Origin of the sequence: Amorphus coralli DSM 19760 (genome assembly GCF_000374525.1) — a bacterium.
GTDB classification, from domain to species: domain Bacteria; phylum Pseudomonadota; class Alphaproteobacteria; order Rhizobiales; family Amorphaceae; genus Amorphus; species Amorphus coralli.
Genome location: NZ_KB894570.1, coordinates 456,058 through 512,859 on the forward strand (window position 1 = coordinate 456,058; position 56,802 = coordinate 512,859).

Genomic DNA, 56,802 nt, shown 5'->3' on the forward strand with positions numbered 1-56,802 from the left:
AGATCACCCGGACCCCGTCCCGGTCGATCAACGCCTCGCCCAACTCCGCGTAGCGTTTCGGGTTGGAGGCCGGATCGTGCATGACCGGTTCGATCGGGCGGCCGTTGACCCCGCCGGCTGCATTGATCTCGTCGATGGCCAGAAGCGTCGCGTTCAGCTGGGAGCGTTCGATCGCCGCCGTGACACCGCTCTGGGAGAACAGCACGCCGACTCTCCAAGGCGTCCCTGAACTCGAACCTCCTGCCACAACACCCTCCAAAAAAAAGCTCCCGAGTCTCCGGAGGGAGACGCGAGAGCTCCATTGCTCGCTCGACGGCGGGTCGGCGCTGACCCTTCCCGTCACATTAGGCCACCGAGATCGGCGAACGCAAATCACCGTTGCGGTGCGCTCCGATCCGGACGCCCCGATCCTGGCCACAAGCGGTGCGTTCCCGTCCGCACCGCGCGATCGGGAATGGACCATGACGGCCGGGGCTGCGAAGATCGCCGCCGCCCGAAAACCGGAACCGGATCGCCATGCCCAACTCCGTCCTCGTCGAAGTCACCCGCGGCCTGCGCGTCGAATCCCGCCATCGCGGCTCCATCGCCATCGTCGATGCCGGCGGCACCACCCGGCTCGCCCTCGGCGAGATCGACGAGCCGGTGTTTCCGCGCTCAGCCGTCAAGATCTTCCAGGCGCTGCCGCTGATCGAAAGCGGCGCCGCCGACCGCGCCGGCCTCAGCCAGGCCGAGCTGGCGGTCACCTGCGCCTCCCACAACGGCGAGGAGGGGCATGTGGCCGCCGCCCGGTCGATTCTCGCCAAGGCGGGTGCGGCCGAAAGCGCGCTGGAGTGCGGACCGCAGTGGCCGGCGCTTGGTCCCGACCAGGACCGGATCCGCCATGCCCACGCCCAGCCGGGCGCCCTGCACAACAACTGCTCCGGCAAGCACGCCGGTTTCGTCTGCGCCGTCAAGCACATGGGCCAGCCGCTTGAAGGCTATGTCCGCGAGGACCATCCGCTGCAGGTGCAGATCCACGACATCCTCTCCGAGCTCACCGGCGCCAGTCTCGACGCCGATGTCTGCGGCATCGACGGCTGTTCCATCCCGACCTGGGCCATTCCGGTAGAGCGTCTGGCCGGCGCCTTTGCCGGTCTCGCCAGCGGCACCGGCATGGCACCGGAGCGCGCGGCGGCCCTGACCCGGCTGCGCAAGGCCTGCGCCGCGCATCCGTTCGAGGTGGCCGGTACCGACCGGTTCTGCACCGACGTTATGGGCCATTTCGGCGAGGTCGCCTACGTGAAGACCGGCGCCGAGGGCGTCTATTGCGCCGCCCTGCCCGGGCTCGGCCTGGGCGTTGCCATCAAGATCGATGACGGCGCGACGCGCGGCTCCGAGGCGGTGATGGCCGCCGTCCTGCAGAGCCTCGTCGCCCGCTCCAGCGACGACCGCTCCTTCCTCGACCGCTGGGCACGCCAGCCGGTGGAGACCCGGCGCGGGGTTGTCGCCGGCACGATCCGGCCGGGCGAGCCGCTGGCCGACGCCCTGGCGGACCTCTGACCCGGCCGGCAGCCCGCAACCGCTTCAGAACGCGAGCAGCTCCGCCGATGCCGAGGCGATCGCATCGCCGCCCTCCTCGATCTCCCGGCGCAGCGCCGCCGTCGCGGTGAGCAGCGTGGTGGCGAAGAAACGCGCAACGAGGACACGGCGGTTCGCGTCAAGCGACGCCTCCCCGGCACCGGCCTCCACCGAGATGAGCGCCCCCTTGGCCAGCGCGACGCCACCGGCGGTCAGCCCGGCGAGCCGCAGGAACGGCGTGGCACCGGCCAGCGCCTCAGGCACCCGTCCGTCGGCCCGCGCCGCGGCAAGCCAGGTCGCCGCCGCCTCCAGATCGGCAATGGCCGCCAGGAGCCGGTCGCCGAGCCCATCGAGCGACGCCTCGTTGGAGCCCCGCACCCGCTCCGCGTCGTCCCGCAGGTCCTGCACCCAGGCGGAAAACACCGCGCCGTCCGCCAGCGGCAGCTTGCGCATGGCCAGGTCGATGGCCTGGATGCCGTTGGTCCCCTCGTAGATCGGAAAGATGCGGGCATCGCGGAGATATTGCGCGGCTCCGGTCTCCTCCACGTAACCCATGCCGCCATGGACCTGGACACCGAGCGAGGCGACCTCGACGCCGACATCGGTGGAAAACGCCTTGGCGATCGGGGTCAGCAGGTCGGCGCGGCCCTGCCAGAAGCGCGCCGCCTCTCCCTCCATGCCATCCGCCCGGTCGATCGCGACCGCGCAGGAATAGGCGATTGCGCGCGCGGCCTGGGTCAGCCCACGCATGGTGAGCAGCATCCGCTTTACGTCCGGGTGCTCCACGATGGGCGACATGCCGGCGCCCTCAGCCCCCGGCGCCCGCCCCTGCGTCCGTTCGGCCGCATAGGCCGACGCTTTCTGCAGGGCTCGCTCGGCAATGCCCACGCCCTGCAGGCCGACCGCGAGCCGGGCGTTGTTCATCATCGTGAACATGCAGGCGAGGCCCCGGTTTTCCTCGCCGACGAGCCAGCCCACAGCCCCGTCGCCCCCGTCGCCGTAGCCCATGGTGCAGGTAGGCGAGCCGTGAATGCCCAGCTTGTGCTCGATGGCGCGCACCGCTACGTCGTTGCGCGCCCCCAGCGATCCGTCGTCGTTGACCAGGTATTTTGGCACAAGGAACAGCGAGATTCCCCGTGTCCCTGCCGGTGCGTCCGGCAGGCGTGCGAGCACCAGATGGACGATGTTCTCCGTCAGGTCGTGGTCGCCATAGGTGATGTAGATCTTCTCGCCGAAGACCCGGTAGCTGCCGTCCTCGGCGCGTTCCGCCCGGCTGCGCAATGCTCCCACGTCGGAGCCCGCCTGCGGTTCCGTCAGGTTCATCGTGCCCGCCCAGCGGCCGGAAACCAGCGGTTCCAGATAGCGCGCCTTCAACGCGTCCGAGGCATGCGCCTCGATGGCCTCGATGGCGCCTGCCGTCAGGATGGGCCCGATGGCGAAGGCCGGCGAGGCCTGGTTCCACATTTCCACGACCGCCGCGTAGAGCGCCATGGGCAAATTCTGGCCGCCATGCTCCGACGGCCCGGTCAGCGCCGACCAGCCGCCCGCCACCCAGCCGTCGTAGGCCTCCTTCCAGCCGGGCGGCATGGTCACGGCCCCGTCCTTCAGCGGTGTGCCGTGCCGGTCGCCGACGACGTTCAGCGGCTCGATCTCACCGGCGGCGAACCGGCCCGCCTCGGCGAGGATCGCATCCACGAGATCGTCGGAGAGATCGGGGAAAAGCCCTTCCTCGATGGCCCGGTCGAGGCCGGCAACCGACTTGAGCGTGAATGCGATCTCGTCTACGGGCGCACGGTAGGCCATAAGGGTCTCCCTGGGGCGATGGTCCGGCGCCCCCTTGCGGTTCCGGCCGGCCTCGCCTGAGTTGTTTGTCCCGGTGCGCGGCCTGTCCCGGTCCGCACCTCTTGTGCCTCACACTAGAAAGCCGCCGCGTTCCGTCAATGGCCGTCCCCCACGCCCCCAGCACCGCCGCGCGACCCCGGATCGCCCGGCTCGTCCGTCCCGCTGACGATGCGGAGGCCTTTGCGGCCGCCGTCGCGGCGCTCGAGGCCGGCGACCTGGTCGCGGTCCCGACCGAAACCGTCTACGGCCTGGCCTGCGACGCGACCAATCCGGACGCTGTCGCGCGGCTCTATGCCGCAAAGGGCCGGCCGGCCATCAACCCGCTCATCGCCCACGTGGCGGATGCGAACGCCGCCGCCCGCGAGGCCGTTTTCGACGACCGGGCCCGGCTTCTCGCCGAAGCCTTCTGGCCCGGCCCGCTTACCCTGGTCCTGCCCCGGCGATCCGACAGCGCCATCGCCCCTTCCGCCTGCGCGGGTCTGACGAGCGTCGCGCTCCGGGTCCCCGCCGCGCCCCTGATGCAGGGACTGTCCACCGCGCTCGGCCGACCCGTTTCCGCCCCCAGCGCCAACCGCTCGGGCCGCATCAGCACCACCACGGCCGACGCCGTCCTCGACGAGGTCGGAGACGCAGTGGCGGTCGTGCTCGACGCGGGGCCGTGCCGGATCGGGGTCGAATCGACCATTGTCGGTCTAACCGACGGCCCGGCGCGCCTGCTGCGGCCCGGCGGCATCGCCCGTGCCGCCATCGAGGAGGTCCTCGGAGCACCGCTTGCCGATCCTCCGGCCGGATCCGCGTCCGCCCCCTCCGCTCCGGGCCTGCTCACCTCGCACTACGCGCCGCGCGCGGCCGTGCGTCTCGATGCGGTCGAGATCGATCCCGGCGAGGCCTGTCTGGCCTTCGGCGACATCGTTCCGGCCGGCAGCGTACATGCCGTTGCGTTTGAAAATCTGAGCCCTGCCGGGGACTTGCACGAGGCGGCTGCGAATCTCTTCGCCGCGCTGCGCCGGCTGGATGCCTCCGGCGCACACACGATCGCGGTGGCTCCCATCCCCGATACCGGGCTCGGCGAAGCCATCCGCGACCGGCTGGAACGCGCCGCCGCCCCGAGGTCCTGAACGCGGTATCCCGACCGAGCAAGAGACGCCGCAAGGGGCGCGCGAGCACGTCGGGCAAGCCTGCCTCGATTGACAAGGCCCGACCGGGCGTCGTCTGATCCCCGCAATCAAGAATGGACAGTGCCCGGTGCCCACCCTCCTCCTGCATCATCCGAAATTTCTCGAGCACGAGACCCCGCATGGCCATCCCGAACGCCCCGACCGGCTGAGGGCCATCGACCGGATCCTGGAGCACGAACGCTTCCAGAGCCTCGAGCGCGACCTGGCAACTTCGGCCAACGACGAGCAGATCGCCCGCGTTCACCCGACCTCCTACATCCAGCACATCCGGGCTTCGGCCCCCGAGGACGGGCTGGCGCGCATCGATGCCGACACCGCCATGTCGCCGGGCACGCTCGATGCGGCGCTTTTGGGCGCCGGCGCCGCGTGCACTGCGGTCGACGAGGTGATGACCGGCAAGGTCTCCAACGCCTTCTGCGCCATCCGGCCGCCTGGCCACCATGCCGAGAAGTCCACGGCCATGGGCTTCTGCTTCTTCAACAATGCCGGCATCGCCGCGCGCCAGGCGCAGGCCGCCCATGGCGCCGAGCGGGTCGCCATCGTGGATTTCGACGTCCACCACGGCAACGGCACCCAGGACATCTTCTGGGATGATCCGAGCGTCTTCTACGGCTCCACGCACCAGATGCCGCTTTATCCGGGCACGGGTGCGCTGACGGAAACCGGGGCAGGCAACATCTACAACGCGCCCCTGTCGGCAGGCGCTGACGGCGAGGTCTTCAAGGAGGCGGCGCGCACGCGAATCCTTCAGCCCCTCAAGGACTTTCGGCCCGATCTTGTGATCATCTCGGCGGGCTTCGACGCCCACGTCCGCGATCCGCTCGCCGAACTGCGGCTCACCGAGGCCGATTTCTCGTGGATCACCTATCACCTGATGGAGATCGCCGATCAGTGCTGCCATGGCCGGGTGGTGTCGGTGCTGGAAGGCGGCTACGATCTGGAGGGACTCGCGCGCTCCGCGGCGGCCCATGTCATGGCGCTGATGGACGCCTGATCCGAGTGACGGCGGCCCTGCCCGCCAGTCCCGTTTTCTTCACCTTTTGACGAGGCGCTCGCGTGACCGAGACCGCATCTGCCCTTCCCGACGACATCGCCGCCATGAGCTTCGAGCAGGCGCTCGCGGAACTGGAGAAGATCGTGGGAAGGCTTGAACAGGGCGAGGTCCCGCTCGAGGAATCCATCGCCATCTACGAGCGCGGCGAGGCTCTCAAGAATCACTGCGAGACGCTTCTGAAACGGGCCGAACTTCGAGTCGAGAAGATTCAGGCCCGCGCCGACGGGACCGCTGCCCGGACCGAGCCATTCGATCCGAGCTGACCGGTTCGCGTCGGACAGCGCTTGTCTAAATTTACGACTTTCATCAACGGCTTGCGCCGCCCTCCTGAGAGGGCATGCCTTGGTAGGGTGTGTGCCGTGTCCCGGAAGCGACCCGCCGCTCAGGCCCGCTGCGCGAGCGTCATCCCGTCGCGACCCAGTACGTCGAACACCGTCTTCACGATGCCCGGCGCGTCCAGCCCGGCGGCCGCGTACATGGCCTCGGGCTTGTCCTGGTCGACGAAGCTGTCGGGCATGACCAGCGAGCGCACCCGCAGGCCGTGATCGAGCAGCCCCTCGCTTGACAGGAACTGCAGCACCTGGCTGCCGAAGCCGCCGACGGAGCCTTCCTCCAGCGTGACCAAGATCTCGTGCCCGCGCGCCAGGCGGCGCAGAAGCTCTGTGTCCAGGGGCTTGGCGAAGCGCGCATCGGCCACCGTCGTGGAGACGCCCTGGGCTTCCAGATCCTCCGCCGCCTTAATCGCGGCGGCGAGCCGGGTGCCGAACGACACCAGCGCCACGGTCGAGCCTTCACGGATCACGCGGCCCTTGCCGATTTCCAACGGCACGCCCTCTTCCGGCATCTCCACACCGACCCCCTCGCCGCGCGGATAGCGGAAGGCGATCGGCCCGCCGTCATAGGCCGCGGCGGTTGCCACCATGTGGCGCAGCTCCGCCTCGTCCGCCGCCGCCATGACCACCATGTTCGGAAGGCAGGCGAGATAGGCGATATCGAACGAGCCCGCATGGGTCGGCCCGTCGGCGCCCACGAAACCCGCCCGGTCAATGGCGAAGCGAACCGGCAGGTTCTGAATCGCGACGTCGTGGACGATCTGGTCGTAGCCGCGCTGCAGGAAGGTCGAATAGATGGCGGTGAACGGCTTCATGCCGGCGGCGGCAAGGCCGGCGGCGAAGGTCACCCCATGCTGTTCGGCGATGCCCACATCGAAGGTGCGGTTCGGGAACACTTCCTCGAACAGATCGACGCCGGTACCGGAGGGCATGGCGGCCGTCACCGCCACCACGCGCTCGTCCTTGCGGGCCTCGTTGATGAGGCTCTGGCCGAACACCTTGGTGTAGCTCGGCGCGTTGGAAACGGCCTTGGCCTGCTTGCCGGTCACCACGTCGAACTTGGAAACGCCGTGATACTTGTCCGAGGAGCCTTCGGCGGGGGCATAGCCCTTGCCCTTCTGGGTCACGACATGGACCAGGATCGGTCCTTGCTTGGCGTCGCGGACATTCTTCAGAACGGGCAACAGATGGTTCAGGTTGTGGCCGTCGATGGGGCCGACATAGTAGAAGCCCATCTCCTCGAAGAGCGTGCCGCCCATGGCGAAGCCGCGGGCGAATTCCTCGGCCCGCGCAGCACCCCTTTCCACGAAGCTCGGCAGGTGGCTCACAAGGCCCTTCACCGCCTCGCGCACCGAGACGTAGGCCTCGCCCGAGGTCAGCCGCGCCAGGTAGGCGCTCATGGCCCCCACCGGCGGCGCAATCGACATGTCGTTGTCGTTGAGGATGACGATCATCCGCTCGTTCATGGCGCCGGCGTTGTTCATCGCCTCGTAGGCCATGCCGGCCGACATGGCGCCGTCGCCGATCACCGAAACGACGTTGTGCTTCTGGCCGAGCAGGTCGCGCGCGACCGCGAAGCCGAGCCCTGCGGAGATCGAGGTGGAGGAATGCGCCGCGCCGAACGGGTCGAACTCGGATTCGGCCCGCTTCGTGAACCCCGACAGACCACCGCCCTGGCGCAGGGTGCGGATGCGGTCACGGCGCCCCGTGAGGATCTTGTGGGGATAGCACTGGTGGCCGACGTCCCAGATGACCTTGTCGCGCGGCGTGTCGAATACGTGGTGCAGCGCCACGGTGAGCTCGACCACGCCAAGCCCCGCGCCCAGATGTCCGCCGGTCACGGAAACCGCGTCGATGGTCTCCGTCCGCAGCTCGTCGGCGAGCTGGCGCAGATCGGCCTCGCCCATCTGCCGCAGATCGGCAGGGGTACGCACCCGGTCCAAGAGCGGGGTTCCGGATGTCGGCGTGCGGTCCTCGGTCAAGCTGTGCCGTCCTCTCGTCAAGTCGCAGTGTTTCTTCTGGCGCTACGGGCCCCGTATGCCGCCCCACCGGCCCGCGCCGCGCCCTTCCCTACACGAAACGCGGCAGGAGAGTCAGCGTTCGGGTAACGGAATGAATTCGTGCTCGCCAGGAACCGCCGGAAAGCGGCCCGCCAGCCAGTCGGCCTTGGCGTCTTCGATGCGCTCCTTTGAGGACGACACGAAGTTCCACCAGATATGGCGCGGCCCGTCCATCGCCGCACCCCCGACAATCACGAATCGCGTCGGCTCGAGCGCGACAAGGGTCGCGTGATGGCGCGGATGAAAGACGATGAGCCGGCCTGCCTCGTAGCGCTCGCCGGCGATCTCGACCGCGCCGCTCATCAGGTAGATCGCGCGCTCCTCGTGGCCGGTGTCCAGCGGCAACCGGGCGCCGGGCTCCAGCACCACATCGGCATAAAGCGTATCGGAATAGGTCTTCACGCCGGCGGTCTGCCCATAGAGCGAGCCGATCATCACCCGTACCCGTTTGCCTTCGTCCTCCAGCGTCGGGAGCGCCGCGCCGTCATAGTGGAAGAATTCCGGATCGGTCTCCTCCATGCCCTTGGGCAACGCCACCCACAGCTGCAGCCCAAGCATGTGGGGGCCGCGGGCGCGCTCGGCATCGGGCGACCGCTCCGAATGGGCAATGCCTTTTCCCGCGGTCATCCAGTTCACCTCGCCCGGCCGGATCGGCTGCACCGTGCCGAGACTGTCGCGGTGCAGGATCTCGCCCTCGAACAGATAGGTGACGGTGGCGAGACCGATATGGGGATGTGGGCGAACGTCCATGCCCTCACCCACCGGCAGCTCGGCCGGACCCATCTGGTCAAAGAAGATGAAAGGACCCACCATCCGCCGCCGGGCGGTCGGCAAGGCGCGCCGAACCTCGAAACCGCCGATATCGTGAGCCCGCGGCACCACCACCATGTCGACAGGTGACCCGTCCTCGTTGCGGCATTCGGGATTGTCGGCCGGCCGCCAGCTCATCTCATCCTCCGGACCCGTGTCGATCTTTGACCTGCTCAAAACTAGTGCCGGCGGCCCACGATTGACAGGCCCCAGCGGCTTGCGCGGCGCGACGTCGGGCGGCAGCGTGCCGGCTGCGCGTTTCCGCGCAGTTCTGCGCACGATCGCGCAGCTATGCGCACGGCGCAGACCGCGCACCGCGCCCGTTCCGATTCCGCCATTGCGCCGCCCTCTTGCGTCGGTTTAAGGCAGGAATATCGAAGTCCCCGTCGGGCTGTGGGCGCGTGTCGCAACCCCTGACCGCGACGTCGCGTTCCGTCAGACATGTCCCCGCCGCCGGTGCCATACGGTCGGCGTTCCGAACCCCGAAGGTGGCCGGATGATCAAAGCGCTTGCGCCGATTGCTGCGGTCCTGCTCGGGGCCGGCCTCATGCTTGCCGGCTACGGCCTTCAGTCGACCATCCTGCCGTTGCGCGGCGAGGCGGAGGGCTTCGGCGCCGTGGCGCTCGGCTTCCTCGGCTCCGCCTTCTATCTCGGCTTCGTGGGCGGCTGCATCTTCGGTCCGTTCGTGATCCTGCGCTCCGGGCACATCCGGGCCTTCGCGGCGATGGTTGCCATCGGCTCGGCGGCGGCCCTCGCCTTCCCGCTCTTCGTGTCACCGGGCAGCTGGGCCCTGTTCCGACTGCTGTTCGGCTTCTGCACCGCCTGTCTCTACGTCATCGTGGAAAGCTGGCTCAACGACAAGGCCACCAACACCACCCGCGGCCAGGTGATGTCGGCCTACGTTCTGGTTTCGTTCGGAACCATCATGCTGGGCCAGCTCGCGGTCACGCTCTTTCCCATCGAGTATTTCGGCCAGTTCGCGCTCGCCTCAATCCTGCTGTCGCTCGCCGCCGTGCCGATCGCCCTGACGAACTCCGGTCAGCCCGCGCCGATCGCCGTGGTCCGATTCCGGCCGCTGCGCCTGTATCAGGCCACCCCGGCCGCCGTGGTGGGCGCCACAGGAAGCGGACTGATCCTCGGCGCGATCTGGGGCTTCGGCCCGGTTTTCGCGACGTCGCGCGGCTTCACCGCCAGCGAGGCAGCCGTGTTCATGAGCATGTGTTTTGTCGGCGGCGCCGTCGGCCAGTACCCGCTGGGCCGCATATCCGACTTCTACGACCGGCGCATCGTCATGGTCGGGGCCATGCTGAGCTCGGTGATCGCCGGGATCGTGCTGTGGCAGTCGACGGCACCGGACTGGCCGACCATCGCCGGGCTCGGCTTCGTTTTCGGGGCCTTCGCCTTCCCCGGCTACTCGCTTGCCGCCGCCCATGCTTTCGACGTGACCGAACAGGAAGACATGGTGGAGACATCGGCCACCGTGCTCTTGCTGTACGGCGTGGGATCCGTTGCGGGTCCGCTCGTCGCCTCGCTGTTCATGAGCCGTCTGGGGTCCGGAGGCCTGTTCCTCTATTGCGCGATCGTCCAGCTGGCGCTGGCGCTGTTCATCGGCATGCGCATCCGGGTGCGCGCGGCGCTCGCCACCGACGAGAAGACCGACTTCGACATCTATTCCACAGCCGTGGTCGGCGGCGCCATCACGCCGGAGGCGGTCGACGAGACCCATCCGATGATGGAAACGCCGGAAGCCCCGCCGTCGCTGGAGAGCGAGTTCGACAACCTGGTCGAAACCGCCGGTTTTCCGGCGACGGACACGGAAACCGACTACGACGACATGATCATGGCTCCGACAGGAGAAAGCAGCGAGCCGCTGGACGCGTCCGAGGACGAGGTCAACCGGTCATGGGCCATGAACGAGGACGAGCGCGATCGGTAGGATCCCCGTGCGTCCACTCCGGGCGGTGCGCCTGCGACGGTGAGACGCCCGCGCCGGCTCTTACATCACGCGGCGAACGGGACTACGTCTCGTCAGGTGTGCGCGCAAGGATATGAGAATGAAGACGATCCGTTACGTTGCCTGGGGCCTCGTGGTGCTAGTGGCCATCCTTGCCGCGGTGGCGTCCGTGGGCTGGTATTCCGGGCAGTTGCAGAAGCCGGAAACGTCACTGGCTTCCATCGGCGGCCCGTTCACCCTGGTCAACACCGAGGGGGAGGCCGTTACGGAAGAAGACTACTCCGACAAGCCGCGCGCGATGTTCTTCGGCTTCACCTTCTGCCCGGACGTCTGCCCGACGACGCTCTACGAGGCCGGCGGCTGGATGGAGGCGCTCGGAGACAAGGCCGACGACATGCGCTTCATCTACGTAACCGTCGATCCCGAGCGTGACACGCCGGAGCACATGAAGAACTACCTCTCCTCGTTCGATCCGCGCATTGTCGGTCTGACGGGCACGCCCGAGCAGATCCGCGACGTGGAGAAGGCTTACCGGGTCTACTCCAAGCGCGTGCCGCTCGACGACGGCGGCTACACCATGGACCACTCCGCGTCCGTGCTGCTGTTCGACAAGGACGGCGACTTCAAGGGAACGATCGACTATCACGAGTCCAAGCAGAACGCGCTGGCCAAGCTGGAACGCCTCGTCGGCGGCCGCTGAGGCTGGTATCCTGCGTGTTCGACCAATGACCGGACCTGCGCACGAGCCCATGACCTGGCCTACTACCATAGGCACCGCCTCCATCGTCGCCGCGCTGGCGGTAATCACGGCCGTGTTGTGGCTGCGCTACGGGGAAACGCTCTTTGTCGAGCGGCTGGTGGCCACGCTCGCCGGCTGCTTCTGAGACGCAAGGCGTGACCCAGTCCGACCCCAAGGCCGAGGTGGCATCGACCGCCTCCCGGCTGGACCAGGTGCTTGCCGAACGCGGCCTGGCCCGGTCCCGGACGGCTGCGCGGGATGCCATCCTGCGCGGCACCGTCACGGTGGACGGTGAACCCGCCACCCGCCCCGGCCTGCGGATCCGCCCCACACAAGACGTGCGCATCGACGATCCGGCGGCCCGTTATGTCGCCCGCAGCGCGCTGAAGCTTGTCGCGGGCCTGGACGCCTTCGCCATCGACCCGTCGGGTCTTGCGGCGCTGGACCTCGGCGCCTCCACCGGTGGCTTCACCCAGGTGCTTCTGGAGCGCGGCGCCCGATGCGTGACCGCGATCGACGTCGGTCACGGCCAGCTCGATCCGACGATCGCGGCCGACCCACGGGTGACCTCCATCGAGGGGCTGAACGCGCGCAGCCTGACGGCCGGTCATCTCGGCGAGGCGCCAGCGCTGATCGTCGCCGATCTGAGCTTCATATCGCTCCTGCAGGCGCTGCCGTCGGCGCTGGGCCTGGCCGCACCGGAGGCGCAGCTGGCGGCGTTGGTCAAACCCCAGTTCGAGGTCGGTCGGGACGGCATCGGCAAGGGCGGCCTCGTGCGGCCCGGCCCCCACGTCGACGAGGCTCTTGCGCGCGTGCGCGGCTTCGTTTCGGAAACGGCGGGCTGGAGTGTCGAGGGCCTGATTCCGTCCCCCATCGCCGGTGGCGACGGAAACCAGGAATATCTTCTGGCGGCGACCCGGAGGCCGCAGACGTGAACAGCAACAACCGCCGCGGCCGTCGCCCGCCGTCGGCACAACCAGCCGCCCGCGACCTCACGGTGACCATTCGCGACGTGGGACATCGGGGCGACGGCGTCGCCGATCTTTCGCCACCCCTGTTCGTCCCGCGCACGCTGGCCGGTGAGACGGTGCGGGTCAGGGCCAGCGGCAGCCACGCCGATCCCCTCGAAATCGTGTCCGCCTCTCCCGATCGTCAAACGCCGCCCTGCCCCTATTTCGGCACATGCGGCGGCTGCGCGGTCCAGCACATGGCGGACCCGGCCTACCGCGCGTGGAAGCGCGGCCTCGTCGTCGCCGCGCTGGCCGATCGCGGCATCGATACGCCCGTCGCGCCCCTGGTCGCCGCGTCCCCCGGGTCGCGGCGCCGTGCGGTTCTGACGGCACATGGCAGCGGACGCACCGTCCGCCTCGGCTATCATGCCCGGGCTTCCCACGACATCGTGGACATCGAAAGCTGCCTGGTGCTGACGCCCGGCCTCGTGGAACGGTTCACCGCCTTCCGCGACATCGCCCGGCTCGCCCATCCCAAAAAGGGCAGCCTGCGCATGACGGTCACCGAGACGGAGACCGGCGTCGATGTCGCGCTGGAAGGCGGAGCCGAGCCGGATCATGCCGGCTTCGGCGCGCTTGCCACAATCATGCAGCGCAACGGGATCGCCCGGGTGACCCTGGACGGCGCGACCCTGCTCGCGCTCACGGAACCGGTCGTGCGGATCGGGCGCGCAACGGTCGGCTTTCCGCCGGGCGGCTTTCTCCAGGCGACGGCCGAAGCCGAGCAGGAGCTTGCCTTCAGGGTCTCCTCTGCGCTGGCCGGCGCGAAGCGTGTCGCCGACCTCTTCTCCGGCGCCGGAACGTTCGCGCTGCGCCTGGCCGAGACCGCGCCGGTGCTCGCCGTGGAATCCGACCGGGCCCTGCTCGATGCCAGCGTCGCTGCAGCTGCGCGCACCGAAGGGCTGAAGCCGGTGAAAGGCATCTGCCGCGACCTCTTCACCTTCCCCGTTTCTGCCAAGGAACTGGCGAAGGTGGATGGGCTGGTGTTCGATCCGCCGCGCGCCGGCGCTGCGGCCCAGGCGGCTGAAATCGCCACTTCCGGCGTGAAAACGGTGGTTGCGGTGTCGTGCAATCCCGCAACGCTCGCCCGCGACCTGCGGCTGCTTCTGGATGGCGGGTACGTCCTCGACGAGGTCGTTCCGGTGGACCAGTTCCTCTATGCGCCCCATATCGAGGTGGTGGCTGTTCTTCACAGGAGCTGATCCCATGGCACTCAGGCCGCTCGAGCGCCTCTCGACCCGGGCCCGGTTCGCACTCGCGCAGGGTGCGCGCGTCGGCTGGTACGGCACCCAGAGCGTGATGTCCTCGCGGCTGGTGTCGCGCTGGGAAAAAGAGGTGCCGGAAGAGGACCGCAAGCGGGCGCAGACGGACCGGCCGGTTCCGAACCGGGGCGCGCTGCTTGAAGACGTGCGCGACCTCATGCGCAGGGATCTGGCGAATGTCGAGGCGGGCCTCTACCCGATGCCGCGCGACGAACAGGGTGGGCTATCCGGCGCCATCGAACGGGCCCGGCTTTATTTCGATGATCTGCCACAGGTGGTGCGCCGGCGGCACACGAAAAGCCACCGGGAGCTTGACGAAGCCGTCGCTCCGCGCCCCGACTACTACCAGCAGAACTTTCATTTTCAGACCGACGGCTGGATGAGCGAGCACTCCGCCCGGCTCTACGACACCCAGGTGGAAACCCTGTTCCTCGGAGCGGCTGCCGCCATGCGACGTCAGGCGCTGGTGCCGATCGCTCGTGAACTTGCCACCCGCGACCAGCGCGGCTGTTCGTTCGTGGACGTCGCCTGCGGGACCGGTTCGTTCCTGCGCACGGTCAACCGCGCCTTCCCGCGCCTGACCACCGTCGGCGTGGAGCTCTCGGAAGCCTATGCCGTGCACGCGCGTCACACCATCGGACGCCGTCCGCGTACCGGAACGATCGTGGCAGATGCCGAGGGACTGCCGCTGGCCGACGCGTCCGTCGATTTCGCGACGGCGATCTACCTCTTCCATGAACTGCCGCCGGAGGTACGCACCCGGGTTGCGCGCGAACTGGCACGTGCGATCGCGCCGGGCGGCCTGTTCGTGTTCGTCGATTCCCTGCAGTTCGGCGACCGACCGACCCATGACGGCCTGCTGGAGCTGTTTCCGCAGCTCTTCCACGAGCCCTACTACCGCAACTATCTCGTCGCGGATCTGGAAGCCGTGTTCCGCGATGCGGGCTTTGCCGTCGAGGCGAGCGAAACCGCCTTCCTGTCGAAGGTCACGACCTTCCGCCGCCTGCCCGCCCTGTGATGCGGAGGTCATAAATCCGACGTAGTGTCCCCGATACTCGCCGTTCTGGGGTTGTTCGATTCGGGACATTCGGCAATGCGCAAGATCGCGATTGCTACTCTCGCCGTTATCTGCCTCGTCCTCGGTCTGCTGACGGTCTGGACGCCCATTCCGAGTGGCGTCCCCCTGATCGCCGTCGGCATTTTCCTGCTTCTCACCATCAGCCCGCGCGCCAAGCGCGCCATGCGTCATGTCCGCGGGCGCTACGACACGGTGGATCGCGCGGTCCAGTGGGTGGAGGCGCGGGCACACCGCTCGATGGCAACGACGCTGAAGCGCACCCGGCCCCGCCGCTTCAAGACCAAGTTGGGCGGTCTTGCTCCAGCCTCGGTCGGCAGCAACGGGCGACCGCCGCGCCTCTGAACCCCGGACCCGGGCATACGCAAGAGGCGTGCCTTCCTGGCCCGGCAGACGTGGCTCGTGCGAGGAAGTGACTTCAAGTCATTGATAATCAGACGAATTCCAGAACGGCGCTCAACACCTGTCAGGCGTTGGCCATCCGGTGGAAGGCCCTGACGCGGCGCATTACCACTTCCGGGTCGGCCTTCAGCGTGTCCAGCTTGATCTCCAGCCGGTCGCCCTTCTGCGTCCAGTTGCGGCTGGTGTAGCGGCGCCAGGCCGGAAACTGTTCCGGCTCGACCACCGCCTGCTCCAGCGGAACCTTCAGTGTGACGACCAGCTTTGCAAACCGCATGTTGCGGATGTAGGTCTCGGTCATGTCCAGGCCTGTGACAGCGCGCCAGCCGACGATGCCGATCCGCTCGACATAAAGACCTTGCATGTTGGCGCCGAGTTGCGGCCGCCGCGCTTCGATGAGCGGCCTGTAATAGACCGTGCTCGCCAGGCCGATCAGCGACAGGAGCAGCGCCACGGGATTCCCCTGCACCACGGTCACGATGCAGCCGATGACCACCAGAACGGCACCGCCATAGACGAACATCTCGCCGGCCATCGGGTTGTAACCGACGGCGAAGGAGCGCGGCACCGGCTCCGGATCGGCTCCCGCCGGATCGCGGCTATCCGGCTCGATCATCGATGATCTCGGTCTCGTCGATGGTGATGCCGAACCCGTCCAGTCCGACATAGTGCCGCTCGCGGCTGGACAGAAGCCGGATGGAGCTTACGCCGAGATCGCGCAGGATCTGGGCGCCCAGGCCGATCTCGCGCCACTCCTCCTCGCGCTGCTTGGCCGTGTCATGATCCTCGTCCTCGCCGACGAGTTGACGCGGGCGCTCCGACGACGATGCCACCCCGACGGAGCCGTCGCGCAGGTAGACCACCACGCCGCGGCCAGCATCGGCCATGCGGCCGAGAACGTTCTCGATCAGGCGCTCACGACCGAACACGTCCTCGAGGATCGACTCCCGCTGGAGCCGGGTCGGAATGGATTCGCCGTCACGAATGTCGCCGAAGATCAGCGCCAGGTGCTGCACGCTCTCGAAGCGGGTGCGATAGCTCACCGCCTGCGCCTTGCCGACCGGGGTGTCGACCATGACTTCGCCGATGCGCTCCACCAGCCTCTCGGTGCGCTGGCGCCAGGCGATCAGGTCCGCGACAGAGACCGACTTGAGCGCATGCTCCTCGGCGAAACGGGCCACCTGTTCGCCACGCTTGACCGTGCCGTCGTCATTCACAAGCTCACAGATCACGCCCACCGGCGGGAGGCCCGCCAGACGGCAGAGATCAACGGCTGCCTCGGTATGGCCGGAGCGCATAAGAACCCCGCCATCCTTGGCAATCAACGGAAAGACGTGGCCCGGCCGAACGAAGTCGGACGCTCCGAGATTGGGATTGGTCAGAGCCCGGACCGTGTTGCAGCGCTCTTCGGCCGAAATACCGGTGTTGAGGCCGTGGCGCACGTCGATGGAGACCGTGAAGGCCGTGGACAGCGGGGCATTATTGTCGGCCACCATCGGCGCCAGATTCAGACGCTCGGCGTCCGCACGGGTCATCGGCGCGCAGACGATGCCGCTCGTATGGCGCACGATAAAGGCGAGCTTCTCCGGCGTTGCGTGGCTGGCCGCCACGATCAGATCGCCCTCGTTCTCCCGGTCGTTGTCATCGGTGACGACGACGATCTCACCGCGCTCGAATGCCCGGATGGCGTCCGCCACCCGACTGGAATGTTCCGTCATCACCCGATTGCCTCACTCGAACGCGCAAACACGGAGCGGTCGGTTCCGACCTGACCCCGATGCCTCAATAGATGGTCGGCCAGCACGCAGGCGAGCATCGCCTCGCCGACCGGGACCGCCCGGATGCCGACGCACGGATCGTGCCTGCCCTTGGTCATGACCTCGACATTCTCGCCGCCCCGCGTCACCGAGCGGCGCGGCGTCAGGATCGACGAGGTGGGCTTCACCGCGAAGCGCACCACCACCGGCTGGCCGGTGGAAATGCCCCCGAGGACGCCGCCCGAATTGTTCGACAGAAAGCGCGGCACGCCATCGTTACCCATGATCATCTCGTCGGCATTTTCCTCGCCGGAGAGTTCGGCGGACGCGAAGCCGGCGCCGATTTCGACGCCTTTCACGGCGTTGATGGACATCATCGCGGACGCGATTTCCTGATCGAGCTTGGCGTAGATCGGTGCGCCCAGCCCCACCGGCACGCCCTCGGCGACCACCTCGACCACCGCCCCTATGGACGAGCCGCGCTTGCGTACGGCGTCGAGATAGTCGGTCCAGGTGTCGACGCTACCGGGATCGGGACAGAAGAACGGGTTGTCGCCGACGATGTTCCAGTCCCAGGCATCGCGGTCGATCTCGTGCGGACCGATGCGCACCAGCGCGCCGCGTATCGTCACGCCGTCCAGCACCTTGCGGGCAATGGCACCAGCCGCGACCCGCGCCGCCGTCTCGCGCGCGGAGGATCGTCCGCCGCCGCGAGGATCGCGGAGGCCGTACTTGGCGTCATAGGCATAGTCGGCGTGGCCCGGCCGGTAGCGGTCGGAAATGGCGCTGTAGTCTTTCGAGCGCTGGTCGACATTCTCGATCATCAGCGCAATCGGGGTGCCGGTGGTCACGAGCCCGCCCTCCTCCCGGTCCATCACGCCGGACAGGATCTTCACCTCGTCCGGCTCGCGGCGCTGGGTGGTGAAACGCGACTGGCCCGGTCGACGCTTGTCCAGGGCCGCCTGGATCTCGTCCCGGGTGATCGCGATGCCCGGAGGGCACCCGTCGACCACGCAGCCGAGCGCCGGCCCATGGCTCTCGCCGAAGGTCGTAACGCGGAACAGATGGCCGAAAGTGTTGTGGGACATGGAACCGGTCGCCGTGAACGTGGAGCCCTCATCTAGATAGGTGCGGGCCGCTGGTCAAACGGCAGGACCGGCACACTGAGGCTCAGAGCAGGTCGACGCCATTGTCGCGAAAGACGGCAATCCGGTCCTGCGGCGTCGGCAGGCCCGGGGCATCCGGCTCCGGAGTGCCGGCAAGGATGTGATGCAGCACCCGGTAAACCCCGCCGTGCGAAACGACGATCAGATCGTCGCCGACTGTGTCCAGCCAAGCCGCGATGCGAACCTTCAGCTGCGCATAGCTTTCTCCGCCAGGCGGCAAGAATCCCCACTTGTCGCGCCGCCGCTCCGCGACGGCGTCCGGATCGATGACCTTGAGTTCGGGGATCGTGTGGCCCTTCCAGCTGCCGAAGGAGATCTCCTTCAGGCTGGGCTCGATGCGGTAATCCGCGCGCGGCAGCCCCATCTCGGTGCGGACGATCTCCATCGTCTCGCGCGCCCGAGACAGCGGCGAGGCCACCCAGCCGAAACTGTCCGGCTCGCGGCCGAGTGTTCGCAGGCATTCGGCAAGATGCGCGCCGTTGCGACGCGCCTGCTCGCGCCCGAGATCGTTGATCGGGATGTCCGTCTCGCCCTGGAGCCGGGCCTCGGCGTTCCAGTCGGTCTGGCCGTGCCGGATGTGGATGAGGAACTGGCCGGGTTTCACGGTGGGCACCGTCGCGAGGTTGGAGGCAGGTCGGGAACCGCGCAGCATGGGAGAACCGGCGCGGTGCGGCGCGCCCCTAGACGGTGGAGATGTCCGGAGCGTCCACGGCTTTCATGCCGACGACGTGGTAGCCCGAATCGACGTGATGCACCTCGCCGGTCACGCCGCGCGAAAGCGGCGACAACAGATAGAGGGCCGCATCGCCCACTTCCTCGATGGAGACGGACTTGCGCAGCGGCGCGTTCAGCTCGTTCCATTTCAGGATGTAGCGGAAATCGCCGATGCCCGAAGCGGCGAGCGTGCGGATCGGACCGGCGGACAGCGCGTTCACGCGGATCTTGTTGGGGCCGAGATCGACGGCCAGGTAGCGGACGCTGGCTTCAAGCGCGGCCTTTGCAACGCCCATGACGTTGTAGTGGGGCATGACCTTTTCCGCGCCGTAATAGGTCAGCGTCAGGATCGACCCACCCTCGCTCATCAGCGGCTCCGCACGCTTCGCAATGGCGGTCAGCGAGTAGCAGGAGACGGAGAGCGTCTTGTGGAAATTGTCGGCCGTTGTGTCGATGTAGCGGCCGGTGAGCTGATCCTTGTCGGAGAACGCAATGGCGTGGACGACGAAATCGAGGCCACCCCATTCGCGCTTCACGTTCTCGAAGACCTCGTCCATGGTCTCCGGATCGTTCACGTCGCAGTGGCCCGCGACAAACGCACCGACTTCCGCCGCCAGCGGCTCGACGCGCTTGCGAAGCGCATCGCCCTGATAAGTGAACGCGATCTCGCCGCCGTGCTCGCGCACAGCCTTGGCAATGCCCCAGGCCATCGACCGGTTGTTCGCGACACCCAAAATCAGGCCCCGTTTGCCTGCCATGATGCCGCGTGTCTCAGCCATGATGTCCTTGATGATCCGTGTCTGGAGGGCTCTGCCCGTCTGGGTCGAAACGATATGGCACAGCGATTTGAGGGCATCAAGCCGCCATGCCATCATATCGGCCGACGGAAGAGGCCGAGGAGATCTCGACGCCACCTGGAAGCCATGGCAATGGTGATTTCATGTCCACGCACCCGCTTCCGACCGACGCCCTCCTCCGCCGGTTCTCCGATATCGTCGGAGAACGGTACGCCCTCGCCGATCCTGCGGATCAGGAGCCGTACCTGACCGAGTGGCGCCGCCTCTATCACGGGCGCGCTCCGCTCGTGCTGCGTCCGGGCAGCGTCGAAGAGGTGAGTCGCATCCTGGCGCTGGCCAGCGAGACCGGCACGCCCGTGGTCCCGCAGAGCGGCAACACCGGGCTGGTCGGGGGCCAGGTTCCCGACGACAGCGGCACCGAGATTGTCGTGTCGCTCTCCCGGCTCGACCGCGTGCGGGACGTCGACGCCGACGGGTTTACCATGACAGTGGAGGCCGGCGTCATTCTCGAGCGGATCCAGGCCGAGGCAGATGCGGTGGACCGGCTGTTCCCGCTATCGCTGGCGTCGGAAGGCTCCTGCCAGATCGGCGGAAACATCTCGTCCAATGCGGGAGGTACCGGCGTGCTCGCCTACGGCAACACGCGCGACCTGGTGCTCGGCCTGGAGGTCGTGCTGCCGACCGGCGAGATCTGGAATGGGCTGCGCAGGCTGCGCAAGGACAACACCGGCTACGACCTGAAGCACCTGTTCATCGGCGCGGAAGGCACGCTCGGCATCGTGACGGCCGCGGTCCTGAAGCTGGTACCCAAACCGGCGGCCCGCGAGGTGGCGGTTGCCGCCGTTGCCACGCCGCGCGAGGCAATCGCTCTCTTCGACCGGGTCCGCAAGGTCGCCGGATCATCGGTGGTCGCGTTCGAGCTGATGGCCCGACGGGGGCTGGAATTCGTGCTCGCCCACGCGGAAGGAAGCCGCGACCCGCTGTCCGAGGAACACCCCTGGTACGTCCTGATCGAGATCGTGTCGGGGCGCAGCCGGGACGAGGCGCGCGCCCACCTTGAGGAAGCCCTCGGCGGAGCGCTGGAGGACGGAATCGTTCCGGACGCGGTCATCGCCGAAAGCCTCGATCAGGCCGCAGCGCTCTGGCGACTGCGGCACATGATGTCGGAAGTCCAGCTGCACGAGGGCGGCTCGATCAAGCACGACGTCTCCGTGCCGATCGCCGCGATCCCCGCTTTCATCGAGGAGGCGACGCGCGCGGTCCTTGAGGTGGTGCCCGGTGCCCGGCCCGTCCCGTTCGGCCATCTCGGCGACGGCAACCTGCACTTCAACATCAGCCAGCCGATCGGCGCCGACAAGGCCGCCTACCTGGCACGCTGGGAAGAGGTGAACGCGGCAGTCCATGCGGTCGTGACCAACCATGGCGGCTCGATCTCGGCGGAACACGGAATCGGACGCCTGAAGCGGGACCTGCTGCCCACCGTCCGCTCGCCCATCGAAGTGGACATGATGAAGCGGGTGAAAGCCGCCTTCGATCCGAAGGGGATCATGAATCCGGGCCGCGTGCTCGCAGGATAGAGCGGCAGCTTCGCATTCCGGCCGGTATCCCCTATCGTCGCGTCACCGTCACGAGTGGGAGGGATCGGGTGAATGGCTAAGATCTGGGGACGCAATACCTCGGCAAATGTCCAGAAGGTGATGTGGGCGTTGTTCGAGCTCGATCTCCACTTCGAGCGCGTCGATGTCGGCGGGCCGTTCGGTGGCAACCGCGAACCGGCCTACCTCGAGATGAACCCGAACGGGCTCGTGCCGACGCTGCAGGAGGATGACGGCTTCCTTCTGTGGGAATCCAACACGATCGTGCGCTACCTGGCCGAGACCTACCCCGGTGCGCTGGCCCCCGCCGATGCGCGCGGCAAGGCGGTCGCGGCGCAGTGGATGGACTGGGAGCTTTCGATCCTGTCGCCGGGCTTCCGGTCCTATTTCTGGGGCATGGTGCGCACCGCTCCGGAAGACAGGAACGTCGAGGCCATCACCGCCTCCCTCGACACCACAACCAAGGCCTTCGAGATGGTCGACGGGTGGCTGGCCGACAGCCCCTACCTTGCCGGCGACGCCTTCAGCTACGGCGACATTCCGGTGGCCGTTCACGCCCGCCGCTACCGCGAGCTTGCACCCCAGCGCCCCGCCTTGCCGAACTTCGAGCGCTGGTATGCCGATATCGAGGGCCGGGACGGATTCCAGAACCGCGTGCTGGATATTCCGATCCAGTAGCGGGACATTCCGGGACATCAACCCCCGCCGATACTCTCCTGATCATAAAGGGCTTTCGATGTTCCAGCAGGGGCCACGGCGCGCGCCGGCCCGTTGCGAACGCCAACCCTCTAGCTGAAAAGATCGAACTGGCGGGGCGGCTCCGGCTTCGCGTGGTCCTTGTTGCCTGACGGTTCACCGGCGTCCGAAGCCGCGGCGCGCGCCTTGCGGGGTGGCTGCGGAGTATCGCCGACGGGCTCGATGTCGAACAGGTCGTCGGGTGTGGGCCGCATCAGCGCGACCGCCTCACGGGCATCCACCGTGCGGACGTCCAGCCAGGCGGCGAAGTCATCGGGATGGATGACGACCGGCATCCGTTCGTGGATCGGCGCCAGTGCCTCGTTGGCGCTGGTGGTGAGGATCGTCGCGGTCTCCATGACGCCACCATCCGGCGCCGACCAGTCCTCCCACAGCCCGGCAAAGGCAACGAGGCCGCCGCCCTTCGGCGTGATCCGGTAGGGTTGCGATTTTGCACCCGGCCGCTTCTGCCACTCATAGAAGCCGGTTGCCGGGATCAGGCACCGCTTGTGGCGCATCGCGCCGCGGAAGGACGGCTTGTCGATGGCACCTTCCGAGCGGGCGTTGAACATCAGCGAGAGCTTGGACGGATCCTTGGCCCAGCCCGGTATCAGCCCCCAGCGCGCCAGAACCAGGGTGCGGACACCAGGCCGTTCTTCCCGCGCAATCAGGATCGGCTGGGTCGGACGGATGTCATGGCGCGGCGGCGCCTCGTGAGCCGCCTCGGCGCCGAAGAAGGTTTTGACCGCCTCGGGCGGTGCCGTCAGAGTGTAGCGTCCGCACATGACAGGCCTTTCGGGGACGGGAATCGCTGCAGTCGGGCGCACGGCCGCCAGCGAGTATCCGGACCCGGCCGACCAGTGTCCACACGCCCGCGCTTGTCAGACGCCGCTCCGCGCCCCCCTGCCAACGGAAGTATCATGGCCCCGTCCGCCCTCCCCCGCCTCGGCGTCAGCGTTGCCTGCTGGCGGGGCGATCGCGTGCTCCTTGTAGAGCGTGGCAAGGACCCGCTGCGCGGACTGTGGAGCTTGCCAGGAGGCAGCGTCGAACCCGGGGAGCCCGTACGGGCGGCCGCACTCCGGGAGTTGCAGGAGGAAACCGGCATCTCGGCCGAGATCGGCGGAATCGTCGAGGTTCTCGATGTCATCCGCCGCGATGAATCGGGACATCCCACGGTGCATTTCGCGATCGCGGTCTTTGCCGCGCGTCACCTGGCGGGAGAGGCTGTCGCGGCCGACGATGCGGCGGACGCTCGTTGGTGCCTGCCGGACGAGATCGACACGCTGCCGACCACGGATGGGCTGGCTGACATCGTGGACCGCAGCCGCGGGATGCTCGGCTAGAGCAGGCCTACGTAGATCAGTCCCTGACGCACCAGAATCACGCCGCCGAAGGTGATAAGCAGACCGCCAGCGAACCAATTCACCCGCTCCAGCCAATGATCGTCCAGATGGTCGCGCAGCTTGGCAACGAGCGCGCAGATCATCAGCCACCACAAAAAGCAGCCGCCGAGCACCCCGAGGACAAGCTCGCCGGCGCCCAGCCAATCGCCCGGCTCCGGCGCCCAGTCGCCGAGTGCGCTGAACAGGGCAAGAAAGCCGAGGAGCGCCCCGGGGTTCGTGATGGTGAGGGCGAAGCCGCCGGCCATGCCGGAGAAGATGCCGCCGCTGCGCTCGGAATAGTTCGGATTGAAATGCGGGTGGCTGAGCACGATTCGCAGCCCGAAAAGGATCAGAAAGACGCCGCCGACAAGCTGGATCGTGCGGGCGTGGCCCTCGAAGAAATCGCCCACGGCAGACAGGCCGAAGGCGGCGGCGGTGGCGAACATGCCGTCCGCGACCACGGACCCGATGGCAGCCACCATCCCGGCCAGAAAGCCGTGACGAAAGACCCGCTGCATGGTCATCACGTTGACCGGACCGACGGGGGCGGCAGCGAGGAAACCAATCGCGACGCCCAACAGCACCATGCCGAGCTCGCTCACGATGTCCGGTGTCCCTTCTGGCGGGCAGGCTGATGCAAATTCATCACTGACAGACAACGACCCGGCTGAAGTCGGGTTTCAATCGTGCTTGGAACTAGCGGCTTGGAACCTGCTACGCTAGCAGAAACCGGGTTTCGTATCGGGGAGACACGGGCATGGTCGGCAGGATCTGGACGGGAATGGCGGGCATAGTCCTCGCGTTCTCCTCTGCGTCGGCTGCGCCGGCTCCGCTCTTCGGGGCCAGCGACAGCCTACCCGGACCGGTGGTGCATGGCATCGCTGCTCCGCAGCTCGATCCCGACGGCAATCCCGTCGGAGCGCCGCCCCTCGGCCCGTACGTTCCCTTCAAGCAAGGGCCGGACCAAATCGAGGACCCGTTCGCTCCAATCACCGCCCCCAACGGCGAAGAAACCGCGCCAGCGGCCGGGTCGGATGCCGTGGCGGGGCCCGAGATCCACTATGGCGAGGCCGACCTGCCGCACGCGGTTGCGCGGATGCGCCGCGTCCTCATGGAGGCCGCCAAGAGCGGCGACGTGGAAGAACTGGTCGGTGTGTTTCAGCAGAACGAAATGCCGCCAAGCCTCGGCTACGAGCGCTACGACGATCCCGCGGCCTTTCTGAAAGACCAGTCCGGCGATCCGGAGGGCCGGGAGATCCTGGCCCTGCTCCTGGAAATCCTGGAGGCCGGCTGGGTGCACGTCGACGAGGGCAGCGCGCAGGAGATGTACATCTGGCCCTATTTCGACCAGTGGCCGCTCGATGGTCTGTCGCCCAGCCAGGAGGTCGAACTCTACCGCATCCTGACGGCCGGCGACGTGGCGGAGATGCGCCGCTACGGCGAGTACATCTTCTACCGGGTCGGCATCGGCCCGGATGGCACGCTGCACTATTTCATGCCGAGCCCCTGAGAGCCGCCTGGCCCCGGACTGCTCAGAGCGCCCCTCACCCGGAGTGCGGCAGGGCCTCGACGAAGCCGATCGGCGCGCCCTGCCCCGGACTGACCAACTCGCCCTGCCACATCACGCGGATACCGCGCACGATGGTGCCAACCGGCCAGCCGGTGACGGTCTTGCCGTCATAGGGGCTCCATCCGGCCTTGGTGGCGATCCAGTCGTTGGTGATGGTTTCGCGCCGTTTCAGGTCGACGATGGTGAAATCGGCGTCGTAGCCGAGCGCGATGCGCCCCTTGCGGGACATGCCGAAGATGCGCTGCGGGCCTGCGCTGGTGAGGTCGACGAACCGCTCCAGCGAAAGCCGGCCCTGCGCGACGTGATCCAGCATCACCGGCACCAGCGTCTGCACGCCGGGCATGCCGGACGGAGACGCCGGATAGGCGGCGGTCTTTTCTTCAAGCGTATGCGGGGCATGGTCGGAGCCCAGCACGTCGACAAGGCCGTCGCGCACCGCCTGCCAGATGCGCTCGCGATGGCTGGAATCGCGGACCGGCGGGTTCATCTGCATCAGCGAGCCCAGCCGTTCGCTGTCCTCGTCGATGGCGAGCGTCAGGTGGTTCGGCGTGACCTCCAGCGTCGCCACGTCCTTGTGGTCGACGAGATAGTCCATCTCCTCCGCGGTGGAGATGTGCAGGACATGCACCCGGCGCCCCGCCTTGCGGGCTGCCCCCACCAGCCGGCGGGTGGCCAGGAGCGCCGCCTCGGGGTCGCGCCAGACCGGATGCGAGGTCGGGTCGCCCTCGACCCGCAGATCCTTGCGTTCGCGCAGGCGCGGCTCGTCCTCGGCGTGGACGGCGCAGCGCCGCGAGATCGCGCGCATCACCCTGTCCAGCGTCGGATCGTCCTCCACCAGAAGCGTGCCGGTCGACGACCCCATGAAGATCTTGATGCCGGCGGCTCCCGGACGCTTTTCCAGGCCCGGCAGCGCGTCGATGTTCTCCGCCGTGGCCCCGACCCAGAAGGCGAAGTCGCACGACATCCGCCCGGTCGCCCGGTCGATCTTGTCGGCAAGGGTTTCGACCGTGGTGGTGGTCGGCGCAGTGTTCGGCATTTCGAAGACACCGGTGACGCCGCCCAGCACCGCGGCGCGCGCGCCGGTCTCCAGGTCTTCCTTGTGCTCCAGACCCGGCTCGCGGAAGTGGACCTGGCTGTCGACAACGCCGGGGAGAATGTGGAGGCCGCGACAGTCGATGGTTTCGGAGGCGACGGCCCCACTGAGGGCGCCGATCGCCGCGATGCGCCCGTCGCGGACGCCGATATCCGCCTCTTCGCGCCCGTTCGGGGTCACCACGGTCGCGCCGGTGAACACGGTGTCGAAGGATCCCGCCATGGTTCTGCCTGTTCTGCTCCGGTTCCGATTCAGCCGGGCTTATAGCATGATGGCAGCAAGGTTCACGTCCGCCCGTTTCGATTCGCCGCCCGCACCGCAGACTTGCCGACGGGCGCTGCTCACCCCACTTCCGCCCGCAACGGAAAACGGGCGCGAGCGGGTTTCGACGATGGATCGGGCGCGTTGTGTGGATCGACCGCACGGGTTGCGGCGCACGCCGGTCCGGGCGGGAAGATCGCGAAGGAGCATCCGATGTCGGGTCAATACATCTCGGAGCTCGACGATCGGGCGGTCGTTCGGGTCGCCGGTGCGGATGCGCGCACCTTTCTCCACAACCTTCTGACCGCCGACCTGGAACGTCTCGTGGATGGCGAGGCGCGCTACGGCGCACTGCTAACGCCACAAGGCAAGGTGCTCGTCGACGGGTTCGTCATGCCGCAGCAGGACGGCTTCCTGATCGACGTTCCGCGCGCCTCCGCGCCGGAATTCCTGAAGCGGCTGCAGGTCTACAAGCTCCGCGCCAAGGCCGAGATTTCCGACGTGACCGGCGATTACCGGGTCTACGCAATCTGGGGGACCGAAGCCGCCCCGATGCTGCCGGGTGTCGTGGTGCGTGATCCGCGCCTGGCCGCCCTCGGATTCCGGGCGCTTGTGCCGCGCGCGACGACCGTGGCCGGCGCTCACGTCTCAGGCTACACCCGCACCGGCCCGGCCGCCTACCACGCCCACCGGATCGCGAACGGCATCCCGGAATCCGGCCGCGACTTCGCGCTTGGCGACACCTTTCCCCACGACGCCGACATGGATCAGCTCTCTGGCGTGGACTTTGCCAAGGGCTGCTATGTCGGCCAGGAAGTCGTCTCGCGCATGCATCACCGCGGGACCGCCCGGCGCCGGATCGTGATGGTGCGGGGAGCCGAGACGCTTCCGCCGCCCGGCGCGCAGATCATCGCAGGCGATCGCCCGATCGGGACACTTGGTTCAACGGCGGGTCAGACCGGACTTGCCCTGGTCCGCCTCGACCGAGCCAAGGCCGCGATGGATGCGGGCCAGACCATCTCCGCCGACGGCCACCCGATCACCCTGTCGCTGCCCGACTGGGCCGGCTTCGGCTGGCCCGAAGTGCAGCCGAGTTCGGCGTGAGGCAGACCGGCCGACATGGTTGACGTCCCCGGTGCACCGCCTCGGGCCTGGCAGCGGATGCTGTCCGGCCGCCGTCTCGATCTGCTCGACCCGTCCCCGCTCGATATCGAGATCGAGGACATTGCCCACGGCCTCGCCCGCGTCGCGCGCTGGAACGGGCAGACGATCGGCGATCACCCCTACTCCGTCGCCCAGCACTCGCTGCTGGTCGAGCATATCGCCATTCGGCTCGAGCCGAGCCTGCGTCCGGAAGACTCCATGTCGGTGCTGCTGCACGACGCTCCCGAATATGTCGTCGGCGACCTGATTTCGCCGTTCAAGGCGGTGCTGGGTGGGAACTACAAGGACATCGAGCACAGGCTGCTGGCAGCCATCCGGCTGCGCTACTCGCTTCCCGCGGCTCCGACCGACGCGCTGACGGGGCTCATCAAGAAGGCCGACCGGATCGCCGCGCGGTTCGAGGCGACCGAGCTCGCCGGGTTCGAGGAGAGCGAGGCACGGCGCTATTTCGGCACTCTGGGTCGGTTCAGGCCGACGCGGGAGATCGAGGCGTTCCTGGTGCCGTGGCCAACGGAAACCGCACAGACCCGATTCCGGGAGCGCTTCCTGATGCACGAACGCTCCCGGCCGGCGCCGTTTCTCTGACGTATAAGGCGATGGTTATCGCCTACAGGAACACTTCCTGCGCGCTGTGGACTACGATGGCTGGCTGCTTTCTTTTCGCTGCGCGCCAACACGGACCAACCGCTCATGATCTACGTGACTTCGCTGGCCCGACTTCACGAAACCGTCGAGCGTTCCGGCGCCCGTCACCTGGTGACGCTGATCAACGAGGGCAGCCAGGTCATTCGCCCCGCGGCGATCCCGCAGAAGAACCACCTTTTCCTCGGCTTCAACGACATCACAGCTCCCATGGACGGCATGACACTGCCGGCCGCCACCCACGTGGACGCGTTCATCTCGTTCCTGGAAGAATGGGACCGGGCGACGCCGCTCGTCATCCACTGCTTTGCCGGAATCAGCCGCTCGACCGCGGCCGGTTTCATCGCGGCCTGCGCGCTTCAGCCGAACCGCGACGAGCACGAGATCGCATGGGAGATCCGCGGGGCCTCGCCCTCGGCCACGCCCAATGCGCTCCTGATCAAGCTTGCTGACGAAAGACTGGGCCGCGAGGGACGGATGTCGGCGGCCGCCAAGGCAATCGGACGCGGAGCGGATGCCTACGAGGGGGAGCCCTTCCTCATCGCCATCGACTGAGCGAGCGATGCACCCCCGTCGCACGGCGTCTCGCCGAGGCTGAGACCCGTTTCCAGGTCACCCAACAACTCCCAAAGCTGGTTGCGCCGCTCCGTCCCGAGCGAGCGGCCGATTGCGCACTCCACCTTCTGCCAGGACGGTATGGCCCTCTTGTAGGCCTTCTCGCCGGCCTCCGTGAGGATCAGCCGCCGTTCCCTCCGGTCGGCAACCTCGCTGTCGGCCACCCAGCCAAGCGCCTGCATCCGGTCGACGGTGCGCGACAAGGTCGTGCGGTCCGTGGCGAGCCGTTCCGCGATGGCCGACAGGGTCTGCGCCGATGACCGGCCGAGCTCGGCCATGACCGAAAACTGGACGATGGACACGCCGCTGTCTGCCATTGCGGTCTCATAGGCCTGGCTGACCCGTCGCGCGGCCTTGCGAAGCCGGAAGGCGGTGCAGGCCAGTTGCCGATTTCCGTCGCTCACCTCTACCACTCCTGTCGGTCTCGCGCACACATCTTGCCGGACAGCCTCCGGCTCTCGTTGCGCGGCGTGGCCCCCTCCGACAATATAGGTGCCGCAACAACTAATGTCCGGCTAACGCTCATGGATGCGATGTCGCGCACGGCGCACTTTCCCGGGGGCATCGGTCCCCTGCCCCTTGCGGAGTTGGCCGGGCTGACGGGCCTCGAACAGCTTCAGCGCATCGTCGACGGGCGCTTTCCCGCGCCCCCGATGGCGGCGCATCTCGATTTCTGGCTGGTCGCCGTGGCCGAGGGAATGGCGCGCTTCGAAGGACAACCGCGTGCCGACTTCTGCAACCCGCTCGGCACCATCCATGGAGGTTGGGCCGCCACACTGCTGGATTCGGCGCTTGCCTGCGCCGTCCACACGACGCTTGCGGCCGGCGAAGCCTACACGACGCTCGAGATCAAGGTGAACATGGTCCGTCCGATTTTCGACACGAGCGGACCGCTGAGCGCCGAAGGCACAGTGGTTCACCGCGGCAAGCGCACCGCCACGTCCGAAGCACGCCTGGAAGACGCGGCGGGCCGCGTCTTCGCGCACGGCTCCACCACCTGTCTGATCATACCGGTCGGCTGAGCCGAACCCTTAGCCGATGTCGACGATTAGCCGTCCCCGGACACGACCGGCGAGGATCTCGTCGGCCATCGGGATGATTTCGTCGAAGCCGATGGTCGAGGACAGCCGCGTCAGGCGATCGCGGTCGAGATCGCGCACCAGCCGCTCGTAGGCCTCGATCCGCAAACGCTTCGGTGCCATGACGGAATCGATGCCGAGGAGCGACACGCCGCGCAGGATGAACGGCGCCACCGAGCCGGGCAGATCCATGCCACCGGCCAGACCGCAGGCTGCCACGGCCCCGCCATAGCGGATCATCGACAGCACGTTCGCCAGCGTCTCCGAGCCCACCGTGTCAACGGCCCCGGCCCAGCGCTCCTTGGCAATGGGCCTGGCGGCTCCCTGAAGCTCGCTGCGCTCGATGACCTCGCTCGCACCCAGCTCCTTGAGGTACGCCTCTTCCTGTTCCTTGCGGCCAGTGGAGGCGACCACCTCGTAGCCAAGCCGCGCCAGCAGGGCGACGGCAACAGAGCCAACACCGCCCACGGCGCCGGTCACGAGCACGGGGCCGCGGTCGGGCGTGATGCCGTGACGTTCGAGCGCGATAACGCAGAGCATGGCGGTGTAGCCGGCCGTTCCGATGGCCATGGCCTCGTGGCCGGTCAGATCGGAAGGTCGGGCAATCAGCCAGTCGGACTTCACCCGCGCGTAACCCGCAAAGCCGCCCATGTGCGTCTCGCCAACGCCGAACCCGTTGAGCAGCACCTTGTCGCCGGTCTCGAACTCGGCCACGTCGGACGAAACGACCTCACCGGTGAAATCGATGCCCGGGATCATCGGAAAGCGGCGCACGACGGGGCTCTTGCCGGTGACCGCGAGGCCGTCCTTGTAGTTGATCGTCGACTGCTCGACGCGGACGGTGACGTCGCCGTCCATCAGGTCGTCGAGCCCGATCTCGCGGACCTCGGCCGGATTCTGCCGTTTCGCGTCCTCTTCCTTGGTGATCCAGATCGCCTTGAACCGTTCCATGCGCGCCTCCTGTCCGGGGTCTCGACCGCGTGTGCCCCTCCCGGTGTGAACGGCGAAATGGTTCGGCGCAAGCCCGGTGTCAGGCGGCGGCCTGCAGGCGCGGGGCCGGCGCGTCCCGGATCGGCAGATGGACGATCGCGGCGGCAACGCCCAACGCGATGGAGATCCACCAGACCAGATCGTAGGAGCCGGTCCGGTCGTAGGCATAGCCACCCAGCCAGACACCCAGGAACGACCCGATCTGGTGGGAGAAGAAGACGAAGCCGAACAGCGTCGCCATGTAGCGCTGTCCGAACATCACGGCGACCAGACCGGACGTCAGCGGAACGGTGGAGAGCCAAAGAAGGCCCATCGCAGCCGCAAAGATCAGCGCACTGACGGCCGTGATCGGCAGGGAGATGAACACCAGGATCACCGCGGCGCGCGCGAGATACAGGATGGCAAGCGAATAGGACTTGGAATAGCGCGCGCCGATGGCGCCGGCGGCAAGCGATCCGACGATGTTGAAAAGACCGATGAGCGCGATCGCCCAACCACCCAGCATCGGGCTCATGCCCAGATCGGTCAGGTAGGGCGGCAGGTGGACAGCAATGAAGGTCACCTGAAACCCGCACACGAAGAAACCGAGCACCAGAAGCACGTAGCCCCGGTAGCCGAACGCCTCCGCAAGCGCCTCCCGAAAGGTCTGCGGCATCTCCGTGGCGTCCGCGTTGCTGCGTCCGCGCAGCGCGTAGGCTAGCGGAAGCATCAGCAGCGTCGTGGCGGCGAGCACGACGAGTGCCTTCTGCCAGCCGCCGCCCTCGATGAGCGCCTGGCTGAGCGGGCCGAACAGGAACTGGCCAAACGAGCCGGCCGCCGTGCCAAGGCCGAAGGCCAGCGAGCGCTTCGCCGGAGACACGGCGCGGCCAAAGGCGGCAAGGATGATGGTGAAGGACGCGGCCGCGAGGCCGACACCGATGGTCACCCCCATACCGAGCATCAGCATCAGCGGCGATACCGCGATGCTGGCGATGTAGAGGCCCGCAGCATAGAGAATGCCGCCGGTCGCGATCACCCTGCCGGTCCCGTACCGATCGGCAATGGCACCCATAATCGGCTGCGCAGCGCCCCAGACCAGGTTCTGCAGCGCCACAGCGAGCGCGAACGTCTCACGGCTCCAGCCGCGCGCGTCGGTCATGGGTGTCAGGAACAGGCCGAGCGACGAGCGTTCGCCGAGCGAGAGGATCGCAACGACACAGCCGGAGGCGATGATCAGGGGCAGCGGGACGGCCAGCTTCGGGGCCGTCTGCGACGCGGTGCTCATGGGGTCCTCCCGGCCGGCGTTCGTATCGGTGGCGCATCGATTGCGCGCCATGACACGTTTCTATACGCCCGACCGGGTCATCGGAGTCGTGAAAGTTTCTGATGCATTCCATCCGACCCGGCGATGGGTCGCGGAACGCCGCTCAGGTCCAGTCGCCGCCGTAGGTCAGGTAGAAAATGTGCAGGCCGACGCGCTCGATCTTCTTCATGTGCGGCGCCCAGGCGGGTCGGACATAGGTCGCATGGTAGTGGGTGGATGCTCCGATCTCCGATAGCCACATCTTCTGCGACGTGTATCCCTCGGCGATCTCCATCGCCTGCTTCCAGGACGCCTGATCGGTCACCACGTCGCGGACGCGGTCGCAGGCGAAGGAGAACTGGCAGCGGTTGTGCCAGCTCTTGTTCTGATAGACGACGCCGCAGAGGGAATCGGGATAGGCCGGGTTCTTGAGCCGGTTCATGACCACCTGGGCGACCGCCATCTGGCCTTTGCGGCCTTCGCTGCGGGCCTCGAAATAGACGGCTTCGGCAAGGCAGCGAACCTGGCGCTTGTCGGTCACTTCCTTGGGCAGCGGCCGGTCGGACCACCAATGGTCCAGCGGGCCGGCCGACCTGGCTGTGCCGGCGCTGTCACCGAGCAGCGCCTCGAACGGGGCATTGATGTCGGGGCCGGCATCCTGCGGCGCGTAGGCGGAGGCAAGCGACGCGCTCGTGGCGGCGGTCGCCGCGGCGAGGATGCGAGCTTCGTGAACGGCTCGATCGGCACGGCCGGGGGCCGAGGCCAGCAGGCTTTCTGCCGCCGGCGCCTGGTCGAACGGCGCCGGCCTTACGAAGGCCACGCGCGGGAAATCCTGAACCGTCCCCGGCGTGAGCAGGCTCACGGCGGTTGCCACCGCACCTGAACCGAGCGCCTCGTTGTCCACCGAGGCCTTCATCGTGGTCAGTCGGTTGCCCTTGGCGTCGGCGCGGCTGCGAACCGGCAGATCGCCGACCGTGACAGCACCGCCCCCATCAGCAAAGGCCAGCGTCTCGAACGCGCCGATGCCTTCGACGCCAACGGCAGAGGCGGCGCCGGGCTGGGTTGCCGCTCCGTCACGCGAATAGACAAAGGTCGGCTCGATCTCCGACCCATAGGGCGCTGCCACGATGCGAGCCATGTAGCGCGGCGAATCCTGCTGGGAGAGCATGTAGGCGAGCACGTCCTGCTGACCGGTCTGCCCGCCGATGACGACAACAAGGCCGGCAGCCAGGGCAAGGCGGCGCAGAACTGGGCGACAAGACGCCCGACGGCGCCGCTTCTTCGCTGGGAAACGCAAGGCACACACTCCCGCACATCGGGCCAGATGGTCACCGGCGGGCTGATCACCCTGCCGCACATCACAGCCTCATGGTGTGAGATCACGGTTTCCAACCGGTTAAGCGGGTCGCGCTTTTTCGATCGAGTGCAGGTGTGGCTCGAGATGCGAAACCCGCCTAGGCTGCAGGATCGTCAGCCCCGAGGCGCGCGGCAAGGACCGCGCTGGCGCGGGCCATACGCTCGAAGGGCGGTTCGCTTCCGCTCCGGTCGGGGCTCGACAGCCAGGTCCGAAGCCCTTCCCGACCAAATCGGTCCCGCAGCACGTCCTCGACCCACGCGCTCTCCTGAACTGCACGCTTGCGTGCAAGGCGATCGCCGACGGCGAGCCAGCCCGCATGCCGATCAAGGGCATCGTGAAGCTCGTCCATTCCGCTGCGCATGGCCGAGGAGACCATCAGCACCTCGGGGCGCCACTCTCCCGTTGCCGCAAGCGACAAGGCTCCCTCCACATCGGCCCTGGCGCGGCGAGCGGGCGCTCCCAGATCGGCCTTGGTCACGACGATGACGTCGGGCAGTTCCATCACCCCGGCCTTCATGAACTGGAGCGAATCGCCCGATCCGGGCTGGACGCACAGGAGCACCGTATCGGCCACGAGCGCGATATCGGCCTCCGACTGGCCGATGCCCACCGTCTCGACGATAACCAGATCGTAGGCGGCGCGCATGACGACGGTGGCGGCGATGGCCGCGTCCGACAGCCCGCCCAGCCGGTCCCGCGCCGCGAAGGAGCGCACGAAGACACCCTCGTCTTCGGGATCTGTGCGGAGCCGGGTCCGGTCGCCCAGGAGCGCACCCATCGTCTGGCGCGAGGACGGGTCGACGGCAATGACCGCGACGCGCTCCCCGCGTGTCCGGGCCTCGGAGATCAGAACGTTGGTAAGGGTCGACTTGCCGACACCGGGCGGGCCGGTGATACCGAGCACGCGCCCATGGGGGACGCCGCGCGCGGCGTCGAGGAAGGCGGCATGCCGGAGCGTGCCGCCCTTCGCCTCGATTGCCGCGAGGGCCCGGGCGACGGCCGGCTTGCCGCCGGCCAGCACCGCCTCGAGCGTCGGCGCGGACGCCATCAGTCCGTCCGATCGAAACGGACGCAAGGCGGCGTCCGCATCGGCTCAGTCCTTGCCGGCCGCGACTGCCGCCTGGGCGGCGGCGAGGCGTGCGATCGGCACGCGGAACGGCGAACAGGACACGTAGTCAAGGCCCACCGTCTCGCAGAACTTGACCGAGGCCGGATCGCCGCCGTGTTCGCCGCAGATGCCGAGCTTGATGTCCGGGCGGGTCTGGCGACCACGCTCCACGCCGATCTTCATCAGGGCGCCGACACCCTCAACGTCGATGGAGACGAAGGGATCGACCTCGAAGATGTTCTGCTGCTGATAGGTCGGCAGGAACGAGGCGGCATCGTCACGCGATATGCCGAAGGTCGTCTGCGTCAGGTCGTTGGTGCCGAACGAGAAGAAGTGGGCCGTCTCCGCGATCTTGTCGGCGGTCAGGCAGGCGCGCGGCAATTCGACCATGGTGCCGACATCGTAGCTGATGTCCGTGCCGCTCTCCTCGGACACGGTTTTCGCGACCGCGTCGATCCGCTCCTTCACGATGTCCAGCTCAGCCTTGAGGCCGACCAGCGGAACCATGATCTCCGGACGCACCGGCGAGCCCGTCCGCTTGGCCGATTCCACTGCCGCCTCGAAGATGGCGCGGGCCTGCATCTCTGCGATCTCGGGATAGGAGACCGCGAGACGACAACCGCGATGGCCAAGCATCGGGTTGAACTCCGTCAGCATGTCCAGACGACGCTTCAGCTTGGTCGGGGACACGCCGATCGCTTCGGCGACCTCGGCGATTTCCTCCTCGGTCTTGGGCAGGAACTCGTGCAGCGGCGGATCAAGCAGGCGGATCGTCACCGGCAGGCCGGCCATGATCTCGAACAGCTCGATGAAGTCGCCGCGCTGCATCGGCAGCAGCTTGTCCAGCGCAGTCCGCCGGCCGGCCTCGGTGTCCGCGACGATCATCTCGCGCACCGCGCCGATCCGGTCGGTGTCGAAGAACATGTGCTCGGTGCGGCAGAGACCGATGCCTTCGGCTCCGAACTCACGCGCCGCGCGCGCATCGGCCGGCGTTTCGGCGTTGGTGCGCACCTTCATGCGCCGCACCTTGTCGGCCCACTCCATCAACTGGGCAAAGTCGCCGGAAAGCTCCGGCTTCAGCATCGGGACGGAACCGACGAGCACCTGTCCGTTGGCGCCGTCGATGGTGACAACGTCGCCAGCCTTCAGGGTCTTGCCGGCGGCGGTGAACGTGCCCGCCTGGTAGTCGACGCGGATGGCGCCGGCGCCCGAGACGCAGGGCTTGCCCATGCCGCGCGCGACGACCGCAGCGTGACTGGTCATGCCACCGCGGGTGGTCAGGATGCCCTGGGAGGCGTGCATGCCGTGGATGTCTTCCGGGCTCGTCTCCACGCGCACCAGGATGACGGCCTTGCCCTGTCCGGCAAGACGCTCGGCCTCGTCCGATGAGAACACCACCTCGCCCGAAGCAGCACCCGGCGATGCCGGCAGGCCGGTCGCGAAAACGTTACGCTCGGCGCTCGGGTCGATGGTGGGATGCAGCAGCTGGTCGAGGGACGCCGGGTCGACGCGGTTCACCGCCTCCTCCGGCTGGATCAGGCCTTCCTCGACGAGATCGACGGCGATCTTCAGCGCAGCCTTGGCGGTGCGCTTGCCGCTGCGGGTCTGCAGCATCCAGAGCTTGCCGCGCTCGATCGTGAACTCGACGTCCTGCATTTCGCGATAGTGGTTTTCCAGCCGCGTGCAGATCGCCTGGAATTCCTTGAACGCCTCGGGCAGCGCGGTCTCCAGCGACGGCTTCTCCGGAGCGCTGGATTCCATCCGCGCTTCCTCGGTGATCGCCTGCGGGGTGCGGATACCGGCGACCACGTCCTCGCCCTGCGCGTTCACCAGGAACTCGCCATAGAGCTTGTTCTCGCCGGTCGACGGGTTGCGGGTGAAGGCCACGCCCGTGGCCGACGTGTCACCCATGTTGCCGAACACCATGCCCTGGACGTTGACGGCGGTGCCCCAGCTCTCCGGGATCTGATGAAGCCGGCGGTAGGTAATGGCACGGGCGTTCATCCACGAGCCGAACACGGCGCCGATGGCACCCCACAACTGGTCGCGCGGATCCTGCGGGAAGGGCCGGCCGAGCTTGTCGCTCACCAGGGCCTTGTAGCGCTCGATGATGACCTGCCAGTCGGCGGCGGAAAGGTCGGTGTCCAGATCGAGGTTCTTCTCGTCCTTGAAGCCCTCGAGGATGGCCTCGAAATCGTGGTGTTCCAGGCCCATCACCACGTCGCCGTACATCTGAATGAAGCGGCGGTAGGAATCATAGGCAAAGCGCTCGTCCCCGGCGTCTTCGGCGAGCGCGCCGACGGTTTCGTCGTTGAGGCCGAGATTGAGCACGGTGTCCATCATGCCGGGCATCGACACCCGCGCGCCGGAGCGCACGGACACCAGCAGTGGCTTCTTCATGTCGCCGAAGGCGCGACCAGTGGCCCTGCCGATCTTCTCCAGCGCCGCCTCGAGCTGATCGTTCAGCTCGTCAGGATAGGTCCCGCCAGTCTTGGTAAAGTGGGTGCAGACTTCCGTGGTGATCGTGAAGCCGGGAGGCACCGGAACGCCGATGTTCGACATCTCGGCAAGGTTCGCCCCCTTGCCGCCGAGCAGGTTGCGCATTCCCGCAGTGCCTTCCGCGGCACCATCCCCGAACGAGTAGACCCACTTGTTCATAATTCGTCCTTTTACGACCCTTCTGATCGTCCGTGGGCGAAGCTTGTATGAGACGGCTTCGCATTTTCGCGCGGCGGGACCGCGCCTCGTTGGCAAGAGAGCGAAAGCATGGAGGCCGATGCAAAGGCAAGACCCGCGCGTGCAATGGAGGTCGGAAAGGCCCGCTTTTCCGCGTCCGGCCGTCGCGTTGCCTTGCACGGGCCACTGAAAAGCCCCATCGTCCGGTCACGCTGACAATGATGAAATTGAACGAGTCGCAGCCGATGCCCCTCACCTCTTTCGCCGCCCTGCAGCAAACGCCGGGAGTGCTCCGCCGTTCCCGCACGGCGCTCGCCGCGGCCGTCCTTGCCCTCGGGGTCACGGGCGCCAGCGCGCAGGCGGAAGTGGCGACCGGTCCGGCGTCTGGCGAAAAGATCGACACGTCCGGCCTGCAATCGCTGTCCGGCAGCTATCTCGCCGCGCGACACGCCGGCAATCTGAGGGATCTCGCATCCGCGGCCGCCTTCTACAAGCGCGCCCTCGCGGCCGACCCGCAGAACGAGTTCTTGCTCGACCGCACCGTGATGTTGCTGGTTGCCAGCGGCGCACTCCCGGAGGCCGTCGAGTTCGCCGACGACCTGGCTGAAAGCGATCCCTCCAATCAGCTGGCAGCCCTGACCCTGTCCATCGACGCGTTGGCGAAGAACAAGCCGGAGGAGGCGCGCGAGGCGCTGGCGCCGCTCGAAAGCGGATCACCGCTTCCCGAACTCACCGCCGCGCTTCTGAAGGCCTGGACCTACGCCGCCGAGGAGCGATGGGAGGACGCCACCAGCACCCTGGACGGACTGGAGGGGCCGGACTGGTTCCGCACCTTCACCGACCTTCACGCCGCCCTCATCGCCGACATGGCCGGCAACAGTGAAGAGGCGGTGGAGCGGCTTAAGATCTCCTACGACAACGACCCGCGGGCGCTGCGGGTGCTCGATGCCTATGCCCGCGCCCTCGCCCGCTCGGGCCGAGGCGACGAGGCCAAGCAAATCGTTGTCGACTACGTCGACGCCGGCGGCGATCATCCGCTTGTCGAGATGCTGCAGGACGAGCTTGCGGCCGATAGCGAGATAGCCCCCCAGATCACGGACGCGCAGACCGGGGCCTCCGAAGCCCTTTATGGGCTCGGTGTGGCTGTCGGCCAGGAAGGCGGTCAGGAATATGCCGCCAGCTACCTGCAACTGGCGCTTCACCTCGGTCCAGATACGGACCTGCCCGCCTTTTCGCTCGCATCGCTCTACGAAAGCATGCAGCAGCACGAGAACGCGGTGTCGGTTTACGAGCTCATTCCGGAAGGCTCACCGCTGCGTGAGGCGGCCCAGGTGCAGATTGGGCTGAACCTGAACGCAGCCGACGATTTCGAAGGCGCGAAGGCACATCTTGAACCGCTGGTCGAGGCCGACCCGAGCGACCTCTCCGCGGTAGTCGCCCTGGGCAACGTGCTGCGCAGCCAGGAGGATTTCGAGGCTTCCCGCGAGGCTTACGCCAAGGGTATCGCCACCATCGAGGAACCGGTGCGCGAGCACTGGACCCTCTACTATTTCCGCGGCATCACCAACGAGCGGACCGACCGCTGGGACGAAGCGGAAGCCGACTTCCACCAGGCGCTCGAGCTCTATCCCGACCAGCCGCTGGTGCTGAACTATCTGGGTTATTCCTGGATCGACAAGCACATGAAACTGGACGAGGGCCTGGAGATGATCCGCAAGGCGGTCAGCCAGCGCCCCGACGACGGCTACATCGTCGACAGCCTCGGCTGGGCCTACTACCGGCTCGGTCGCTACGAGGAAGCCGTGCGCGAGCTGGAGCGGGCCGTTGAGCTGCGCTCCGACGATCCGGTCATCAACGACCACCTCGGCGACGCCTACTGGCAGGTCGGACGCAAGTTGGAAGCCCGCTTCCAGTGGAGCCATGCGCGCGATCTCGATCCGACGCCTGAAGATCTCGCCGCGATCGTCGACAAGCTCGAGAATGGCCTGAGTGAGCCCGAGACCGATGCGGCGGCTGCCGGCCCGGCGGCAACAGGCCCGGCCGAATAGGCCGGTCATGCCGGCCTCCGGCAGCGTTTGCGAAACGGCCCGCGCCAAGGTCAATCTCGCGCTGCACGTTGTCGGGCGCCGCGCCGATGGCTATCATCTGCTCGACAGCCTCGTGGCGTTCGCTTCGATCGGCGATACGGTCACAGCCGAAAGACGGGTCGACGGCCGCGTGACGCTGACGCTGTCCGGCCCGTTCGCGGACCACTGCCCAACGGATTCCGAGAACCTGATTCTCAAGGCTGAACAGGCCGTTGGGGCACTTTCTTCCACTCGCGCCAGCGGCGGTGTGTCCCTCCACCTCGACAAGCAATTGCCGGTCGCATCAGGTATCGGTGGCGGCTCGGCCGACGCCGCCGCCGCGATCCGGGCGCTGGTGCGCCTGCAGGGCCTCAGGCTGAACGGCCATGTCCTGCACAAGGTGGCCACCGGTCTCGGCGCTGACGTGCCCATGTGCCTAGAGAGCCGGCCGCTGCGCGCCCAGGGGATCGGGGACATCACGACGCCGACGCCCGCGTTGCCGGCAGCCGGGATCGTGCTGATCAACCCGGGCGTGGCCGTCTCGACGCCTGCGGTCTTCCGGGCCCTCAAATCGCGCGAGAATGCCCCGCTTCCGGATCTGCCGGCCTGCTTCACCGACCTCGACGCACTGGTCGGCTGGCTCAAGGACGCGCGCAACGATCTCGAGCCTCCGGCCCTGACCATCGCACCGTCGATCGCCTCGGTGCTGACGGTTCTGCGCGGCATCCCGGAATGCCGCTTCGCCCGCATGTCCGGCTCCGGCGCCACCTGTTTCGGGCTGTTCGCGAGCGAAGCCGAGGCGATGAACGCCGCGAAGGCCATCGCGACAGCGCACCCGCACTGGTGGGTTGCACCAGGCGGGATCTGACAAGCTCAGCCCTTGCGGGCTGGCCAGGGGAGTGCCTTGCCGTCCCTCAGGATTCGCTTCGCCGGCGCACTGTAGGCGCCATCTGCGTCATGCATCACGAGGCCAGGCATGATGCGCAAGGCGGCTTTCGACGCCTTCACGGCCTTCACCAGGATCCGGTCGGCCGCCTGCCCCGTGCCAGGATGGAGCGGCAGAATGTCGAGTGCGCCGAAGCGGCCCTGCGCCTCGGCGATCACCTCCGCCAGAAGGTCGCTCGGCAGAATAAGATTGAGCGTGCCGCCGGTCCGCAGCAACGAGGCCGAGCGCCGGATCCATGGATGAAGTCCCGCCTCTCCGAGCATGCGCGCGCGCGCCCGGTTTTCGTCCGGCGCGGGACGATGATGACCCGGCCGAAAGAAGGGCGGATTGGCGAGTACGTGATCGACGGATCCAGCCGGGATGCCGGCTTTCTCGAAGGGGGCCACCGGCCCTGCCAAATCGGTCTCCAGAAGTTGCACGCGACCGGCAATGAAAAGGTTCTCGGGACGTGTCAGGCTGTCGGCTGCGAGCGCCAGAGCATCCGCATCGATGTCGACGAGCGTGACCAGTGCCTGCGTGCGAACGGCCATCGCCACCCCCGCCGCACCGGGTCCCGACCCGAGATCGACGACGTGGCCAACGGTCGCATCCGGCAGCATGGCGGCGAGCAGGATGGCGTCCGACCCGCACCGATGCGCGCCGCGTGCCGGCTGTACCAGCGTGAACCGCCCGTTCAGAAACCGGTCGATTGTCGTGCCGGATGGCAGCGCGGATGTCGGTGCGTCGTCCATGGCCTAGCCGGCGGGCGCAGGCGGCAGGCTGTCTCCGGCACCAGCGTCCGTGATGATGGTGCGGGCCTCCATCAGGGAGTCGCTTGGCACCAGCACGCGGCGAGGCAGAATGCCGATCGATCCCTCGATCACGGACATGTTCTGGTCGAAGACCTGATAGGGGATCTCCGCGTCCTTCAACAGCGCTTCGACGAAGGCGATCAGGGTCATGTCGTTCGTCTTGAGAAGCTCGTCCACGTGGTCCTCGTGTGTCTGGTGTGCGGTCCGCTCCGGCCGGTTGGTTGACCGGCAAGATGACAAGTCGCGCGCTGCCATCGCGTTCCGCACGATGCACCGCATGGCGGCCGGGAACAATCCGCGCCGGCCACATCCGCGCCGCGGGCTTGCGGGAGCTTCCCGGCCCTGCTTAATGTCCCCGCAAAGAGAGTGGAAAGGATGGTTCCGCGTGGCGAATGGCAACGTTGCCGCTGACGTGCGTCCGGGTGAGAGCAGCGTCGAGCGCCTCGTCCGGGTCGTGTCGAGCGACATGGATCAGGTGAACGGCTTGATTCTGGACATGGCCGGCTCGAAGGTCGAGCTCATCCCCGAAATCGCCAACCATCTCGTCTCGTCGGGCGGCAAGCGACTGCGGCCCATGCTGACGCTGGCGAGCGCCAAGCTGTTCGACTACCCCGGCAACGATCACGTGAAGCTGGCGGCGAGCGTGGAGTTCATGCACACCGCGACGCTGCTGCACGACGATGTCGTCGACGACAGCGCGGTGCGCCGGGGCAAGCCGGCCGCGCGCGTCATCTGGGGCAATCAGGCCAGCGTTCTGGTCGGAGACTACCTGCTCGGCCAGGCCTTCAAGATGATGGTCGAAACCGGTTCGCTGGAGTGCCTGCGCATCCTCTCCACCGCCTCGGCGGTGATTGCAGAAGGTGAAGTGCTTCAGTTGTCCGGCGCCAACAGCCTGTCCAACGGCCAGCCGCACTACATGGCCGTCATCGAGGCCAAAACCGCAGCGCTGTTCTCCGCCGCCACCGAAGTGGGCCCGGTCATAGCGCAGCAGCCCGCGGAGGCGCAGGAGGCGATGCGTCTCTATGGGCTGAATCTCGGCCTGGCCTTCCAGCTCGTCGATGACGTGCTCGATTATGGCGGCGATGCCGCCGTTCTGGGCAAGGACACGGGCGACGATTTCCGCGAAGGCAAGGCAACGCTGCCGGTCATCCTCGCCTACGAGCGCGGCTCGGACGACGACAAGGCTTTCTGGACCCGTTGCATCGAAAAAGGCGAGATCCGCGACGGCGACCTGGAGGCGGCGATCGAGAAGCTGCGTGCGACCGGGGCCCTCGAAGACAGCATCCAGCGCGCTCGTGACTTCGGCAGCGAGGCCGTGAAGGCCCTGGCCGCCGTGCCACCCTCGCCGGTGCGCGACATTCTTGCCGACGTCGTCGAATTCTCGATCTCGCGCGCATTCTGATCGCGTCCAGGCCGGGCGTCAGGTGCCGGTTTCGCCTTCCAGTCCCTGAAGCAGCGGACCGGTTGCCCGCGCGGCCTCCTCTTCCAGCTGACGATACTGCGCGATTACGCGCAGGCCCGCCTCCGTCACCACGGCACCCCCGCCCTTCTTGCCGCCAAGTTGTGTCGTCACGAGCGGATCGGCGAACATGGCATTGAGCTCTTCCACCAGAAGCCAAGCGCGGCGATAGGACATCCCGAGATCGCGGGCGGCCGCCGAGATCGAGCCGGCGTCACCGATCGTCTCCAGCAGCCGGACCTTGCCGGGACCGAGAGACGGGCGATCGGGGAAGTCGATGCGGATGCGCAGGACCGCTCCGCTTGCCGGTGGGAGAACCATTGCGCTCAGCCCCTCCCTGCCAGCCCCGCTAGGGCCCGCATTGGACAACGCCCCCGTCCCCGCCCGTGTGGGGACACCAACGGGCCAGCGAAACCACGAATGCATCGCTGTTCACACGGGCCCGGATGTCCGGCAGGCTCTGCATGGCGGCGGCGTGCGTGGGATAGCCGAGAACACCGCGGAAGAACCCGTTGCGCCGATATAGCCGCGCCTCGAGATGCGGCCGGTCCTGGGTGGCGCGGGCCAGCATGCGCTCTGCGGCGGGCTCGGTGAGCTCGGCGCCGAAGACCACGCCCCATCGCGGCTCAATCGCCCCGCTGTTATCGGCGGCCCCTGCATCACTCCCGGTCTCGCCGTCGACCTGGCCACGCATGAGGGCTGCGACGGCGGCCTCCTCGTCGCGTCCCTCCGCGCGCACGGCAAGGTCCGACTGGGCTTCGGCAGCAAGGGCAGCCGCCCGCGCCGCTTTCTGGACCTCGCCGGCTGCCGAGATCAGCCCGTCGTTGGTCTCTGAGATCGAAAGCGCCGTGTTCCGGGCATCCTCGGCGAGATCCGCGCCCTGAACCAGGGTCTCGATCTCCTCGTTCGCCGCGGCCAGCTGCCGGGTGAGCGCCTCGATCGCGACGTTGGCGTCCTGTAGCGCCGCATGGCTCTGGCGGACGGTGTCGAGGACCTCGGCCTCCACGCGCGAATAGGACCGATCGGGCTGGGGCGCCTGCAGTTCCGGCTGGGGAAAGTAGGACTGGAACTGAACCGGCCGATAGAGCGCCATCCAGGTCGCGACAAGGATCACCACCGCCGCCGCAAGCTGCACCAGCCTGACCAGAACGCTCATTTCCGCACTCCCCCGTCGCAACCGATTGGCGAGTCATAGCACGGCAGGCACCGGAGGCGTCACCCGCCCCCGGCCGGCTCCATGGGCGTCAGGCAGCCCGCAGCATCAGACGTGGATCACGCGATCGTAGGCATCCAGAACGCTCTCGTGCATGGTTTCCGAGATGGTGGGATGCGGGAAGACCGCGTGGATAAGCTCTTCCTCGGTCGTCTCGCAGTTCATCGCCACGACGAAGCCCTGGATCAGCTCGGTGACCTCCGCACCGACCATGTGGGCCCCGAGGAGCTCGCCGGTCTTGGCGTCGAAGATCGTCTTGACCAGGCCGTCGGGCTCGCCGAGCGCGATCGCCTTGCCGTTACCGATGAACGGGAAGCGGCCGACCTTGATCTCACGGCCGGCTTCCTTCGCCTTCGCCTCCGTCAGGCCCACCGACGCCACCTGCGGCTGGCAGTAGGTGCAGCCCGGGATCTTGAGCTTGTCCATGGCATGCGGGTTCTTGCCGGCGATGGCCTCGACGCACACCACGCCCTCGTGCTCCGCCTTGTGAGCGAGCATCGGCGGACCGGCAACGTCGCCAATGGCGTAGACGCCCTTGACGTTGGTCCGGCCGAATTCGTCGATGACGACACAGCCGCGCTCGGTCTTCACGCCAAGATCCTCAAGCCCGAGATTCTCGATGTTGCCGACCACGCCAACGGCGGAAATCATCCGGTCGGCGGAGATCGTCTGGGTCTTGCCGCCCTTCATTTCCACCGTCGCGGTGACGCCACCCGACTTCTTGTCGACCTTGGTCACCTTCGCTTCGGTGTGGATCGTCATGCCCTGCTTTTCGAGCCGCTTGCGCACGTGCGCGGCGATCTCGGCATCCTCGACCGGCAGGATCTGCGGCAACACCTCGACTACCGTCACCTCGGCACCGAGCGAACGATAGAAGGAGGCGAACTCGATGCCGATCGCGCCGGAGCCGACCACGATGAGCGACTTCGGCATATCCTTCGGCACCATGGCCTCGAAATAGGTCCAGATCAGTTCTCCGTCGGGCTCCATTCCGGGCAACGCGCGCGGCCGCGCACCGGTGGCCACGATGATGTGTTTGGCCTTGTAGGTGCCCTCGCCAAGCGTGTTCTTCGGTGCCGGCGGCTGCGGCTCCATCGCCTTCTTCTTCGGCTTGGAAACCTTGACCTCGCCGGCCTTTGGGATCGATGCCTCGCCCCAGATCACGTCGATCTTGTTCTTCTTCATCAGGAAGCCGATGCCCTGATTCAGTTGCACCGATACGGCGCGCGAGCGCTTCACCACGGCGGAAATGTCGAAGCCGACCTTGTCGGCCGACAGGCCGAAATCCTTGGCGTGATTGAAGTGGGAGTAGATCTCCGAGCTGCGCAGAAGCGCCTTCGTCGGAATGCAGCCCCAGTTGAGGCAGATCCCGCCCATGTGCTCGCGCTCGACGATGGCCGTCTTCAGGCCGAGCTGAGCTGCACGGATGGCGGTGACATAACCGCCAGGGCCACTTCCGATCACGATCACATCATAGCCGTCGGCCATCGAGCCCTCCTTGCCGCTTCCCATCACGCCCGGCCCGTCTTCGCCGGCCGCCCTTCCTTTCAGCACCCTTCGACCCGCCTTGTCGAGCCCGTTCGGCGCATTGCTGCTCCTCCGCTGGCCACCCGCGACCGAGGACGTGCAATCGATTTCCAGCCTGACCGACCTTGTCATAGCGTCGTGCCGACCAAGCTATCCATAGGCGGCGGCGATCTTTGGCCGGCACGCAGCCCGCCGCTTTCTACCCGGCCGAACGGCCCCGCAAGGAATTGCCAGGTGTCCAATACGAGTTCCTTCACCTCCTATGTCGCGCTTCCCCTCCTGAGCGATTTCGCGTCCGTGGCGGACGTTGAGCGCTACGTGCCGCTCCCAGACGACTGGTTTGTGGCCATGACCGACGTGGTGAAGTCCACCGAAGCGATCCGCGACGGACACTACAAGGCGGTGAACATGGCCGGAGCCGCGGCAATCGCTGCGGTCATCAATGCGCGCGACGGCGACGCCGACTTCCCGTTCGTGTTCGGAGGAGACGGCACGGCCATGGCCCTGCCGCAATCGGAGCGGGCACTCGTGGAAGAGGCACTCGCGGCGACGGCCCGCTGGGTGGAGGAGGATCTCGACCTGACGCTGCGCACGGCAACGGTGTCCGTCGGCGACATCCGCCGTGCCGGTCATGACGTCCGCGTCGCGCGATTTGCCGCTTCCGAAGCGATGACCTACGCGCTGTTCTCCGGCGGCGGCGTTTCGTGGGCCGAAGAAGAGATGAAGGCCGGCGCCTTTCCCGCCCACATGGCGGAACCCGGCACCAGGCCGGACCTGGAAGGCCTCTCCTGCCGATGGAAACCCCTGACTCCGGAACGCGGCACGATCCTGACGATTCTCGCCGTGCCGAGATCGGGCGACGACAACGATCCGGCATTTGCGGCCGTCGTGCACGCCCTCATCGACCTTCTGGAAACCGCCGAACGCGGCGGCCGTCCGGTCACCGATGAAGGACCCGCGTTCGCGTGGCCGCCGGCCGGGCTCGACCTGGAAGCGCGCGCGACGCGCGGCAAGCGCTCGCTTGCCGCCCAAAAGGCGAAGATCGCGACCATCTCGCTGCTGGCCTGGGTGCTCGATCGGACGAAGCGCAATCTGGGCGATTTCGATCCGGTCCATTATCGCCGTTACACAGCCCTCAACGCCGACTTCCGCAAGTACCAGGATGGCATCCGCATGACCGTTGACTGCGCACCGGACACGGTCACTCGGGTGGAGGGCATTCTTCGCGCGGCGCGCGACGCCGGCACACTCGATTTCGGCCTCCTCAGGCAGGAGTCGGCGGTGATGACCTGTTTCGTTCCCTCGATCCACTCCGACACCCATTTCCACTTCGTGGATGGGGCCCAGGGCGGCTACGCGGCGGCCGCGGCGTCGATCAAGGGGTAGGAGCGACCTGCAGATCGTCGCCGGCGCGGCGATGAACGAGGCGGCGTGAGAGGAGCAGCCAGTCGCCATCTCTCTGGCGATTGCCGGGCATGGGCTCGACGGGGCGCCGATCGACCGTCTCGAACCCGCAGGCCGCGTACAGGCTCCGCGCGGCATTGTTGGTGCTGTTCACGATGAGGGTGACGGTGTCGAGCCCGTTGTCGGCGGCCAGTTGCGCCGACAATGCAAGCAGCAAGCCGGCGTGGCCCCTGCCGCGCTCCGGCGGGAGCGTGGCGAGCGCGTTCAGATACCACGTCCCCAGGGTCTGCCGTTCGAGATCGAGGAGCGGCTGCACGAAGGCGGGCAGATCGCGAACAGCCGCCTTCTCCTGGATCGATTCCTGCGGATAGCCGAGCATCATGGCGACGACGGCCCCGTCGACGTCGACGACATGCGCGTTACGGTAGGAGAAATGACCGCCCGGCCGCTCCACGCGGCGACGGCCGACCTCGAACGGACCAAGGTGCGGTTCGGCCGAGAATGTCCAGAAGTAGCTCGGGATGCCCTCGCCCGCCATGTCGATCAGGCGGGCAAGCGGCTCCGCATCGCTGGGCTGGGCAGCTCTGATCGACGGCATGGCGGTTCTTCGTGCTCCGATCCGCCGCGCCGTGATGTCCTGCCTCAGACCAGCATCGCCATCGGGTTCTCGATCAGCGGCTTGAAGGCGGCGAGAAGCTCCGCCCCGAGCGCGCCGTCGACCGCCCGGTGGTCGACCGACAGCGTCGCCGTCATCACCGTAGCGATGGCCACCGCGCCGTCCTTGATGACCGGCCGCTGCTCGCCCTGCCCGACCGCTAGGATCGTGCTCTGGGGCGGGTTGATCACCGCGGCGAACTCGCGGATACCGAACATGCCGAGGTTCGACACGGCCGTGGTGCCGCCCTGATACTCTTCCGGCTTCAGCTTCTTGTCGCGAGCGCGCTTGGCGAGGTCCTTCATCTCGTTGGAGATGACGGAGAGCGGCTTGGCATCCGCCTGGCGGATCACTGGCGTGATAAGCCCGTCGGGGATCGATACCGCCACGCCCACGTCCACATGCTCGTGCAGCAGCCGTGCGGTGGACGTGTAGGTGGCGTTCGCCATCGGGACCGCCGCCAGGGCCTTGGCCATCGCCTTGATGACGAAGTCGTTGACGGAGAGCTTGTAGGCCGGGTTGCCGTCCTTGTCCTTCGGCGCAGCGGCATTGAGCTCGCCCCGCAGCTTCAGGAGCGCGTCCAGCTCCACGTCGACGGTCAGGTAGAAGTGCGGGACGGTCTGCTTCGCCTCGGTCAGGCGGCGCGCGATGGTCTTGCGCATGCCGTCGTGGGGAAGCTCGGTGTAAGTCCCCTCCTCGTACATGGCGCGGATCTGGTCGTCGGTCATGCCGGCGCCCACGGCGGGTGCACTCGGGGCCTTGTCGCTTGCGGCAGCGGCCTTGCCGGCAGCCTTGTCGGACACGGCGCCCTTCTCGGCTGCGGCCGGAACGCCCTTCTCCATCGCCTCCTCGACGTCGCGCTTGACCACGCGGCCGTGCGGACCGGAGCCGGAAAGCGCGGCGATGTCGATGCCGTTTTCGTCGGCGAGCCGGCGCGCCAGCGGCGAGGAGAAGACGCGGCCGTCGCCGTTCGCCTTCGGCGCGGCGGGCGGCATGGAGGGCGTCGTCCCCTCGCCCGCGGCCGGAGCCTGTGCCTTTTCCGGCGCGGCAGGAGCGCTTTCCTTGGCAGGCGCCTTGTCCTCGGCGGGAGCGGCCTCCTTCTTGGCGTCGCCGTTGCCGCTCTTCTCCGCCTTTGGCGCGGAGGTATCGGCATTGTCCAGGGCGCTCGCGTCCTCGCCCTCTTCCAGAAGCATGGCGATGGGCTGATTCACCGGCACGTCGGCGGTGCCTTCGGCAACAAGGATCTTGCCGACGGTGCCTTCATCCACCGCCTCTACTTCCATCGTGGCCTTGTCGGTCTCGATCTCGGCGACGACGTCGCCGGCCGAGACGGTGTCGCCCTCCTTCACGTGCCATTTGGCAAGATTGCCGGCCTCCATCGTCGGCGACAGGGCGGGCATGAGGATCGGTGTCGGCATGGCGCGTCGTCTCCCGGAGCCTATCAGGCCGTGTAGGTGACAGCTTTCACTGCCTCGATCACTTCCGCGACCGTCGGCAAGGCGAGCTTTTCGAGATTGGCGGCGTAGGGCATCGGCACGTCCTTGCCGGTGACCCTGAGGACCGGCGCATCGAGATGATCGAAGGCCATCTCCATCATCCGCGCGGAGATCTCCGAGCCGATCGAGCAGACCGGCCAGCCCTCCTCCACGGTAACGCACCGGTTGGTCTTCTTGACCGATTCCACCACCGTCTCGATGTCCATCGGGCGGATGGTGCGCAGGTTCACCACTTCTGCCTCGATGCCCATCTTGGCGAGTTCGTCGGCGGCCTGCATGGCGTAGGTCATGCCGATACCGAACGAGACGATGGTTACGTCGGAGCCCTTGCGCTCGATCTTCGCCTTGCCGATGGGCACCACGAAATCATCCACGTCGGGAATCTCGAACGTGTGCCCGTAGAGGATCTCGTTCTCCAGGAAGACCACCGGATTCGGGTCCCGGATCGCCGCCTTGAGAAGCCCCTTCGCGTCGGCAGCCGAATAGGGCTGGATCACGCGGAGGCCAGGCACATGGGCATACCAGGATGCATAATCCTGGGAGTGCTGGGCGGCCACGCGCGCCGCGGCGCCATTCGGTCCCCGGAAGACGATCGAACAGCCGATTAGGCCGCCGGACATGTAGTGGGTCTTGGCGGCGGAGTTGATGATCTGATCGATCGCCTGCATGGCGAAATTGAAGGTCATGAACTCCACGATCGGCTTGAGGCCGGCGAAACCCGCGCCAACGCCGAGACCGGTGAAGCCGTGCTCGGTGATCGGCGTGTCGACCACCCGCCTGGCGCCGAACTCGTCGAGCAGCCCTTGCGTGATCTTGTAGGCGCCCTGGTACTCGGCGACCTCCTCGCCCATGACATAGACGTCGCCGTCACGGCGCATCTCCTCGGCCATGGCGTCACGGAGCGCCTCGCGCACCGTGACGGACACCATCTTGGTGCCCTCGGGAATCTCCGGATCGTCCTGGGTCCAGGTCTTTTCAGCAGGCCCGGGGCCGGATGCCGGCGCGGCCGGGACCTTCGGCGCCTCATCGGCGGCCTTCGGCGCCTCGTCCTTGCCGTCGTCGGCCGGCGGTTCGGAGGCGTTGCTGTCGTCCTCCTTCACCTGCGACGAGGCGGCCTTGTCCAGGGCGCTTTCGTCCTCGCCCTCTTCCAGCAGCAGCGCGATCGGCGAATTTACCTTGACGCCCTCGGTGCCCTCGTCCACCAGGATCTTGCCGAGCGTCCCCTCATCGACCGCCTCGACCTCCATGGTGGCCTTGTCGGTCTCAATCTCCGCGATCACGTCGCCGGCTGCGACGCTATCGCCTTCCTTCTTCACCCACTTGGCGAGCTTTCCCTCTTCCATCGTGGGCGAGAGCGCCGGCATCAGAATTTCGGTCGGCATTCCTGGCTCCCGTCAACAGGCCGTGTTCTGTGTCATGCAGGGCGACGCGCCAGCGCGCGAACGCTGCGGCGTCATCGCACCACGTCGGTCCAGAGCTCGGACGGATCCGGCTCCGGGTCGGACTGGGCGAACTCGGCCGCCTCGTTGATGATGTCGCGGACTTCCTTGTCGATCTTCTTGACCTCGTCCTCCGACATCTTGTGCTCCTCGATAAGGCGCGAGCGGAGGTGCTCGATCGGGTCGCGCTCGGTGCGCATCTTGTTGACTTCGTCGCGGGTCCGGTACTTTGCCGGATCCGACATCGAATGGCCGCGGTATCGATAGGTCAGCATTTCGAGGATGTAGGGGCCCTTGCCCTCACGGGCGTGGGCGATCGCGCGCTCGCCGGCGGCGCGGACCGCATGGACCTCCATGCCGTCGACCTGCTCGCCCGGGATCTCGAAGGACGCGCCTCGATGCGACAGATTGGTGGTTGAGGAGGCCCGCTCGACGGAGGTGCCCATGCCGTACTTGTTGTTCTCGATGACGTAGACCACCGGCAGGCTCCAGAGCTTCGCCATGTTGAAGCTCTCGTAGACCTGGCCCTGGTTGGCCGCACCGTCGCCGAAATAGGTGATCGAGACGGAGCCGTTCTCGCGGTACTTGTTGGCGAAGGCGAGCCCGGTGCCCAGCGGCACCTGCGCCCCGACGATCCCGTGTCCGCCGTAGAAATTCTTGTCGACGGAGAACATGTGCATCGAACCGCCCTTGCCCTTGGAATAGCCAGAGCGGCGGCCGGTCAGCTCGGCCATCACACCTTTCGATTCCATCCCGCAGGCGATCATGTGGCCATGGTCGCGGTAGCCGGTGATGATCTGGTCGCCTTCCTTCAGCGCCATCTGCATGCCCACCACCACGGCCTCCTGGCCGATGTAGAGGTGGCAGAAGCCGCCAATCAGGCCCATCCCGTAAAGCTGGCCGGCCTTCTCCTCGAAGCGGCGCACGAGCAGCATTTCACGGTAGGCGTAGACATCCTCGTCCCTGGTGAAATGCACGGTCTCGCCGGTCATCGACTTGGCGGTGCTGGTCTTCTCTCCGGACTTGGCATCGGCGGACTTCGTCGAGCGGCTGCTACGCGACGGGCCCGAAGTCCTGCTCGTTCCGGACGACCGGCTCGTTCCCGAGGATCGCTTGCGGCTCGTGGTCGGTTTCTTCTCGGCCATCAGGGCTCTCTCCGGCGTTCGTTCGCGGCAGGTCGGACGGACATTAGCGAAGGGTCGGCTTGGGTGAAAGACCACACCGACGGGAAGTGGTCGATATTGCAGTGCAGCATGCACTGAGCGCCCTTTCCAAGTCGCATCAAGGACTTGGCACGGACACGGCCACCACCTTAGACAGCAAGTCGACGCGGTGGCGAGGCCGGTTTCGGGATGGCAGCCCTGTCCCTGGCGGGACGCAATGGCTGTGGACAGCCTCGATCAGCGCAGTGCGACGCGGCCGGCGTCCGACAACGTTGCCGGCAGCTGCGAGACGCGCGCGTCCCCGGCAAGGCCCGGACTCGTGTAGATCACGACCTCTTCCGGCCGGGCGAGATTGAGCTTGGCGCGGGCACGCTCGTCGAGCATGTCGGCATCGATCGCAGCCGACTGCAGCAGCTTCACGCGGGCCTCGAGATCCTTGCGGCGCTCGACGATGGCGTCACGGTCGGCAACCAGCCGGGCGATCTCGGTCTCGAACGCGAGACGGGCGCGGATGCCGTAGTCGCCATGCACGCCGTGCCATCCGAAATAGACGATCATCGCGATCATCAGGACGGGAGCGGGCAGCCGGGACAGGAAGGTGGTTCGACGGTGGCGGGTCGCCATGGGGGCCGGTACTCGAAACGCTGGAACTGATACACCCGCGCCTCTTATGCCAGCCCCGCCTTAACGAGCGGTTGCCCCGGCGGCAAAACCCGCCAGGGCAAGTGTCGGTCAAAGGAAAGTGGTCAGCCGGCCTTGATGGCGGCCCGACCCGGATAGAAGGCCTGCGGGCCGAGCTCTTCCTCGATGCGCAGCAGCTCGTTGTACTTGGCCAGCCGGTCGGAGCGCGCCAGGGAACCGGTCTTGATCTGACCGCAGTTCGTCGCGACGGCGAGATGGGCGATCGTGGCGTCCTCGGTCTCACCGGACCGATGAGACATCACAGCCGCATAGGCGGCCTTGTGGGCCATCGAAACGGCATCCAGCGTCTCGGTGAGCGTGCCGATCTGATTCACCTTGATGAGAATCGCGTTGGCGATTCCCTGCTCGATGCCACTGGCGAGGCGCTCGGTGTTGGTGACGAACAGGTCGTCGCCCACCAGCTGGCAGCGGTCGCCAACGCGCTTGGTGAGGGCCGCCCAGCCCTCCCAGTCGTCTTCGGCCATTCCGTCCTCGATGGACACGATCGGATAGGCATCGACCAGCTCGCCGAGGTAGTCGGCGAGGCCGGCACCGTCGAGTGCCCGACCCTCGCCGTCGAGCGCGTACTTTCCGTCCTTGAAGAACTCGGTCGAGGCGCAGTCGAGAGCCAGGCAGATGTCCTCTCCCGGCTTGTAGCCGGCGCTTTCGATGGCTGACATGATGAAGTCGAGCGCGGCCTTCGCCGACGGCAGGTTCGGCGCGAAGCCACCCTCATCACCGACATTCGTGGAGTGGCCCGCCTTCTTCAACTGGCCCTTCAGAGTGTGGAAGATCTCCGCACCCGCGCGCATCGCCTCGGAGAAGGTCGGCGCGCCGACCGGCATGATCATGAATTCCTGGAAGTCGATCGGATTGTCGGCGTGGGCACCGCCGTTCATGATGTTCATCATCGGAACCGGCAACTCGCGAGCCGACACCCCGCCGACATAACGGTAGAGCGGGAGTTCGGAGGCTTCCGCGGCGGCCTTCGCCACGGCGAGCGAGACGCCGAGGATCGCGTTGGCGCCGAGGCGGCCCTTGTTGTCGGTACCGTCGAGCGCAATCAGCATCTCGTCGATATGAACCTGGTCCTCGGCGTCCAGACCGCCGATGGCATCAAAGATTTCGCCGTTCACGGAGGCGACGGCATCCTGGACGCCCTTGCCCATGTAGCGCTCGCCGCCGTCACGCAGTTCAACGGCCTCGTGCGCCCCGGTGGAAGCGCCGGAGGGAACGGCCGCGCGGCCAAGCGAGCCGTCTTCGAGGTGGACATCGACTTCGACGGTCGGATTGCCGCGACTGTCGAGGATCTCGCGGCCGATGATGTCGATGATCGCGGTCATGGGGATCTCCGAGAAAAAGGACGAAGGACTGGGGCGCCGTCCTGCCCGCTCGGGCAAAGGCGGCTTCGGTCCCGTCCATAGCCCAACCTTTCGGCGGCTTGAACCCTTCGTGTGCAGCTTGGCGCGACCTTGCGCGAATAGCTCATGTCGCGAACCGGCCCGCGACACGAGGTTCGACCGCGCGTTTCTCGGTGCCGGCGCCTTTGCGCAAGCGCAATGACCATGGTCGGTTGCGCGCGGTTTTGCTAACAATCTCGAACGAAAGGCGCCCGGTCGCATTCCTAGTCTGCACCCGTCACGGTGCTTCGACCGATAAACAGCGAGAGACGAAAATGGCCCCTGCTCCGATCCGCACAGCCGTATTTCCCGTCGCCGGCCTCGGCACCCGCTTTCTGCCGGCAACGAAGGCAATGCCCAAGGAAATGCTTACCGTGGTGGACCGGCCGCTGATCCAATACGTCTACGACGAGGCGAAGGCCGCCGGCGTTGAGAAGTTCATCTTCGTCACCGGCCGTGGAAAAGCGGTCATCGAGGACCATTTCGACATCGCCTACGAGCTCGAGGCGACCCTGCGCGAGCGCGACAAGCTGGACCGTCTCGAAGAGGTCCACAGCGCCCAACCCGGTGCCGGCGCCGTCTCCTTCACCCGCCAGCAGGAACCGCTCGGCCTTGGCCACGCCGTCTGGTGTGCGCGTGAACTGGTGGGGAATGAGCCCTTCGCCCTGCTCCTGCCCGACGTGCTGGTCCACTCCGATCCGGGCTGTCTCGCCCAGATGATCGACGTCTACACCGACAATGGCGGCGGCAACGTCATCGCCGTGGAAGAGGTGCCGGAAGATCAGACCCACCAGTACGGGGTCGTCGAGATCGACGGCGAGGGAGACGTGTTCAAGGTCACCGGCATGGTCGAAAAGCCGCCGAAGGGCACGGCCCCGTCGAACCTCATCATTACCGGCCGCTACATCCTGCAGCCGGAGATCTTCGACCTCCTGGAAAAGACCGAGAAGGGTGCGGGCGGCGAGATCCAGATCACCGACGCGATGCTGGCCATGATGGACAGCCAGGTCTTCCACGGCCTGCGCTTCAAGGGCCACACCTACGACTGCGGCTCCAAGGTCGGCTTCCTCGCGGCAAACGTCGCCTATGCGCTCGATCGCGACGACCTCGCCGCGCCGTTCCATGCCGAACTGAAGCGGCTTCTAGGTCTCTGAGCCAGACCGCTCCTAGCGGGTGAACAGCTCCTGGGTCCGCGCGACGCCACGCAGCTCGTGCGTACCCACCGACCGCAGGCCGCCGCCGAAGGCCGCGGCAAAGCTTTCCGAAACGAGTATCTGCTCGCCGAGCGGCTGACAGAGCGCCTCGATACGGGCGGCCTCATTGACCGCCGGTCCGATGACGGTGAAGTCGAGCCGGCGATTGGACCCGACATTGCCGTACATGACCTCGCCCAGGTGCAGCGCTACATCGACAACGAGCGGCGCCCTGCCCGACGCGGCACGCCTTTCATTCAGCCGATCGTTCGCCGTACGCATCTCTTCCGCCGCGGTCAGAGCTTCTGCGCAGACTGCCGCCGCGTCGCGCCCCTCCAGGCTGAAGATGGCGAGGAACCCGTCGCCGAGAAACTTCAGCACATCGCCCTTGTGGGCATCGACAATGTCGGCGAGATCGCCCAGCGTCTCGTTCAGCGACTGAAGAACGTCCTCGCCGTCGGTCTCGTCGGCGAAATGGGTGAAGCCACGCAGGTCGGCGACCATGATGACGGAATAGAGCCGGCTTGCAGCGCCCCGCTCGATCTGCCCGGAGAGGACGCGGTGACCGGCATCCGTGCCGACATAGGCGTCGAGCAGATCCTGCGCGGCCCGTTTCAGCGCGATCCGGTAGCAGGCGAGTCCCAGCCGCGGCACCAGCCGGTCGAGCGTCTCGATATCGCTATCGCTGAAGCCGCCCGGCCGATCGGACAGCCAGGACAGGAGCATGCCGGGCAGTCCGGTATCCACGCCCTCCTCGCCGAACCGCACCAGGCGTCCGACCCAGTCCGTGCCGCCCCCTTCGCGAAATTCTTCGAGCACCGGAAACGACAGCGTTTCATTCGTGTCGAGCCGATAGCGCATGGCCATCACGCCCTCTTCGAGCATCACGCGCAGCGGGCTTGCCTGCCAGCCAATGCGGGGCATGCTGGAGCGCTCGTACTCCTCGGCCACGAAACCGCGGTTGCGCCACCAGTATCCCCCGTAGCCCTTTACGGTGGGATGCAGCGCCGCGATGGAGACGTGCATCCTGACCAAGGGGATGTCGAGCGCGGCGACACCTTCGCAAAAACCCTGAATCAGCCGGTCGAGATCGTCCCGCAGCAGGCCTTCGTCGATGATCCAGTCGCTGAGGTCCTGGATTGCGGCTAGATCCACCGCTTCAGATCCGTCCGCTCCGGAAACCAGACCATCTTGCATCGCAATCGCCCCGTCCTGTCGCCCTCCGCCAACATGGTGTCGGCAGGCCCTGGCGTCACCCCTTGCGTCAGAGCGGGCTGCGCCTCAGGTGCGGGTCTGGTCGCCGCGCGCCCAGCCTTCGCGGATTTGAGCCGCCTCGTCCTCGAAGCGGCCGTCCTCGATCGCGCTGCGGAGCCGGCGCATGAGGTCCTGATAGTAGGCGATGTTGTTCCAGGTGAGCAGCATCGCACCCAGCATCTCGCCGGCCCGGATCAGGTGGTGAAGGTAGGCCCGGCTATAGAGGCGGGAAATTTCCGTCGGCCCCTCCGGATCGAGCGGCGCCGCGTCCTCGGCATGGCGGGCATTCTTCAGGTTGAGCTTGCCGTGACGGGTGTAGGCCACGCCATGGCGTCCGGCCCTGGTCGGCATGACGCAATCGAACATGTCGACGCCCCGGGCAACCGACCCGACCAGGTCGTCAGGCGTGCCGACACCCATCAGGTAACGCGGTTTATCGACCGGCAGAACGGCGGTGGTCGCCTCGGTGACAGCGAACATGATCTCCTGCGGCTCGCCAACGGCGAGACCGCCGATGGAATAGCCCTCGAAAGGCAGGGCGGACAGGCCCGCCGCAGACTGCTCGCGCAGGCCGTGGTCATCGCCCCCCTGGACGATGCCGAACAGCGCCTGACCCTTGCCGGGACCGCCAAGGCGCTCGAACTCCTCCCGCGAACGCGCCGCCCAGTCGAGGCTGAGCCGCATGCCGCGCTCGATTTCCTCGCGGGTGGCCGGCAGCCGCACGCATTCGTCGAGCTGCATCTGGATGTCGGAACCGAGCAGCCCCTGGATCTCGACGGAGCGCTCCGGCGTGAGCCGGTGCATGGACCCGTCGATGTGGCTCTTAAAGGTCACGCCGTCGGCATCGAGCTTTCTCAGCG

General features: G+C 67.1%; 55 protein-coding genes (2 of these 55 cut by a window edge). 24 read left to right on the top strand and 31 right to left on the bottom strand.

The features are described 5' to 3' along the window. On the bottom strand, positions 1-247 hold the beginning of the coding sequence (locus tag C507_RS0102030) for a transporter substrate-binding domain-containing protein (RefSeq protein WP_040400537.1). It extends 920 nt beyond the left edge of the window; only the first 247 of its 1,167 coding nucleotides appear in the window; the start codon lies at positions 245-247; the stop codon falls past the left edge of the window. 269 nt (positions 248-516) lie between these two features. Between C507_RS0102030 and C507_RS0102035 the strand changes: the two genes are divergently transcribed. Further along, positions 517-1,539 carry an asparaginase gene (locus C507_RS0102035; protein WP_018697985.1) on the top strand — a complete coding sequence of 341 codons (1,023 nt, stop codon included), beginning with the start codon at positions 517-519 and terminating at the stop codon, positions 1,537-1,539. Positions 1,540-1,563: 24 nt separating this feature from the next. On the opposite strand, the gene C507_RS0102040 is transcribed toward C507_RS0102035, so the two are convergent. Next, on the bottom strand, positions 1,564-3,360 hold the full coding sequence (locus tag C507_RS0102040) for an acyl-CoA dehydrogenase family protein (protein ID WP_018697986.1): 1,797 nt from the start codon (positions 3,358-3,360) through the stop codon (positions 1,564-1,566). 137 nt (positions 3,361-3,497) lie between these two features. On the opposite strand from C507_RS0102040, the gene C507_RS0102045 reads away from it, so the two are divergent. The 3 genes from C507_RS0102045 to C507_RS0102055 all read left to right on the top strand — a co-directional run bounded on the left by C507_RS0102045 (position 3,498) and on the right by C507_RS0102055 (position 5,894). Next, positions 3,498-4,517 carry an L-threonylcarbamoyladenylate synthase gene (locus C507_RS0102045; protein ID WP_018697987.1) on the top strand — a complete coding sequence of 340 codons (1,020 nt, stop codon included), beginning with the start codon at positions 3,498-3,500 and terminating at the stop codon, positions 4,515-4,517. Positions 4,518-4,644: 127 nt separating this feature from the next. Further along, positions 4,645-5,571 carry a histone deacetylase family protein gene (locus C507_RS0102050; RefSeq protein WP_018697988.1) on the top strand — a complete coding sequence of 309 codons (927 nt, stop codon included), beginning with the start codon at positions 4,645-4,647 and terminating at the stop codon, positions 5,569-5,571. A gap of 62 nt (positions 5,572-5,633) precedes the next feature. After that, positions 5,634-5,894, top strand: coding sequence for an exodeoxyribonuclease VII small subunit (locus tag C507_RS0102055; protein ID WP_018697989.1), 261 nt, complete (start codon positions 5,634-5,636; stop codon positions 5,892-5,894). Positions 5,895-6,013: 119 nt separating this feature from the next. Here C507_RS0102055 and dxs read toward each other — a convergent pair whose 3' ends face one another. Beyond that, complete coding sequence (dxs, locus tag C507_RS0102060; protein ID WP_026318770.1) at positions 6,014-7,945, bottom strand: 1-deoxy-D-xylulose-5-phosphate synthase; 1,932 nt, start codon at positions 7,943-7,945, stop codon at positions 6,014-6,016. Between the two features lie 111 nt (positions 7,946-8,056). Then, entirely contained in the window at positions 8,057-8,971 is a 915-nt protein-coding gene (locus tag C507_RS0102065; protein ID WP_018697991.1) for a pirin family protein, read from the bottom strand. Between the two features lie 358 nt (positions 8,972-9,329). Between C507_RS0102065 and C507_RS20115 the strand changes: the two genes are divergently transcribed. The 7 genes from C507_RS20115 to C507_RS20120 all read left to right on the top strand — a co-directional run bounded on the left by C507_RS20115 (position 9,330) and on the right by C507_RS20120 (position 15,218). Beyond that, entirely contained in the window at positions 9,330-10,769 is a 1,440-nt protein-coding gene (locus C507_RS20115; protein ID WP_018697992.1) for an MFS transporter, read from the top strand. Between the two features lie 118 nt (positions 10,770-10,887). After that, the gene (locus C507_RS0102075) at positions 10,888-11,487 is read left to right on the top strand and encodes an SCO family protein (protein ID WP_018697993.1); all 600 of its coding nucleotides are present in this window, start codon (positions 10,888-10,890) and stop codon (positions 11,485-11,487) included. 49 nt (positions 11,488-11,536) lie between these two features. Next, a complete protein-coding gene (locus C507_RS23545) occupies positions 11,537-11,671 on the top strand; it encodes a hypothetical protein (RefSeq protein WP_018697994.1) in 135 nt (44 codons plus the stop codon). 10 nt (positions 11,672-11,681) lie between these two features. Continuing rightward, the gene (locus C507_RS0102085) at positions 11,682-12,461 is read left to right on the top strand and encodes a TlyA family RNA methyltransferase (protein ID WP_018697995.1); all 780 of its coding nucleotides are present in this window, start codon (positions 11,682-11,684) and stop codon (positions 12,459-12,461) included. Further along, on the top strand, positions 12,458-13,738 hold the full coding sequence (locus C507_RS0102090; RefSeq protein ID WP_018697996.1) for a class I SAM-dependent RNA methyltransferase: 1,281 nt from the start codon (positions 12,458-12,460) through the stop codon (positions 13,736-13,738). The genes C507_RS0102085 and C507_RS0102090 overlap by 4 nt, the downstream gene beginning before the upstream one ends. Before the next feature lie 4 nt (positions 13,739-13,742). Continuing rightward, positions 13,743-14,816, top strand: a complete 1,074-nt coding sequence (locus C507_RS0102095; RefSeq protein WP_018697997.1) for a class I SAM-dependent methyltransferase — start codon at positions 13,743-13,745, stop codon at positions 14,814-14,816. A 75-nt stretch (positions 14,817-14,891) separates the two neighbouring features. Continuing rightward, entirely contained in the window at positions 14,892-15,218 is a 327-nt protein-coding gene (locus C507_RS20120) for a hypothetical protein (RefSeq protein WP_018697998.1), read from the top strand. Positions 15,219-15,339: 121 nt separating this feature from the next. On the opposite strand, the gene C507_RS0102105 is transcribed toward C507_RS20120, so the two are convergent. The 5 genes from C507_RS0102105 to fabI form a co-directional block, all read right to left on the bottom strand. Continuing rightward, positions 15,340-15,888, bottom strand: a complete 549-nt coding sequence (locus tag C507_RS0102105) for a hypothetical protein (RefSeq protein WP_018697999.1) — start codon at positions 15,886-15,888, stop codon at positions 15,340-15,342. Beyond that, a complete protein-coding gene (gene ribB / locus C507_RS0102110) occupies positions 15,872-16,990 on the bottom strand; it encodes a 3,4-dihydroxy-2-butanone-4-phosphate synthase (RefSeq protein ID WP_018698000.1) in 1,119 nt (372 codons plus the stop codon). The genes C507_RS0102105 and ribB overlap by 17 nt, the downstream gene beginning before the upstream one ends. Further along, positions 16,990-18,117, bottom strand: coding sequence for a chorismate synthase (aroC, locus tag C507_RS0102115; protein ID WP_018698001.1), 1,128 nt, complete (start codon positions 18,115-18,117; stop codon positions 16,990-16,992). Before aroC ends, ribB begins: the two co-directional genes overlap by 1 nt. A gap of 82 nt (positions 18,118-18,199) precedes the next feature. Then, positions 18,200-18,847, bottom strand: a complete 648-nt coding sequence (locus tag C507_RS0102120) for a histidine phosphatase family protein (protein WP_018698002.1) — start codon at positions 18,845-18,847, stop codon at positions 18,200-18,202. A gap of 28 nt (positions 18,848-18,875) precedes the next feature. Then, the gene (fabI, locus tag C507_RS0102125; protein ID WP_026318775.1) at positions 18,876-19,688 is read right to left on the bottom strand and encodes an enoyl-ACP reductase FabI; all 813 of its coding nucleotides are present in this window, start codon (positions 19,686-19,688) and stop codon (positions 18,876-18,878) included. Between the two features lie 161 nt (positions 19,689-19,849). Between fabI and C507_RS0102130 the strand changes: the two genes are divergently transcribed. Together C507_RS0102130 and C507_RS0102135 are read left to right on the top strand one after the other, a co-directional pair. Further along, positions 19,850-21,283 carry an FAD-binding oxidoreductase gene (locus C507_RS0102130; RefSeq protein ID WP_018698004.1) on the top strand — a complete coding sequence of 478 codons (1,434 nt, stop codon included), beginning with the start codon at positions 19,850-19,852 and terminating at the stop codon, positions 21,281-21,283. Between the two features lie 72 nt (positions 21,284-21,355). Beyond that, a complete protein-coding gene (locus C507_RS0102135) occupies positions 21,356-21,979 on the top strand; it encodes a glutathione S-transferase family protein (RefSeq protein ID WP_018698005.1) in 624 nt (207 codons plus the stop codon). Between the two features lie 110 nt (positions 21,980-22,089). Here the strand turns inward: C507_RS0102135 and C507_RS0102140 are convergent, their stop codons facing one another. Beyond that, positions 22,090-22,821, bottom strand: coding sequence for an SOS response-associated peptidase (locus C507_RS0102140; protein WP_018698006.1), 732 nt, complete (start codon positions 22,819-22,821; stop codon positions 22,090-22,092). A 135-nt stretch (positions 22,822-22,956) separates the two neighbouring features. Between C507_RS0102140 and C507_RS20125 the strand changes: the two genes are divergently transcribed. Beyond that, on the top strand, positions 22,957-23,379 hold the full coding sequence (locus C507_RS20125; RefSeq protein ID WP_040400437.1) for an NUDIX hydrolase: 423 nt from the start codon (positions 22,957-22,959) through the stop codon (positions 23,377-23,379). On the opposite strand, the gene C507_RS0102150 is transcribed toward C507_RS20125, so the two are convergent. Continuing rightward, the gene (locus tag C507_RS0102150; protein ID WP_018698008.1) at positions 23,376-24,020 is read right to left on the bottom strand and encodes a LysE family translocator; all 645 of its coding nucleotides are present in this window, start codon (positions 24,018-24,020) and stop codon (positions 23,376-23,378) included. The two genes, C507_RS20125 and C507_RS0102150, sit on opposite strands and share 4 nt — an antisense overlap. A 179-nt stretch (positions 24,021-24,199) precedes the next feature. On the opposite strand from C507_RS0102150, the gene C507_RS23400 reads away from it, so the two are divergent. Next, positions 24,200-24,928, top strand: coding sequence for a hypothetical protein (locus C507_RS23400; RefSeq protein WP_018698009.1), 729 nt, complete (start codon positions 24,200-24,202; stop codon positions 24,926-24,928). Between the two features lie 34 nt (positions 24,929-24,962). Here C507_RS23400 and C507_RS0102160 read toward each other — a convergent pair whose 3' ends face one another. Continuing rightward, entirely contained in the window at positions 24,963-26,303 is a 1,341-nt protein-coding gene (locus C507_RS0102160; protein WP_018698010.1) for a dihydroorotase, read from the bottom strand. A 252-nt stretch (positions 26,304-26,555) separates the two neighbouring features. Between C507_RS0102160 and ygfZ the strand changes: the two genes are divergently transcribed. The 3 genes from ygfZ to C507_RS0102175 all read left to right on the top strand — a co-directional run bounded on the left by ygfZ (position 26,556) and on the right by C507_RS0102175 (position 28,703). Further along, entirely contained in the window at positions 26,556-27,446 is an 891-nt protein-coding gene (gene ygfZ / locus C507_RS0102165; protein WP_018698011.1) for a CAF17-like 4Fe-4S cluster assembly/insertion protein YgfZ, read from the top strand. Positions 27,447-27,461: 15 nt separating this feature from the next. Further along, a complete protein-coding gene (locus tag C507_RS20135; protein WP_040400438.1) occupies positions 27,462-28,091 on the top strand; it encodes an HD domain-containing protein in 630 nt (209 codons plus the stop codon). A 105-nt stretch (positions 28,092-28,196) separates the two neighbouring features. Further along, a complete protein-coding gene (locus C507_RS0102175) occupies positions 28,197-28,703 on the top strand; it encodes a tyrosine phosphatase family protein (protein ID WP_018698013.1) in 507 nt (168 codons plus the stop codon). On the opposite strand, the gene C507_RS22215 is transcribed toward C507_RS0102175, so the two are convergent. Then, positions 28,667-29,167, bottom strand: a complete 501-nt coding sequence (locus tag C507_RS22215) for a MarR family winged helix-turn-helix transcriptional regulator (protein ID WP_018698014.1) — start codon at positions 29,165-29,167, stop codon at positions 28,667-28,669. The two genes, C507_RS0102175 and C507_RS22215, sit on opposite strands and share 37 nt — an antisense overlap. Positions 29,168-29,296: 129 nt before the next feature. Here C507_RS22215 and C507_RS0102185 point away from each other — a divergent pair, with 129 nt between their 5' ends. Further along, complete coding sequence (locus C507_RS0102185; protein ID WP_018698015.1) at positions 29,297-29,785, top strand: PaaI family thioesterase; 489 nt, start codon at positions 29,297-29,299, stop codon at positions 29,783-29,785. Between the two features lie 9 nt (positions 29,786-29,794). Here C507_RS0102185 and acuI read toward each other — a convergent pair whose 3' ends face one another. The 5 genes from acuI to ppdK all read right to left on the bottom strand — a co-directional run bounded on the left by acuI (position 29,795) and on the right by ppdK (position 37,237). Next, on the bottom strand, positions 29,795-30,793 hold the full coding sequence (gene acuI, locus C507_RS0102190) for an acrylyl-CoA reductase (NADPH) (protein ID WP_018698016.1): 999 nt from the start codon (positions 30,791-30,793) through the stop codon (positions 29,795-29,797). A gap of 79 nt (positions 30,794-30,872) precedes the next feature. After that, positions 30,873-32,096 (bottom strand): MFS transporter, encoded by a 1,224-nt coding sequence (locus C507_RS0102195; RefSeq protein ID WP_026318776.1) that lies wholly within the window; start codon positions 32,094-32,096, stop codon positions 30,873-30,875. Between the two features lie 142 nt (positions 32,097-32,238). Next, positions 32,239-33,411, bottom strand: a complete 1,173-nt coding sequence (locus C507_RS22960; protein WP_245559633.1) for a cell wall hydrolase — start codon at positions 33,409-33,411, stop codon at positions 32,239-32,241. A gap of 157 nt (positions 33,412-33,568) precedes the next feature. Beyond that, positions 33,569-34,519 (bottom strand): ArgK/MeaB family GTPase, encoded by a 951-nt coding sequence (locus C507_RS0102205; RefSeq protein ID WP_018698019.1) that lies wholly within the window; start codon positions 34,517-34,519, stop codon positions 33,569-33,571. Between the two features lie 45 nt (positions 34,520-34,564). Then, on the bottom strand, positions 34,565-37,237 hold the full coding sequence (gene ppdK, locus C507_RS0102210) for a pyruvate, phosphate dikinase (RefSeq protein ID WP_018698020.1): 2,673 nt from the start codon (positions 37,235-37,237) through the stop codon (positions 34,565-34,567). Positions 37,238-37,500: 263 nt separating this feature from the next. On the opposite strand from ppdK, the gene C507_RS0102215 reads away from it, so the two are divergent. Continuing rightward, the gene (locus C507_RS0102215) at positions 37,501-39,303 is read left to right on the top strand and encodes a tetratricopeptide repeat protein (RefSeq protein ID WP_018698021.1); all 1,803 of its coding nucleotides are present in this window, start codon (positions 37,501-37,503) and stop codon (positions 39,301-39,303) included. 7 nt (positions 39,304-39,310) lie between these two features. Continuing rightward, the gene (locus C507_RS0102220) at positions 39,311-40,189 is read left to right on the top strand and encodes a 4-(cytidine 5'-diphospho)-2-C-methyl-D-erythritol kinase (protein WP_026318778.1); all 879 of its coding nucleotides are present in this window, start codon (positions 39,311-39,313) and stop codon (positions 40,187-40,189) included. Between the two features lie 5 nt (positions 40,190-40,194). Here the strand turns inward: C507_RS0102220 and C507_RS0102225 are convergent, their stop codons facing one another. After that, positions 40,195-40,998 (bottom strand): tRNA1(Val) (adenine(37)-N6)-methyltransferase, encoded by an 804-nt coding sequence (locus C507_RS0102225; protein WP_018698023.1) that lies wholly within the window; start codon positions 40,996-40,998, stop codon positions 40,195-40,197. 3 nt (positions 40,999-41,001) lie between these two features. Beyond that, on the bottom strand, positions 41,002-41,235 hold the full coding sequence (locus tag C507_RS0102230; RefSeq protein ID WP_018698024.1) for a putative signal transducing protein: 234 nt from the start codon (positions 41,233-41,235) through the stop codon (positions 41,002-41,004). A gap of 289 nt (positions 41,236-41,524) precedes the next feature. Here C507_RS0102230 and C507_RS0102235 point away from each other — a divergent pair, with 289 nt between their 5' ends. Beyond that, on the top strand, positions 41,525-42,460 hold the full coding sequence (locus tag C507_RS0102235) for a polyprenyl synthetase family protein (RefSeq protein WP_245559641.1): 936 nt from the start codon (positions 41,525-41,527) through the stop codon (positions 42,458-42,460). Between the two features lie 18 nt (positions 42,461-42,478). On the opposite strand, the gene C507_RS0102240 is transcribed toward C507_RS0102235, so the two are convergent. From C507_RS0102240 to lpdA, 3 genes are all read right to left on the bottom strand, one after another. Further along, entirely contained in the window at positions 42,479-42,838 is a 360-nt protein-coding gene (locus C507_RS0102240) for a winged helix-turn-helix domain-containing protein (RefSeq protein WP_018698026.1), read from the bottom strand. 28 nt (positions 42,839-42,866) lie between these two features. After that, a complete protein-coding gene (locus tag C507_RS0102245) occupies positions 42,867-43,673 on the bottom strand; it encodes a hypothetical protein (RefSeq protein WP_018698027.1) in 807 nt (268 codons plus the stop codon). Between the two features lie 105 nt (positions 43,674-43,778). Further along, positions 43,779-45,218: a dihydrolipoyl dehydrogenase gene (lpdA, locus tag C507_RS0102250; protein WP_026318781.1), complete on the bottom strand. Its 1,440-nt coding sequence runs from the start codon at positions 45,216-45,218 to the stop codon at positions 43,779-43,781. 273 nt (positions 45,219-45,491) lie between these two features. Here lpdA and C507_RS0102255 point away from each other — a divergent pair, with 273 nt between their 5' ends. Then, on the top strand, positions 45,492-46,643 hold the full coding sequence (locus tag C507_RS0102255; protein ID WP_018698029.1) for a DUF3095 domain-containing protein: 1,152 nt from the start codon (positions 45,492-45,494) through the stop codon (positions 46,641-46,643). On the opposite strand, the gene C507_RS20150 is transcribed toward C507_RS0102255, so the two are convergent. The 6 genes from C507_RS20150 to eno form a co-directional block, all read right to left on the bottom strand. Then, complete coding sequence (locus C507_RS20150) at positions 46,633-47,259, bottom strand: GNAT family N-acetyltransferase (protein ID WP_018698030.1); 627 nt, start codon at positions 47,257-47,259, stop codon at positions 46,633-46,635. The genes C507_RS0102255 and C507_RS20150 overlap by 11 nt on opposite strands. 44 nt (positions 47,260-47,303) lie before the next feature. Next, positions 47,304-48,734, bottom strand: a complete 1,431-nt coding sequence (locus C507_RS0102265; RefSeq protein WP_018698031.1) for a pyruvate dehydrogenase complex dihydrolipoamide acetyltransferase — start codon at positions 48,732-48,734, stop codon at positions 47,304-47,306. Positions 48,735-48,757: 23 nt separating this feature from the next. Beyond that, positions 48,758-50,194 (bottom strand): pyruvate dehydrogenase complex E1 component subunit beta, encoded by a 1,437-nt coding sequence (locus tag C507_RS0102270; protein ID WP_018698032.1) that lies wholly within the window; start codon positions 50,192-50,194, stop codon positions 48,758-48,760. Between the two features lie 71 nt (positions 50,195-50,265). Then, positions 50,266-51,243: a pyruvate dehydrogenase (acetyl-transferring) E1 component subunit alpha gene (gene pdhA / locus C507_RS0102275; RefSeq protein WP_018698033.1), complete on the bottom strand. Its 978-nt coding sequence runs from the start codon at positions 51,241-51,243 to the stop codon at positions 50,266-50,268. A 408-nt stretch (positions 51,244-51,651) separates the two neighbouring features. Further along, positions 51,652-52,038 (bottom strand): FtsB family cell division protein, encoded by a 387-nt coding sequence (locus C507_RS20155; RefSeq protein ID WP_018698035.1) that lies wholly within the window; start codon positions 52,036-52,038, stop codon positions 51,652-51,654. 122 nt (positions 52,039-52,160) lie between these two features. Then, positions 52,161-53,438 (bottom strand): phosphopyruvate hydratase, encoded by a 1,278-nt coding sequence (eno, locus tag C507_RS0102290; protein WP_018698036.1) that lies wholly within the window; start codon positions 53,436-53,438, stop codon positions 52,161-52,163. Positions 53,439-53,770: 332 nt separating this feature from the next. Between eno and galU the strand changes: the two genes are divergently transcribed. Beyond that, positions 53,771-54,649 (top strand): UTP--glucose-1-phosphate uridylyltransferase GalU, encoded by an 879-nt coding sequence (galU, locus tag C507_RS0102295; RefSeq protein ID WP_018698037.1) that lies wholly within the window; start codon positions 53,771-53,773, stop codon positions 54,647-54,649. 12 nt (positions 54,650-54,661) lie between these two features. Here galU and C507_RS0102300 read toward each other — a convergent pair whose 3' ends face one another. After that, complete coding sequence (locus tag C507_RS0102300; RefSeq protein WP_018698038.1) at positions 54,662-55,843, bottom strand: adenylate/guanylate cyclase domain-containing protein; 1,182 nt, start codon at positions 55,841-55,843, stop codon at positions 54,662-54,664. Between the two features lie 126 nt (positions 55,844-55,969). Beyond that, positions 55,970-56,802 carry the 3' portion of a tRNA guanosine(34) transglycosylase Tgt gene (gene tgt, locus C507_RS0102305; protein WP_018698039.1) on the bottom strand. It continues 310 nt past the right edge of the window, so 833 of the gene's 1,143 nt are visible here — the last part of the coding sequence; its start codon lies off the right edge, out of view; its stop codon occupies positions 55,970-55,972.

Coding starts and splice junctions, on each gene's coding strand:
- C507_RS0102035 (WP_018697985.1), top strand. CDS start 517: ATGCCCAACTCCGTCCTCGTCGAAGTCACCCGCGGCCTGCGCGTCGAA.
- C507_RS0102040 (WP_018697986.1), bottom strand. CDS start 3,360: ATGGCCTACCGTGCGCCCGTAGACGAGATCGCATTCACGCTCAAGTCG.
- C507_RS0102045 (WP_018697987.1), top strand. CDS start 3,498: ATGGCCGTCCCCCACGCCCCCAGCACCGCCGCGCGACCCCGGATCGCC.
- C507_RS0102065 (WP_018697991.1), bottom strand. CDS start 8,971: ATGAGCTGGCGGCCGGCCGACAATCCCGAATGCCGCAACGAGGACGGG.
- C507_RS20115 (WP_018697992.1), top strand. CDS start 9,330: ATGATCAAAGCGCTTGCGCCGATTGCTGCGGTCCTGCTCGGGGCCGGC.
- C507_RS0102075 (WP_018697993.1), top strand. CDS start 10,888: ATGAAGACGATCCGTTACGTTGCCTGGGGCCTCGTGGTGCTAGTGGCC.
- C507_RS23545 (WP_018697994.1), top strand. CDS start 11,537: ATGACCTGGCCTACTACCATAGGCACCGCCTCCATCGTCGCCGCGCTG.
- C507_RS0102095 (WP_018697997.1), top strand. CDS start 13,743: ATGGCACTCAGGCCGCTCGAGCGCCTCTCGACCCGGGCCCGGTTCGCA.
- C507_RS20120 (WP_018697998.1), top strand. CDS start 14,892: ATGCGCAAGATCGCGATTGCTACTCTCGCCGTTATCTGCCTCGTCCTC.
- C507_RS0102105 (WP_018697999.1), bottom strand. CDS start 15,888: ATGATCGAGCCGGATAGCCGCGATCCGGCGGGAGCCGATCCGGAGCCG.
- ribB (WP_018698000.1), bottom strand. CDS start 16,990: ATGACGGAACATTCCAGTCGGGTGGCGGACGCCATCCGGGCATTCGAG.
- aroC (WP_018698001.1), bottom strand. CDS start 18,117: ATGTCCCACAACACTTTCGGCCATCTGTTCCGCGTTACGACCTTCGGC.
- C507_RS0102120 (WP_018698002.1), bottom strand. CDS start 18,847: ATGCTGCGCGGTTCCCGACCTGCCTCCAACCTCGCGACGGTGCCCACC.
- fabI (WP_026318775.1), bottom strand. CDS start 19,688: ATGGCTGAGACACGCGGCATCATGGCAGGCAAACGGGGCCTGATTTTG.
- C507_RS0102130 (WP_018698004.1), top strand. CDS start 19,850: ATGTCCACGCACCCGCTTCCGACCGACGCCCTCCTCCGCCGGTTCTCC.
- C507_RS0102135 (WP_018698005.1), top strand. CDS start 21,356: ATGGCTAAGATCTGGGGACGCAATACCTCGGCAAATGTCCAGAAGGTG.
- C507_RS0102140 (WP_018698006.1), bottom strand. CDS start 22,821: ATGTGCGGACGCTACACTCTGACGGCACCGCCCGAGGCGGTCAAAACC.
- C507_RS20125 (WP_040400437.1), top strand. CDS start 22,957: ATGGCCCCGTCCGCCCTCCCCCGCCTCGGCGTCAGCGTTGCCTGCTGG.
- C507_RS23400 (WP_018698009.1), top strand. CDS start 24,200: ATGGCGGGCATAGTCCTCGCGTTCTCCTCTGCGTCGGCTGCGCCGGCT.
- C507_RS0102160 (WP_018698010.1), bottom strand. CDS start 26,303: ATGGCGGGATCCTTCGACACCGTGTTCACCGGCGCGACCGTGGTGACC.
- ygfZ (WP_018698011.1), top strand. CDS start 26,556: ATGTCGGGTCAATACATCTCGGAGCTCGACGATCGGGCGGTCGTTCGG.
- C507_RS20135 (WP_040400438.1), top strand. CDS start 27,462: ATGGTTGACGTCCCCGGTGCACCGCCTCGGGCCTGGCAGCGGATGCTG.
- C507_RS0102175 (WP_018698013.1), top strand. CDS start 28,197: ATGATCTACGTGACTTCGCTGGCCCGACTTCACGAAACCGTCGAGCGT.
- C507_RS0102185 (WP_018698015.1), top strand. CDS start 29,297: ATGTCGCGCACGGCGCACTTTCCCGGGGGCATCGGTCCCCTGCCCCTT.
- acuI (WP_018698016.1), bottom strand. CDS start 30,793: ATGGAACGGTTCAAGGCGATCTGGATCACCAAGGAAGAGGACGCGAAA.
- C507_RS0102195 (WP_026318776.1), bottom strand. CDS start 32,096: ATGAGCACCGCGTCGCAGACGGCCCCGAAGCTGGCCGTCCCGCTGCCC.
- C507_RS0102205 (WP_018698019.1), bottom strand. CDS start 34,519: ATGGCGTCCGCGCCGACGCTCGAGGCGGTGCTGGCCGGCGGCAAGCCG.
- ppdK (WP_018698020.1), bottom strand. CDS start 37,237: ATGAACAAGTGGGTCTACTCGTTCGGGGATGGTGCCGCGGAAGGCACT.
- C507_RS0102215 (WP_018698021.1), top strand. CDS start 37,501: ATGCCCCTCACCTCTTTCGCCGCCCTGCAGCAAACGCCGGGAGTGCTC.
- C507_RS0102220 (WP_026318778.1), top strand. CDS start 39,311: ATGCCGGCCTCCGGCAGCGTTTGCGAAACGGCCCGCGCCAAGGTCAAT.
- C507_RS0102225 (WP_018698023.1), bottom strand. CDS start 40,998: ATGGACGACGCACCGACATCCGCGCTGCCATCCGGCACGACAATCGAC.
- C507_RS0102235 (WP_245559641.1), top strand. CDS start 41,525: ATGGATCAGGTGAACGGCTTGATTCTGGACATGGCCGGCTCGAAGGTC.
- C507_RS0102240 (WP_018698026.1), bottom strand. CDS start 42,838: ATGGTTCTCCCACCGGCAAGCGGAGCGGTCCTGCGCATCCGCATCGAC.
- C507_RS0102245 (WP_018698027.1), bottom strand. CDS start 43,673: ATGAGCGTTCTGGTCAGGCTGGTGCAGCTTGCGGCGGCGGTGGTGATC.
- lpdA (WP_026318781.1), bottom strand. CDS start 45,218: ATGGCCGACGGCTATGATGTGATCGTGATCGGAAGTGGCCCTGGCGGT.
- C507_RS20150 (WP_018698030.1), bottom strand. CDS start 47,259: ATGCCGTCGATCAGAGCTGCCCAGCCCAGCGATGCGGAGCCGCTTGCC.
- C507_RS0102265 (WP_018698031.1), bottom strand. CDS start 48,734: ATGCCGACACCGATCCTCATGCCCGCCCTGTCGCCGACGATGGAGGCC.
- C507_RS0102270 (WP_018698032.1), bottom strand. CDS start 50,194: ATGCCGACCGAAATTCTGATGCCGGCGCTCTCGCCCACGATGGAAGAG.
- pdhA (WP_018698033.1), bottom strand. CDS start 51,243: ATGACCGGCGAGACCGTGCATTTCACCAGGGACGAGGATGTCTACGCC.
- C507_RS20155 (WP_018698035.1), bottom strand. CDS start 52,038: ATGGCGACCCGCCACCGTCGAACCACCTTCCTGTCCCGGCTGCCCGCT.
- eno (WP_018698036.1), bottom strand. CDS start 53,438: ATGACCGCGATCATCGACATCATCGGCCGCGAGATCCTCGACAGTCGC.
- galU (WP_018698037.1), top strand. CDS start 53,771: ATGGCCCCTGCTCCGATCCGCACAGCCGTATTTCCCGTCGCCGGCCTC.